Source organism: Streptomyces sp. NPDC048664 (genome assembly GCF_040650555.1).
In the GTDB taxonomy this organism is placed as follows: Bacteria; Actinomycetota; Actinomycetes; order Streptomycetales; family Streptomycetaceae; genus Streptomyces.
The window spans coordinates 54,523-111,773 of the sequence record NZ_JBEZHK010000002.1 but is presented as its reverse complement, the minus strand read 5'-3'; the positions used below and the strand labels follow the sequence as shown (position 1 = coordinate 111,773).

The window sequence follows — 57,251 nt, the reverse complement described above, 5'->3', positions numbered from 1 at the left end:
GGTCCGCCATCACCGGAGAACACGGGCGCGTCCTGCTGGGTGCCGGGGACCCCGGCACGACCGACGAGGCGGTGCGGTTCGCGTTCCGGGAGGCCGAAGCCCGAGGGTGCGTCCTGGACGTCGTACGTGCCTGGCTCCGCCCCGCCCGCACGACCGCCGGCCGGCCGACCGGCGAGTCGTCCCGCGAGGACGAGAAACAGGCCGCCGACCTGCTCGACACCCTGCTGCGTGAAGCGACGGCGGCGCACCCGGACGTACGGGTGCGCCGTAGCACGGTCGAGGGGCCGGCCCGCAGCGTGCTGCTCAGACGCTCCGCCGCCGCAGACCTCGCCGTCATCGGAGCACGCCGTCGACAAGGCCACCTCGGCCTGCAACTCGGCCGTGTGGGACACAGGCTGCTGCACCACGCGGACTGCCCTGTCGCCCTGGTGCCGCAGAGGATGTGACCACGGGTCCCGACCTCCCTCGCAGCAGCGGAAGACGCGATCGGCACACGAGCGCCGACACCGTCGTGCACGACCCGGGGGACTGCCCACGGGAGGACTCGACGTGACTGGATGGACCTGGACGTACACAGGCTACGACGCCACGGACGAACGGCTGCGTGAGGCTCTGTGCACACTGGGGAACGGCTATTTCGCCACTCGCGGTGCCCTTCCCGAATGCGACGCCGGCGACGTGCACTACCCAGGCACGTACGCGGCAGGTTGCTACAACCGGCTCACCTCCAAGGTGGCGGGACGCCTCGTCGAGAACGAGGACATGGTCAACCTCCCGAACTGGCTGCCGCTGCGCTTCCGCCTCGCCGGGGAGCAGTGGCTCACTCCGGACACGGGCACCGTGCTCGGCCATCACCAGGTCCTGGACCTTGCCTCGGGCATTCTCGAACGCCGCACCCGGTACGGCCTCGGCGACGACCTCGTTCTGTCGGTGCGCCAGCAGCGCCTGGTGCACATGGCCGACCCCCATCTCGCCGCACTGCACACCGAGTTCTCCGTGGCGGGTGACGCCGTGGACCTTCAGGTGGAGGCAGCGCTGGACGGCGGCGTCAGCAACGCCGGCGTGGCGCGCTACCGGGACCTTGACGGCCGCCACCTCACCCACGTGCACGGCGGCACCGACGCGCCGGACACGGTGTGGCTGCGCTGCCGTACGCGTACCTCGGACATCCGGATCGGCCTGGCGGCCCGGCTGACCGCTGACGTGCCGATCCGCACTGGGCACCCGTTCCCGCGCGCCGTCCAGAGCCTGCGTCTCCATCTGGAGCCCGGCCGCACCGCCACCGTCGACAAGACGATCGCCCTGCACACCTCCCGGGACCCCGCGATCAGCGATCCTCTGCGGGCCGCGATCGACCGCGTCCGCGACGCCCCCGGCTTCGACGCCCTGCTGACGAGTCACCGCACGGCCTGGCAGCTGCTGTGGCGGCGAGCCGATCTCGACATCCCCGGCGAAGCGGGCCGGACATTGAGGCTGCACCTCTTCCACGTCCTGCAGACCCTCTCGCCGCACACCGCGGACCTCGACGTGGGCGTACCCGCCCGGGGGCTGCACGGCGAGGCCTACCGCGGGCACGTCTTCTGGGACGAACTGTTCGTCCTGCCCTACCTCGACCTGCACTTCCCCGAGGTGTCCCGCGCTCTGCTGCGCTACCGCCACCGGCGGCTGGACCGGGCGCGGGCGTCGGCACGGGCGATCGGACGGCGGGGAGCGCTGTATCCATGGCAGAGCGGCAGCGACGGACGGGAGGAGACCCAGGAACTCCACCTCAACCCGCGCTCAGGACGCTGGGTGCCCGACCACACCCGGCTGCAGTGGCACGTCGGCTCCGCGGTGGCCTACAACGTGTGGCAGTACTGCGAGGCGAGCGGCGACACCGAGTTCCTCCACACCGTGGGCGCCGAGATGATGCTGCAGATCGCCCGTTTCTGGGCGGACTCCGCGACGTACGACGAGAGCGTCGGGCGGCACCGCATCCGCGGCGTCGTGGGGCCCGACGAATACCACGACGCCTACCCCGGCGCGTCCGATCCGGGCATCGACGACAACGCGTACACCAACGTCACCGCGGCTTGGGTGCTCACCCGCACCCTGCAGCTACTCCGTTCCCTGCCCGAACCCCGCCGACGGGAACTCTCCGAGCGCACGGGCCTGGACCACGGTGAGCTCGCCCGGTGGGAGGACGTGTCCCGCACACTCCACGTGCCGTTCCACAACGACGTCATCAGCCAGTTCGGCGGCTACGGCGACCTCGAGGAACTCGACTGGGACGGCTACCGGAAGCGGTACGGCGACATCCGCCGTCTGGACCGGATCCTGGAGTCCGAGGGCGACAGCGTCAACCGCTATCAGGCATCCAAGCAGGCCGACGTGCTGATGCTGGGCTTCCTCTTCTCACCCTCCGAGCTCCAGGACCTGTTCAGCCGTCTGGGCCATCGGATCGGGGAGGACACGTGGCAGCGCACCGTCGACTACTACCTGGCCCGCACAAGTCATGGGTCCACCCTCAGTGGACTCGTCCACGGCTGGGTCCTGGCGCGGGCGCGACGCGCCGAGGCGTGGGCATACTGCCAGGAGGCCCTGCGCGGCGACGTCGCCGACGTACAGGGCGGCACCACCGGGGAGGGCATCCACCTCGGTGCCATGGCGGGCACCCTCGACCTCGTCCAGCGCTGCCTCACCGGGCTGGAGACCCGCCGTGGAGCACTGTGGCTCGACCCCGTGCCGCTCCCCGAGTTGTCGTCGTACGAGTTCGCCCTCCGTTACCGGGGGCACTGGGGAGTACGGCTGCACCTGAAGCAGGGAGGGTTGGAGATCACCGTGCCCTCTTCCGACCACTCCCCCATCGACGTCCGGCTCCCGGATCGCGCGCTCTGCGTCGAGCCTGGGGAGACGGTCCGGCTGGTCTTCCCCTGGCAGGGTCGGCCGGGCTGCGTCTGACACGCTCTCCGACCCGCTCGAAGAGGTCTCGCCCCAGGCAGGCCATGACCTCGCACTCGTCGTGCCCCTCGCACCATTCGTGCCGATCGGCCCTTGTCCATGGGTTGTGCACGTGATGCGCTGGTAGGCGATGAGCCTGGTACGTGCGGGTGTGGAATTCCGCGCCCAAGCAGAGCGAGTCGAGGAGGAGAGCATGTGCAGCAGCCCGCACCGGGTGGGCGACGTGATGACGCGCGCCGTCGTAGCGGTGGGCCGCAGGACTCTTTTCAAGGACATCGTGCAGCGCATGGCGCAGTGGCACGTCAGCGCCCTTCCGGTGCTGGAGGGCGACGGCCGGGTGATCGGCGTGGTCTCGGAGGCCGATCTGCTGCCCAAGGAGGAGTTTCGGGACAGCGACCCGGACCGCTTCACCCAGCTGCGCCGATTGCCCGACCTCGCCAAGGCCGGCGCGGTCTGCGCCGAGGAGGTGATGAGCGCGCCGGCCGTCACCGTCCACGCGGATGCCGCGCTCGCCGAGGCGGCACGCATCATGGCGCTGCGCCATGTCAAACGGCTTCCGGTGGTGACCGCGGAGGGGGTCCTCGAAGGCGTGGTCAGCCGTGGCGATCTGCTGAAGGTGTTCCTGCGTCCGGACAACGACATCGCCGACGAGATCCGTCGTGAGATCGTCGATGTCCTGTTCGTGGCACCCGAGGTGCCGGTGCACATCATGGTCACGGACGGCGTCGCGACCATCACCGGACGCGTCGGGGACTCCGCCCGAATTCCGTTGGCCGCCCGCCTGATCCGTGGCGTGGAGGGCGTCGTGGCCGTGGACTGCCGTCTCGCCGCGACCGACTCGAGCTGACATGCATGCGAGATCGGTGGCCCCGCTTCGAGTAACGCGATCACACCGGCCGCCGGCGCCGGTGCGGCTTCGGGGACACACACCTCCACGTTCAGAGGAAATCCAGAGCTGTCGCCGACTGGTGGAGACGGCGTCCCGGGACTACACCATTCATGTCATGCGCAATTCAAAATCCGGTCCACGCCGGATCTCCACCCCCGAGGAGTGACCCCCATGGACTTCTCCCCCGCGTCGGCTTTACGCGCGATACGCCCCGTCGTCATCGCGGTGTTCCGCGTCGTGACCGGCTTCCTCTTCGCCTGCCACGGAGCGGCGTCCCTGTTCGGAGTCCTGGGCGGCGCCCACGGCGGCGGCACGGTCTCCCCGCTGCAATGGCCCGGCTGGTGGGCGGCGGTCATCGAGCTCATAGGCGGAACCCTGGTGGCTCTGGGACTGTTCACCAGCACGGCGGCCGTCATCTGCTCCGGATCCATGGCCTATGCCTACTTCAGCGTCCATCAGCCGAACGCGCTGTTCCCGATCGACAACGGGGGTGAGCCGGCCGCCATGTTCTGCTGGGCGTTCCTGCTGATCGCCTGCCTCGGTCCCGGCGCCTACGCACTGAGGACACCGCTGCGGACCGACTCGGCGGCTGCCACCTCGGACGACGAGGCGGCAGCCGCCACCTCGTAGGCCCCGGGCCACGGTCACGCCACACCGGAGCCCCTCGCGCGATGCGAGGGACTCCGGTGCATGGGCCACCCGCGGGTCACGGACTGCGGCGCTTGCCGGATCACCGCTCCCGGATCGACCGCGTCGGCGTCATCGGGTGGGCGCACGTCGACAGGACGCCCACTACGACCCGCACGGCCACGGACGCTCCGACTCGGGATCCAGCATGCGGAGTGCCAGCAGCAGACCCTGGCGCACCGCCGTGGTACTCCCCCAGGCAAGATCCTGCAATCGATGCATGCCGCAGCGGCCGAGCTCATGGGCGGCCCGCGTGTCACCCGCACCGACATGTTCGAAGCCGATATCGGCCGCCTCAAGGCGGGCGATTCTCAACGCTCCACGGGTCGTTCGGTGCGGCCGGGCCTCGCCGATACAGTCCCACCGAAGCGCATCACCCGCCGAGGAAACTCAACCGCACCCGCCGCTCGGCATTATCGACGTTCGTGTCCACCAGGCACACCGACTGCCAGGTTCCCAGTTCGAGTCGGCCGCCCACGACCGGGAGCGTCGCGTGCGGCGGGACGAGGGCCGGGAGCACATGGTCGCGGCCGTGGCCGGGGCTGCCGTGGCGGTGCTGCCAGCGGTCGTCCGCGGGCAGCAGGGTGTGCAGTGCGGCGAGGAGGTCGTCGTCGCTGCCGGCGCCCGTCTCGATGACGGCGACACCGGCCGTGGCGTGCGGCACGAAGACGTTCAGGAGGCCGTCGCGTCCTCGCGCGACCTCCCGGAGGAAGGTCTCGCACTCGTGGGTGAGGTCGACGACCGCTTCCGAGGTGCCGGAGGCGACGTTCAGGACACGTGTGCTGAATGCATCGGACATCCCTCCATCCTGGCGCCTTTCACGGAGCGCTCGGCACAGGGCACCGCTCACGAGCAGGCCGGGGAAGATCTGCGGCCCCGACCGGGTTGGTGGAATCGTGAACCACATCGGGGTGCGAGAAATCGACGTCGTCGTCATCGGGGCCGGCCAGGCCGGGCTGTCCAGCGCCTACCACCTGCGGCGCACCGGCTTCGAGCCGGACCGCGACTTCGTGGTGCTCGACCGCTCCCCCGGGCCCGGCGGCGCCTGGCGGTTCCGCTGGCCCTCGCTGACGTACGGCAAGGTGCACGGCATGCACGCGCTTCCCGGGATGGAGCTGACCGACGCCGATCCGGCGCGGCCGTCGTCCGAGGTCATCGGTGACTACTTCGAGACCTACGAGCGCATGTTCGATCTTCGAGTGCGGCGCCCGGTCGACGTGCGGGCGGTGCGCGAGGGCACGGGAGGGCGGCTGCTGGTGGAGACGTCGGCCGGCACCTGGTCGACGCGGGCGCTGGTCAACGCCACGGGCACCTGGGACCGGCCCTTCTGGCCGCGCTATCCGGGCCAGGAGTCCTTCCGGGGACGTCAGCTGCACACCGCCCAGTACCCGGGTCCCGAGGAGTTCGCCGGCCGCCGGGTGATCGTCGTGGGGGGTGGTGCGTCCGGGACGCAGCACCTGATGGAGATCGCGCCCCACGCCGCGGCGACCACCTGGGTGACGCGGCGCCCACCGGTGTTCCGGGAGGGCCCGTTCACCGAGGCGGTCGGGCGGGCCGCGGTGGCGCAGGTGGAGGAGCGGGTGCGGCAGGGGCTGCCGCCCCGAAGCGTGGTCTCGGTCACCGGCCTGCCGCTGACCGACGCGGTCCGGCGGGCGATCGCGGACGGCGTCCTGCACCGGCTGCCCATGTTCGACCGGATCGTGCCGGACGGTGCCGACTGGGCCGACGGCCGGCACGTGGACGCCGATGTGATCCTGTGGGCGACCGGTTTTCGCGCGAGCGTCGACCACCTGGCCCCGCTGCGGCTGCGCGGGCCGGGAGGAGGCATTCGGGTCGAGGGGACTCGGGTGGTCTCCGATCCGCGCGTCCATCTGGTCGGGTACGGCCCGTCGGCCAGCACGATCGGGGCCAATCGCGCGGGACGTGCCGCGGTGCGGGACATCAGGCGGTTGCTGGCCGCCGAACGCGTCGAGCCCGCCGGGGTCACGGCGGTCGAGGAGCCGGTCGGATGATCGGCGCGGCGCCGATGCTCACCGCCGCGGTGACGCGCTCGCACGCAGCCGGTTGAACTCCTGGACGTTGCGCAGGTGCTCGTCGTAGGTCGCCGTGAACCGCGTGTCGCCGGGCTTGACCGTGACGAAGTACAGCCAGTTGCCCGGCGTCGGATTGAGTACGGCGTGCAGCGCGTCCGCACCGGGGTTGCCGATGGGGGTCGGCGGCAGGCCCGTGCGCCGATAGGTGTTGTAGGGACTGGTGATCCGCGTGTCGGCCATGGTGGTGTCCAGGGTGAAGCGGTCCATCGCGTAGTTCAGGGTGGAGTCCATCTGCAACGGCATGCCGCGTCTCATGCGGTTGACGATGACCCTGGCGACCTTTCCCATGTCCTCCGTGGTCGCGGCCTCCGACTGCACGATGCTCGCCATCGTGACGGTCTGGTAGGCGCTCATCGGGTTGTACTGGGAACCCGCGGTGACGTTGCCGCGGCTGAACCTCTTCCTCGCGGTGTCCACCATGTACCTGAGCAGGGACTCGGGAGTCTCCTTCTCATGGATCGGGTAGGTGGCCGGGAAGAGATAGCCCTCGGGATTCCCGCGCGCGGCCTTCGGCAGGTCGAGATGGGCCTTGGCCAGGGACTTCCGCGTGGAACCCGGCGGCAGGCGGAGCGCCTTGTCGATGGCCCGGTAGATCGTGCCGGCACGCCAGCCCTCGGGGATGACGAGGGAGACACGGGTCTCCCTCTCGTGCTCGAGGATCAGCAGCGGCACGGCCACGGCGGTGGCCGCCACCACGGCCCCGATCGCGAGGAGGGCGGCCCGGCCCCGGCGCGTCAGCCGGAACTGCGTCTGCGGCGGAGAGTTCGTCTGCATGCGGGCACGGTAACCCGCATATGGCCATCAATCTGACATATCGTCATCTTGTTGGCTCCAGTCGGACGTCTCGCCGCACCAGTGCGGCGTACCGGCCGTCCAGCGCGAGCAGTTCCTCGTGCGTACCCCGTTCGACCGTACGGCCGGAGTCGAGGACGACGATCTGGTCGGCCCCCCGGATGGTGGACAGCCGATGGGCGATGGTGAGCGTGGTGCGATCGGCCGACAGCGCGTCGATGGCCTCCTGGACGGCGCGTTCCGTGCGGGTGTCGAGCGCGCTGGTCGCCTCGTCGAGGATGAGCACCGGCGGGTCGCGCAGGATGGTGCGCGCGATGGCGAGCCGCTGCTTCTCCCCGCCGGAGAAGCGGTGGCCCCGCTCACCGACGACGGTGTCGTACCCGTCGGGCAGTGCGGCGATGTGATCGTGGATCTGGGCGGCCCGCGCCGCCGCGTACAGCTCCTCGTCGGTGGCGTCCGGTTTGGCGAAGCGCAGGTTGTCGGCGACCGAGGCGTGGAAGAGGTAGGTCTCCTGGGAGACCACGCCGATCGCACGCGCGAGCGTGTCGAAGTCCAGGTCCCGTACGTCGACGCCGTCGAGCGTCACTCTCCCGCCCGTCACGTCGTACAACCGCGGCACCAGGAAGCTGAGCGTGGACTTTCCGGAACCGGTGGGGCCGACCACCGCCAGACTCCCGCCGGCCGGAACGGTCAGGTCGATGTCCGCGAGTGTCGGGCCGCTCTTGTCGTCGTAGCGGAACTCGACCCCCTCGAAACGGATCTCGCCCTTGACCTGGTCGAGGTGGACGGGGTCGGCGGGTTCGGTGATGTCGATGGGCAGGTCCAGGTACTCGAAGATGCGCTGGAAGAGCGCGAGCGAGGTCTGGATCTGGACCCCCGTGGCCAGCAGGCTGACGGCGGGGCGGAACAGCCCCTGCTGGAGGGAGACGAAGGCGACCAGGGTGCCGATGGAGATCGCCGCGCCGCCGAGGCTCAGCGCCACACCGGCCGTCCAGTAGATCACGGCGGGCATGGCGGCCATGACCATGGTGATGACGGCCATGCGCCAGCGTCCGGCCATGTTCGACCGCACCTCGAGGTCGACGAGGCTCTCGGACTCGCGCCCGAAGGACGCGGTGAGGGAGTCGGCGCGGCCCATGGTGCGGCCGAGCAGGATGCCGCTGACGGAGAGCGACTCGGTGACCGTGGCGGCCATGGCGGCCATCTGCTTCTGCCGCTGCGTGGTGATCTTCTTGCGTTCGTTGCCCACCCGACGGCTGATCCAGACGAACAACGGCAGCAGGAGCAGGGAGACGACGGTGAGCCGCCAGTCGAGAGCGATCATCGCCACGATGGTGGCGACCACACTGGTGACGTTGGACACCAGGGAGGTGGCCGTGGAGGTGACCGTCGCCTGCATGCCGCCGATGTCGTTGGCGATGCGGGACTGGACCTCTCCGGTGCGGGTGCGGGTGAAGAAGGCGAGGGACATGCGCTGCAGCCGCCCGTAGACGGCGGTGCGCAGATCGTGCATGACACGCTGGCCGACCGTCGTGGAGATGAGGGTCTGCAGCACGCCGAAGGCGCTGGTGACCACGGCGCTCAGGATCATACCGAGCGCGAGCAGGCTCAGCAGTCCGGTGCGCCCCTGCGGGATGGCGACGTCCAGGGTCTCCCGGAGCAGGAAGGGCGTCGCGACGGACACGAGGGAGGCGGCGCCCACCAGGAGGCCGACCGTCGCCAGGCGGCCGCGGTAGGGCTTGAACAGTCGCAGGATGCGGCGCACCTGCCGCGGCCGCTCGGTCGCGTCGGTCGTCGCCGGGTCGGGGGTCCAGATTGCTCGGTCGGGACGCATGGGCTCCTACGGTGGTGAGGGGAGGACGAGGGAAGAGCGTCGGATACGGATCCTAGCTCATTGTTACCTATACTCACAATGAGCGGGGTCCTGATATTGTTCCCGCATGACCACCCCGGATCCCGACGGCCTTCTCGCCGAGCAGCTGCTGCGGTTCACCCGCCGCGTGCACCGCATCCAGAAGCGCCACCTGGAGCGGTCCGATCTGGGCGTCACCCCGGCTCAGTCCCGGCTGCTGCGCACCCTCGCACACTTCGGCTCCCCGCCCCGGATGGCGGATCTCGCCGAGCGCCTGGAAGTGGTACCGCGAGCGGTGACCACCCTGGTCGACGGGCTGGAGGCGCACGACATGGTGCGCCGCGTCCCGGACCCCGCCAACCGGCGGGTGATCCGGATCGAGCTCACAGAACGAGGCCGTGCGGCGCTGCGCGCCCTGCGCGGAGCGCGCCGCGCCGCCGCGGAGGAGATCCTCGCTCCGCTGTCGGGCGAACAGCGTGACGCGCTCGGCACTCTGCTCACCACACTGATCGACGGCGGCGACCCCTTCACGGCGAGGGGACACGACGGGCGCTGCTGACGACGGAGCGTCCACCGCCGCGGCGCCCTGGGCGGGCGGAAAACCGTTTGCGTACGGCCACGTTCCGGCGCGACGCTGTCACGGATTGCTGAGGCGTTCGCGGACGTGTGTGGGCGCTGCCCGGGCCCGTCCTCGCACCCTGCCTCCGTCCGTCGACGGACATCGAGCCACGGGGACTCCATGCAGATTCAAGACCTTCCGTACCGCGATCCCGGCGTGCCGGACGCGCGCTCGGGTCCGCGGCTCCTGTGGTGGCTCGGCCGCAACCAGCTCGACGGGCAGTTCAAGGCCCTGGCCTGGGGACTGCTGCACTTCCTGTCCGTCTGCGTGCTGCCGTTCTGCGTCGGCCTCGCCGTCCAGGCCGTCGTCGCACGCTCCGGTCGACTGCTCCTCCAGACGGGCGGGCTCCTGCTGCTGTGCGGGGTGGGGATCGCACTCGGCGACACCATGCTGCACCGGGCCGCCGTCACCAACTGGATCACCGCCGCGGCGCGGGTCCAGCAACTCCTCGCCCGCAGAACCGCGCTGCTGGGCTCCGCCCTGACCCGGCAGGTCGCGGCCGGCGAGGTCGTCGCGGTGTCCACCGGCGACGTCGAGAAGATCGGCTGGTTCGTGGAGGCTGTCTCGCGCTTCGGCGCGGCCGCGCTCACCGTGGTGGCGGTCTGCGTCGCGCTCGTCGTGTACCAGCCCGCGCTCGGTGTGATCGTCGCGGTCGGCGTGCCGGTGCTGGCCCTCGCCGTACTGCCGCTGCTGCCCCGCGCCACCAGGCGCGCGGACACCCAGCGGGAGAAGGCGGGCCGAGCCACCGAGCTGGCCTCGGACACGGTCGCGGGGCTGAGGGTCCTGCGGGGCATCGGCGGCGAGGAGCTGTTCCTGGAGCGCTACCGCCGGGCCTCGCAGGAGGTCCGGGGCGCCGCGGTGCGCAGCGCCCGGATGTGGTCGCTGATCTCGGCGCTCCAGGTGCTGATGCCGGGGCTGTTGATGATCGCGGTCGTCTGGCGGGGGGTGCAGCTCGCGCAGGACGGCCGGATCGCCGTCGGTGAACTCGTCACCGTCTACAGCTCGGTGATGCTGCTCGCCTATCCTCTGCAGCACTTCCAGGAGATCGCCATGGCGTACTCCTTCTCCCGGCCGTCCGCCCGGCGCGCGGCCCGGGTGCTGTCGATGGAGCGCGCCACCGACTCCGAGGGGTCCCGCGCGGCCGACGCGCCCGAGGGCGACCTGTACGACCCGGCGACCGGGCTGCTGGCTCCCGCGGGGCGGCTGACCGCGGTGGTCTGCGGCGATCCGGACATGGCGGGCACGCTCGCCGAACGGCTGGGCGGCCATCCGGCGCAGGCGGGCGCCTCCGTGCTTCTCGGCGGTGTCCCGCTGGACGAGCTTCCGCTGGACTCGGCGCGGACCGCCGTCCTCGTCCAGGACAAGGACCCGGTGCTGCTGTCCGGCGCGCTGCTGGACCTGCTCGACGTTCCGCGCTCCGGCCGGGTCGGCGTCCAGGAGGCGCTGGCCGCCGCACAGTGCGAGGACGTCCTCGCCGCGCTCTCCCAGGCGTCGCCGACCACCGGGGATCCGATGCGGGCACCGATCAGCGAGCGCGGCCGGTCCCTGTCCGGTGGACAGCGTCAGCGGCTCGCACTGGCGAGATCGCTGATCACGGACCCGCCGGCGCTGGTGCTGGACGAGCCGACGTCCGCCGTCGACTCGCACACGGAGGCCCGCATCGCCAAGGGCGTCCGGGAGCTGCGTGCGGGCCGCACGACGGTGGTGTTCACCTCGTCGCCCCTGCTCCTGGACCATGCGGACCGGGTCGTGCTGGTGCACGAGGGATCCGTGGCGGCGGTGGGCCTCCACCACGAGCTGGTGCACACCGAGCCCCGCTACCGCGCCGTCGTGACCCGCGGCAGCGACGACGAGACCGCCGTGCGAGGCGGCGCGCTCACCGACGACGTGCCCTCCGGCCGGGCGCCGGCCGCACGGGAAGAGATCGAGGAGACGGCATGATCGGCGTGGCCCCACCGGCGTACGACCCGGCGGCCCCGACGACGGCGAACACCCTGCCCGTCGGGACGCCCACGACCGTCCGGGCCTACGCGGCCGAACTGCTCCACCGCCACCGCCGGGCCTTCCTGGTGCTCGTCGCGGTGAACACGGTCGCCGTCGTCGCCTCGATGGCCGGCCCGTATCTGCTGGGTTCGGTCGTGCAGCACGTCTCGGACGGCGGCCGCGCGCCGCACCTGGGGCGTACGGCCGGCCTGTTCGTCCTCGCCCTGGCCGTCCAGGCGGTGTTCGTGGGGCTCGTGCGGTTGAGGGGCGCCGTGCTCGGTGAGCGGATGCTCGCCGATCTGCGCGAGGACTTCCTCGTACGGTCGGTCGCGCTCCCGCCCGGCGTCCTGGAGCGGGCCGGGACCGGCGACCTGCTCTCCCGCATCACCACCGACATCGACCGCCTCGCCAACGCGATGCGGGAGGCCGTGCCCCAGCTGGCGATCGGCGTGGTGTGGGTGGTGCTCCTGCTCGGCGGCCTGACCGTCACGGCGCCGCCGCTCGCCGCCACGGTGCTCCTCGCCCTGCCGCTGCTGGTCCTCGGCTGCCGCTGGTACTTCCGACGGGCACCCTCGGCCTACCGCTCCGAGGCCGCGGGGTACGCGGCCGTCGCCGCGGTCCTCGCCGAGACCGTCGGCGCGGGGCGCACCATCGAGGCGCACCGCCTCGGCGACCGGCGCATCGCCCTGTCCAACCGCCGGATCAGGGAGTGGACGGCCTGGGAGCGCTACACCCTGTGGCTGCGGTCGGTGCTCTTCCCGGTCTTCAACATCACACACATCACGGTTCTGGCGTCGGTCCTGATCATCGGAGGGTTCTTCGTCCTGCACGGCTGGATCGACGTGGGACGGCTGACGACGGGCGCGCTGATCTCGCAGATGCTGGTCGAGCCGCTGGGCCTGATCCTGCGCTGGTACGACGAGCTGCAGGTAGCCCAGGTGTCGCTGGCACGGCTGGTCGGCGTGCGGGACATCGAGCCGGAGGCGGGCGACGCCTCGCTCACGCCCGACGGGCGTGACGTCGAGGCCGACAGGGTGCGCTTCGGCTACCGCGCCGGGGTCGACGTGCTCCACGAGGTGTCCCTGGCGGTGCCGCCCGGCACCCGGGTCGCCCTGGTCGGGCCCTCGGGCGCCGGCAAGTCCACGCTGGGCAGACTGCTCGCCGGTATCTACACGCCCCGTGAGGGCCGGATCGCCCTCGGTGGCGCGGAGCTGTCCCGGATGCCCGCCGAGCACGTCCGCGCCCACGTGGCCCTGGTCAATCAGGAGCACCACGTCTTCGTGGGCTCCCTGCGGGACAACCTGCTGCTGGCCCTCTCCCACGACCGGCTCCGCGCGGCGGGACGGAGCGGCACGACGAACGCCGTCGATACCGAGCTGTGGGCGGCGCTGGCCGCCGTCGACGCGGACGACTGGGCCCGTGCCCTGGACGACGGCCTGGACACCGAGGTGGGTTCCGGCGGCCTGGCGCTCACCCCCGCCCAGGCACAGCAGATCGCCTTGGCCCGGCTGGTCCTGGCCGACCCGCACACACTGGTCCTGGACGAGGCGACCTCCCTCCTGGATCCTCGCGCGGCCCGCCATCTGGAGCGCTCCCTGGCCCGCGTCCTGGACGGGCGCACGGTCGTGGCGATCGCACACCGGCTGCACACCGCGCACGACGCGGATGTCATCGCTGTGGTCGAGAACGGGCGGATCAGCGAGCTGGGAAGCCATGACCAGCTGGTGGCCGCGGGCGGGCCCTACGCGGCGCTGTGGCGTTCCTGGCACGGCTGACGTCGGTCCGACGGCGGACACGCGCTCATCCGCCGTCCGGTCGCGGGGGCCCCGTCCCGAGCCGCGAGGCCCGGTCGGCCACCGGCGGTGGCCTTCCCCGCGGCGGCTGCCGTTGCGCGGTGCCATCGCCAAGTGGAAGTCTGGAAGTGGCACCGGGGTGGCGGCGCCCGGTTCGTCCCACCAGATGGAGGTTCCCGTGAACAGCACCGACGGCTGGGGAGACGACGTCTACCAGCCTGACGGATCCGAGGTGCAGGACGACGCGGGGCTGCTCGACGCGGAGGACACCCTCGTTTCCGACGGGGTCGGTGACCCGCTCGACCGCGGCTGGTCGCCACCGGAGCGGCCCTGGGCGGTGGAGCACGTGGGCGTGACCGCCGACGAAGGCCGGCGCGGTGAAACCCTGGACGAGCGTCTCGCCGAGGAGAACCCGGACATCGCGGTGCCGGACGGTGACGACATCGGCGACTGGCTCGACGGTGAGGGCGAGCCGCTGGACACCGAGGTGGGCGACGCCCGCTCCGGCCGCCTCGTCGCCCCGAACGAGGGGGTGCACGAGGACGAGGAGAACGGGCTGGTCGCCACCGATGTGGGCATCGACGGCGCGGCGGCCTCCGCCGAGGAGGCCGCCGTCCACATCGTCGACGAGGACAGCCTGTCCGGCTGACGCCGTCGGACCGCCGGGCGCGTCCTCAGATGACGTTGAGCGCCGCCGCGCAGCCCACTCCGCCCAGCAGCATGAACACCGGCATCAGCACCTTCAGCTCCACCCAGCTGCCGGCCCGGAACCTCATCGCCTTCGGCGGCCCGAGCGGATACCAGCGCTTGCGGCCGAGCGGTATCGGCCACAGGATCGGGCAACCGGAGACCGTCAGCGCGTCCCCGATGTCGTGGACGAGAGCGCCCAGAACGATGGGCAGTCCGAGCCACAGGTACTGCTGGCCCGGCGCGGCGAACAGCCAGTCCGCCCCGTTGCCCGGCTGGTCGAGCACGCCCGCGAGGATCCAGGCGCTCGTCGCGGCCAGCAGCCACACCAGCACATCGCTGCTCGAACCGCGCGCGGCCCGCCACAGCAGGCCCTCGATCGCCAGCACCATGTGGACGAAGAGGATCGCCAGTACCGCCCACCGGCCGCCCGTGATGGCCAGGGCGGAGCTGCCCGCCCCGATCAGGACGGCCCACAGCCAGGTGTGGGTGAGCGTGCGATGGCCACCGTTGCGGCGGGGGTCGCCGGGCTTTCTGGTCGACTTGTAGGCGGCGTAGGACAGCTTGTCCACGATCTCGCAGACCCAGCGGGAGAGGGGGCCGAAGGCCCGCGAGATGGTGGCCGCCTTGTGGTCGAGATCTGGAGCCAGCGCGGCGCCCGCGCAGATCAGTGCGCCGACGAGGAGCACCGGCCAGGGCATCGGGTGGCCCGCCGCCGCGGCGGCCGCCCCCACTCCTAGCCAGGCCGCGGCCCCCGACAGTGAGTGTGCTGGTCCCATCATGGCCGCTTCCCGCCCCATTCCTCTTGTCGCGCTGTTCAGTTGTCCGGTAGTGCCGATGTCCTGCCGGCGACACAGCGTAGCGTTCGCGATCTTCGGGGCGGCATCCGATTCCCGCATCCGGTGCCGGGGCAGGCAAGATGGGGGCGTGACCCTCATCGATCAGCTCCCGCGGACCGCAGACCCCGACGCCCTCTACGAAGCCTTCGAGTCGTGGGCCGGGGAGCGCGGGCTCACCCTCTATCCCCACCAGGAGGAGGCGCTGATCGAGGCTGTCTCGGGGGCGAACGTGATCGTGTCGACGCCCACGGGCTCCGGCAAGAGCATGATCGCCGCGGGCGCGCACTTCGCGGCGCTGGCCCGGGACGAGGTCACCTTCTACACGGCGCCGATCAAGGCTCTGGTGTCGGAGAAGTTCTTCGAGCTCTGCAAGCTCTTCGGGACGGAGAACGTGGGCATGCTCACCGGCGACGCCTCCGTCAACGCGGACGCGCCGGTGATCTGCTGCACGGCGGAGGTCCTGGCGTCCATCGCGCTGCGCGACGGCAGCAGGGCCGATGTCGGCCAGGTCGTGATGGACGAGTTCCACTTCTACGCGGAGGGCGACCGCGGCTGGGCCTGGCAGATCCCGATCCTGGAGCTGCCGCAGGCGCAGTTCATCCTGATGTCGGCGACGCTCGGCGATGTCTCGATGTTCGAGAAGGACCTGACGCGCAGGACCGGGCGCCCCACGTCGGTGGTGCGCTCCGCGACCCGTCCGGTGCCCCTGTCCTACGAGTACCGGCTCACCCCGCTCACCGAGACGCTCACCGATCTGCTGGACACCCGGCAGGCCCCCGTGTACATCGTGCACTTCACCCAGGCGCAGGCGGTGGAGCGCGCACAGGCGCTGATGAGCATCAACATGTGCTCCCGGGAGGAGAAGGACGAGATCGCCGCGCTGATCGGCAACTTCCGGTTCACCACCAAGTTCGGCCGCAACCTCTCCCGTTACGTGCGGCACGGCATCGGTGTGCACCACGCCGGGATGCTGCCCAAGTACCGGCGCCTGGTGGAGAAGCTCGCCCAGGCAGGTCTGCTGAAGGTGATCTGCGGGACGGACACGCTGGGTGTCGGCGTCAATGTCCCCATCCGCACCGTGCTGTTCACCGCGTTGACCAAGTACGACGGCAGCCGGGTGCGCACGCTGCGTGCCCGTGAGTTCCACCAGATCGCGGGTCGCGCCGGACGGGCCGGCTTCGACACGGCGGGCCTTGTCGTGGCGCAGGCGCCGGAACACGTCATCGAGAACGAGAAGGCCTTGGCGAAGGCGGGTGACGACCCGAAGAAGCGCCGGAAGGTGGTGCGCAAGAAGGCGCCGGAAGGCTTCGTGGGCTGGACCGAGAACACCTTCGAGAAGCTGATCGCCTCCGAGCCCGAACCGCTCACCTCCCGCTTCCGGGTGACCCACACGATGCTGCTGTCGGTGATCGCCCGCCCGGGCAACGCCTTCGATGCGATGCGCCATCTGCTGGAGGACAACCACGAGCCGCGCAAGCAGCAGCTGCGGCACGTCCGACGGGCGATCGCGATCTACCGCTCGCTGCTGGACGGCGGCATCGTCGAGAAGCTCGACGAGCCGGACGCCACCGGGCGTGTCGTGCGCCTCACGGTCGATCTCCAGCAGGACTTCGCGCTCAACCAGCCGCTGTCCACGTTCGCGCTGGCCGCCTTCGAGCTGCTCGACCCGGAGTCCCCGTCCTACGCCCTGGACATGGTCTCGGTGGTCGAGTCCACATTGGACGACCCGAGGCAGATCCTGGCCGCCCAGCAGAACAAGGCACGCGGTGAGGCCGTCGCGGCGATGAAGGCGGACGGTGTCGAGTACGAGGAGCGCATGGAACGGCTCCAGGACGTGTCCTACCCCAAACCGCTGGAGGAGCTGCTCTTCCACGCGTACGACACGTACCGCAAGAGCCACCCGTGGGTCGGTGACCATCCGCTGTCGCCGAAGTCGGTGATCCGGGACATGTACGAACGGGCGATGTCCTTCACCGAGTTCGTCTCCTACTACGAGCTCGCCCGCACCGAGGGGATCGTGCTGCGCTACCTGGCGAGCGCCTTCAAGGCCCTCGACCACACGGTTCCGGACGACCTGAAGTCCGACGACCTGGAGGATCTGATCGCCTGGCTGGGCGAGATGGTGCGCCAGGTCGACTCCAGCCTGCTGGACGAGTGGGAACAGCTGGCCAATCCGGAGGAGCTGACGGCCGAGCAGGCCCAGGAGAAGGCGGACGAGGTCAAGCCCGTCACCGCGAACGCGCGCGCCTTCCGCGTCCTGGTGCGCAACGCCATGTTCCGCCGCGTGGAGCTGGCCGCGCTCGACCACGTGGAGGAGCTCGGCGAGATGGACGGCGAGGCGGGCTGGGACGCCGACGCCTGGGGTGCGGCCATGGACCGGTACTGGGACGAGTACGACGAACTCGGCACCGGCCCCGACGCCCGCGGCCCGAAGCTGCTGATGATCGAGGAGGAACCGGAGAACGCCTTGTGGCGCGTCCGGCAGGCGTTCGCCGACCCCGACGGCGACCACGACTGGGGCATCAGTGCCGAGATCGACCTCACGGCCTCGGACGCGGAGGGCCGTGCGGTGGTCCGGGTCACCGCTGTCGGCCAGCTGTGAGCACAGGAGGGCCCGCTTCATGACGAATCCCGCCGAGAGGCTTGTCGACCTGCTCGACCTGGAGCAGATCGAGGTCAACATCTTTCGCGGCCGCAGCCCGCAGGAGTCCCTCCAGCGGGTCTTCGGAGGCCAGGTGGCCGGCCAGGCACTGGTGGCGGCCGGCCGTACGACGGACGGCGAGCGGCCCGTGCACTCGCTGCACGCGTACTTCCTGTACCCGGGCCTGCCGGGCATGCCCATCGTGTACCAGGTCGAACGCGTCCGTGACGGAAGGTCGTTCACCACCCGCCGGGTCACGGCGGTACAGCAGGGTCGGACGATCTTCAATCTGACCGCCTCCTTTCACAAGCCCGAAGAGGGAAGTTTCGAGCACCAGTTGCCGCCTGCCCGAGAGGTCCCGCACCCCGAGTCGCTGCCGACGGTGGCGCAGGAGGTGGGAGGGCATCTCGGCGCGCTGCCCGAGGCGTTGGAGCGGATGGCGCGACGTCAGCCGTTCGACATCCGCTATGTGGACCGGCTGCGCTGGAACGCCGAGGACATCGAGGACAGCGAGGCGCGCAGCGCTGTGTGGATGCGGGCCGTCGGCCCGCTGGGCGACGATCCCCTCGTGCACACCTGTGCGTTGACGTACGCGAGCGACATGACGCTTCTGGACGCCGTGCGCATCCCCGTCGAGCCGCTGTACGGGCCGCGTGGCTTCGACATGGCGTCGCTGGACCACGCCATGTGGTTCCACCGGCCGTTCCGTGCGGACGAGTGGCTGCTCTACGAGCAGGAGTCGCCGATCGCTGTGGGGGGCCGGGGTCTGGCCCGTGGTCGTATCTTCGACCTTCAGGGGCGCCTGCTCGTCACGGTCGTACAGGAGGGTCTCTTCCGCCGACTGGAACGGTGACCACGGTCGCGGACGGCGGGCGAGAGCCGTCGGGGACGGCGTCGACTCCCGTCAGGCGCGTCTGCCACGAAGTCGCCGGAGCACGTCTCGTGGCGAGAGGAGTGCCCGCCCCCTGGATTCCCGTGGGGTGGGCCCCGGTCGGGGATCCGTCCGGCCTGCCGTTGCCCGGTCGTGCCGCGCCGGGGGCGGGGTCCCCGTCGCCGACCGGTGCCGGCGCGCCTCGTCGAGTGTCCGCTCCAGGTCGGCGACGAACCATCGGATCTCGTCCGGGTCCTGAGCGGTCGTGACGCTTTCGACGACGCGTGCGGCCGGTGAGTCCGGTGGCACGCTCACGAGGGGCGGGGGGCGAAGACGAGACAGTTCGGCGCGCTCGCGGGGGTCGGGGACGACGGCTTCCACCTGCCCCGTATCCAGCAGGGAGGCCACCACCGCGGCCCGCGCCCAGGGGTCGCGCGTCTGGCGCAGCTGAAATCCGAGGTGACGCCCTCGCCAGTTGCGGGGCCTCAGGTCCAGGCCCTCCGCCAGCTGCTCCCGCAGGCCTTTGGGTGTCCTGCCGGTGAGCAGCCCTTCGTTCGCCTCCTGCGCGGCGAACTCCTGCAGTTCCTCGGCCAGGTACAGCCACACCACGGCCCGATAGCGGTTCAGGTACCACTTCACGGGAACCACCAGTCCCAGACGTCCGAGGCGGGTGAACCTGGCCGGCGCCACGTCGATCAGGGCCGCTCCCTCCTGAGTGCCCACTGTCCTGAGCCGCCCTCGGAGCCTGTCGGGAAATCCCTCCTGGCCGCGCACGCGATCGATCTCCGCGCGAGCGATCCGGCGTCCTCCCGCCGTGCCGCCGGGAGCACCGCGCACCTGTCCGAGATGCATCGCCAGCTCCAACTCCCCTTTCTTGAGTTGGAGTTCGCGCGCCGCACCGCCCAGGGACAGAGACGACCGAGGGACTGCGGATCCCGTCAGTGCCCCGTCGGAGTCATCGCGGGCGGTGGAGATGGTCGTGTGCGTGCACGTGATCGTGTGTCCGGACATGGCGGTTCTCCCCCGTGGAGTCGGCTGCGAGCACCGGTCGCGCTCGCCTCGGAAAAACCGTAGCCGGATCCGTTGAATCCCGTTCCGGCCTGTGGACAACTCTCCTGCGAAGCCCTTCGCCGCAGGTCGGGAGGGGTGTCGACGCGGGCCGTGCGTTCCGTGCCCGCAGAGAGGCCTGTGCGATGGGGCGCCCCTCTCACTGGTCCACGATGGGCGTGTGCTCCCGCTCGCGTGATTCCACGGCCAGGTGCTCGCCGACGCGGTTCACGAGCAGTGTCATCTCGTAGGCGATCTGGCCGATGTCGGCCTCGGCGGCGCTGAGCACGCACAGGCAGCTCCCCGATCCGGCCGCGGTGACGAACAGGATCGCGTCATCGAATTCGATCATGGTCTGGCGCACCTGGCCCGCGCCGAAGTGGCGCCCCGACCCCTTGGCCAGACTGTGCAACCCCGAGGAGACCGCGGCCAGATGCTCGGCATCCTCCCGCCGCAGCCCCGTGCTCGTACTGGTCACCAGCCCGTCGGTCGACAGCACCAGCGCGTGCCGTATGTGCTCCATGCGCCCGGCCAGGTCGTCCAGTAGCCAGCCGAGCTCCGTGTTCTGTGTCATGGCCTTCTCTCCCCGTGCCAACGCTCCCCCCTGGCTGGAGGTTCCGATCAGCCAGCCTTCACCACAGTCGCCTCGCGGGCAAGCAGGATGGAGCCATGGCACAGAAGATGACCGAGGACCAATGGCGAGCCTTCGTCTCGCACGGCACCCGCACAGGAAAGCTCTCCACTGTTCGCGCCGACGGCAGCCCCCATGTGGCGCCGATCTGGTTCCTGCTGGACGGCGACGACGTGGTCTTCAACACCGGGAAGGAGACGGTGAAAGGAAAGAACCTGGCCAGGGACGGACGGGTCGCCCTGTGCGTGGACGACGACCGACCCCCGTTCGACTTCGTCGTGCTGCAGGGCAGGGCGGAGCTGTCGGAGGACCTCACCGAGGTGAAGCGTTGGGCGACACGAATCGGGGCGCGGTACATGGGTGCGGAGCGGGGCGAGGAGTTCGGGACCCGCAACGGTGTTCCGGGTGAACTGCTCGTCCGGGTCAGGATCCAGAAGGTCCTGGCCTATTCCGCCGTCGCCGACTGAGGATTCGGCCCGCCGGCCGTGGGGTCACCCCACGGGTCACCCCACGGAGGCCAGCAGCCGGGCGGCGTGCATCCGCCCGGCGTGGTCGACGAGACGCACCAGCACGTCCTTGCCCGATTCGCGGTCGCGCGCGTCGCAGAGCACCACGGGCGTGCCGTGGTCGAGGTCCAGGGCGCGCGAGATGTCCTGGACGTCGAAGGTACGGGCGCCGGTGAAGCAGTTGACGGCGACCACGAACGGGATCTTCCGGTACTCGAAGTAGTCGACCGCGGGGAAGCAGTCCTCAAGTCTCCGGGTGTCCGCGAGGACGACCGCGCCCAGTGCCCCCTGGGACAGCTCGTCCCACAGGAACCAGAAGCGGTCCTGGCCGGGAGTGCCGAAGAGGTGCAGCGAGAGCCCGGACCGGATGGTGACGCGCCCGAAGTCCATGGCCACGGTCGTGGCGGTCCTGTGGTCCGCGCCGCCCGTGTCGTCCACCCACTGTCCGGCCGCGCTCAACCGTTCCTCGGTGCGCAGGGGCCTGGTCTCGCTGACGGCACCCACCAAGGTGGTCTTCCCCACGCCGAATCCGCCGGCGACCAGTATCTTCAGCGTCAGCGCGGACGCGTCGTCCTCGGCGGCGTCCACGTGCTCGGGGACCATCGATCACTTCTCCCGGGGTGCTCACAACGGTCGACCTCGGTACATCCGCACATCCAAACATGCGCACGTCTGTACGTCCGTACGCGACATCCGTACGAGGTCGACAGCATGACGATCGGCAGCCACTTCCGGGGGGTCGGATCGCCAATTGACCGATGAGGTCGCCTTTTGGGCATCCGATGACCGTATGGGCGCGCGATCCGTTGCAGGACTGAGGAATTATGCGACGTATGAGCCACGACCACTCACACGTTCAGGAGTTCTTCGGCGCCCGCGCGGCCGACTGGGACGCGCGGTTTCCCGACGACGGCCCGGCGTACGCCTCCGGCGTCGACCGCCTCGGACTGCGCGAGGGTGATCGCGTACTCGACGCGGGCTGCGGCACGGGCCGGGCTCTCACACCACTGCGTGCCGCCGTGGGGCCCACCGGAGTGGTGTTGGGCGCCGATCTGACGCCGGCCATGCTGGAGGCCGCCGTGGCGGCCGGGCGGAACCACGACGGCCGTCTGCTGCTCGCCGACGTGGCCGTGCTCCCTCTGCGTGCTCAGTGCCTCGACGCCGTGTTCGCGGCCGGTCTGGTCGCGCATCTGCCGCAGCCGGCCGAGAACCTCCGGGAGTTGGCCCGCGTGGTGCGGCCCGGGGGTCGGCTCGCACTGTTCCATCCGATCGGCCGTGCCGCCCTCGCGGCCCGCCAGGGCCGGCAGATCACCCCGGACGACCTGCGGGCACAGGACCGGCTCGGGCCGCTGCTGGCCGGCTCCGGCTGGCGGATGACGTCCTACGTGGACGAAGACGCCCTCTTCCTGGCCCTGGCCATCCGCGAGGGCTGAGCCCCACCCGCTCGACGGAGAACACACCCGTCATGAGAGCCCGAGGGCGGTGGGCGAGTCGTTCCGGTGCTGGATCCTCGCGGGCGCCGATGGCTGAGGATCGCCGTACGGAGGGGCCGGACCTCTCTGTGGGCCCTCCGGCCGTTTCGTCCCGTCCTCCCGGAGAAGTGCAGGTCCTCATGCCCTTCGCACTCGTGACAAGCGGGTCGTGGGCGCATTAGGGTGCGCCGACGGGCGAACGCGAGTGGAGGACTGCATGGCCGGGACGGACCAGGACGCCGTCGACGCCGAGGACGACGCGCTGTACGTGCTGACGGCGGTTCTGTTGACGCCGGCGCAGTTCCCGAGCGTTCTGGGCGACGACTACCCGGAGGCGTGCGCTGCCCTCGATCTGCCGCCGCTGGCCGACGGGTACGGGCTCGTGCTCGGTCAGGACAGCGACGGCGCACGGTGGACCGTGGTCGTCGACGACGTGTCGTTGGTGGCCGTGGCGATCGCCTCCTGGGACTGCGGCATGGAGTACGAGCTGTCGCCGGACGAGCGGACGGTCGTCGCGGCGCTGCCCGGCTGGCCGCTGGCGTTGGCCGTCGCCGCGCCCAACGTGCCCGCTCCGCACGACCCGTCGCCGCAGACCGCCGACCGTGAGCCGCTCCGTCCGCCGGACACCACCGTCTGGGGCCCCGCGCAACGGCGCCTGGGGGCCGACGAGATCGCCCTCCAGTGGTCCATGTGGCGCGAGCAGCTCAAGGAAACGGACTTCGCGCCCGCGGGTACCGCCACTCCGGCGCAGGAGGAGGCACCGCCCGGCGCGGACGGGGGTGCGTCCAGGACGCGCAGCGGCATCCGCCGCGTCCTCGCCGAGGCACGCTCCTATGTGGACACCCCTCCCCCGCTCGGCCGCGTCCGCTCCTCGTTCGCACCGGGCGACGCGCGCACCCTGCGCGCCGACGGGCCCGGCTGGTCCATGGTCGCCAGGACCGACGACATCGCGTTCGTCCTCTTCGACGAGGAGCCCGGCGAAGTCGTCCCCGTGGGACGGGGGGTGGAGCTGCCCGGTCTGCTGGAGGCACTCGACAAGATGGCGGTACGCCCGGCCTGAGACAGGTGAGGCCGGAGGCCGGGGCCGGGAGCGCCACCGCCACCGCTCGGCCCAGACGGCCAGGACGGCCCCGGCGCACTCTGCGGGGCCCATGCCGGCCCACGGCGCTCACCTCGGCGCCGTCGCGGCGGGGGCATCGGTGGGGACATCGGTGGGCCCGCCCCTCAGCGGCCGATCTCCTTGCGGGCGACGCGCCGCATTCTGCGCCGCTGGGACGGGTCCAGGGCGAGATACGCGGCCGCCGGGACACCGACGACGATCAGCAGGGCCGCCCACCACGGCAGCCAGATGAGCAGGACGAGCCCGACCAGCACGCCCCCCGCGGCGACCTTCGCGCTCTTCGACATGTGACGCCTCCTTCGCGGCCGCAGCCGCCCGCGGGCCCCGGCGGCACCGCTCTCTGCCCTGAGAACGGTCGCCGACCGTGCGCGGTTCCAGGTGCCACCCCTGACACAACCCTGAGACCGACCCTCAGTCGACCTCAGGGCCGGCTGAGGGGCTGCTGCCCATGACGCCGGATCCCGTGCCGTGCGTCTCCCGGGAACGTCGGGTGTCGGCCCGATCGGCGGCCGACACCCGGCGTTCACCGGCTCGCCGCACGGCATTCCACATCACAGCCAACTCTGTCCGCTGTCAACGGAGTTGAGCCCCAGGAGGTCAGATGCCCCGCCACAACGCCGGTCGGCGCCGCATGCACCGCTGCATCGCCGCGAGCCTTCCCTTCGCGGTGCTCGCCACGGTCTCGGTCACAGGAACGGCGAGCGCCCACGACGATCAGCCGAGGGTGACGCGGACCGCGGTGCTCGGCGACATCCCGCTGGGCCCGTTCAGCGACGCGCTGCTGCCGGGCACGGTGGCCGACGACCACGGCATCGATCTCGGCGGGATCGGCAGCGACATCTACCCGGCCGGACGCGCGAACGAGTTCTGGACCGTCACGGACCGCGGTCCCAACGGCCAGATCAAGGTCGACGGCGCCAAGCGCCGCACCTTCCCGACGCCCGGCTTCGACCCGGCGATCGTGAAGATCCGCGTCCGGGGCGACCGGGTACAGGTCCTCGCCGCGATCCCGATCACGACCTCCTCGGGCGAGGCTGTCACCGGGCTGCCCAACCAGCCGGGACGCGACGAGGCGCCGTACTCCTACGACGCGCGGACGCCCCTGCCCTACGACCCGGACGGACTCGACACCGAAGGCATCGTACGGGCCGAGGACGGCGGCTTCTGGCTGGTCGACGAGTACGGTCCGTCCCTGGTGCACGTGTCACCGCACGGCAGGGTCCTCACGAGGTACGTGCCCAAGGGGCTGCACCTGAGCGGCACCGACTATCCCGTGATCGAGTCCCTGCCGTCCATCCTGCTGCACCGGAAGATCAACCGGGGCTTCGAGGGACTGGCGCAGCTTCCGGGCGGTGATCTGGTGATGGCGCTGCAGAGCCCGCTGTCGCTGCCCGACGGCACGGCGGGGGACACGTCGCGCACCACGCGCCTGCTGCGCTTCTCGCCCCAGAAGCGGGCCGTGACCGCGGAGTACGCGTACCGGTTCGACCCGGTGGACGTGGTGGACCCGGGTGAGGACGACACGTCCGAGCTCAAGATCTCCTCCGTGGTGGCGGTCGGCGGCGACCGGTTGCTGGTGGAGGAGCGCACCGACAACGCGGCACGACTTCAGCTGGTCCGGCTCACACGCGGCGCCGACATCCTGCACGGCTCCTATGACGACGCCAGCACCTCGCCGTCCCTCGAGCAGCTGGACGATCCCGCCGCATCCGGTGTCCCGGTGCTGCGCAAGCGGCTCCTCGTGGACCTCGGAACAGTCAAGGGTGTGCCCAAGAAGATCGAGGGCATCGCGCGCGTGGACCGCGACACCCTCGCGCTCGTCAATGACAACGACTTCGGGATGACCGACGGGTCGGGCGCGTTCGACGCGCGGGGACGGCTCGTGGACAGCGGCGTCGAGACGACCGTGGTCTGTCTGCGGCTCACTCGCGGGATCTGATCGCACCCTCTCGCGTGCCACGCGCGCGTGCGCCGTTCCCGCGTGCCACGCGCGCGAGAACGGCGCCCGGGACGGTTCGCACGGTTCCAGAGCGGCCGGGGCAAGGTGGCGCTCGACGCCGGCGGGGCCGGGACGGGCCCGGGATCAGCCCCGGACGCCGAGCAGATGGTCCATGGCCAGCTGGTCGAGGCGCTCGAAGGCCATCCCCCGTGCCGCCGCCTCCTCCACGTCGAACTCCTCGAAGGCACCCCGGTCCGCGAGCAGCGCTACGAGCCCGTCGTCGGCGGTCGGCCGCGCCAGCTCGTCGAGCCGGGAGGCGCGCAGGGCCTGCGCCACCTCCGGGTCGGTGCGGAAGGCCGCGGAACGCTCCTTCAGGATCAGGTAGTTGCGCATACAGCCCGCGGCGGAGGCCCATACACCGTCGAGGTCCTCGGTCCGCGGCGGCTTGAAGTCGAAGTGGCGCGGTCCGCCGTATCCAGCGCTCTCCAGGAGGTCCACGAGCCAGAACGCGGCACGAAGGTCGCCCGCCCCGAAGCGCAGGTCCTGGTCGTACTTGATGCCGGACTGGCCGTTGAGGTCGATGTGGAAGAGTTTGTCGGCCCACAGCGCCTGGGCGATCCCGTGCGGGAAGTTCAGGCCGGCCATCTGCTCGTGGCCCACCTCCGGGTTGACGCCGTACAGCTCCGGGCGCTCCAGGCGCTCGATGAAGGCCAGGGCGTGCCCGACCGTGGGGAGCAGGATGTCGCCGCGCGGTTCGTTCGGCTTGGGTTCGATCGCGAAGCGCAGGTCGTAGCCCTGGGAGGTGACGTACTCGCCCAGGAGGTCGAAAGCCTCCTTCATACGGTCCAGAGCGACGCGCACGTCCTTGGCCGCACCCGATTCGGCACCCTCCCTGCCGCCCCAGGCGACGTACGTCCGGGCGCCCAGTTCCGCCGCCAGGTCGATGTTGCGCAGGGTCTTGCGCAGCGCGTAGCGCCGGACGTCGCGGTCGTTGGCGGTGAAGGCGCCGTCCTTGAAGACGGGGTGGGTGAAGAGGTTGGTGGTGGCCATCGGGACGGTCATCCCGGTCGCTTCGAGGGCCTGCCGGAAGCGCTTGACATGGGCCTCACGCTCCGCGTCCGACGACCCGAACGGAATCAGGTCGTCGTCGTGGAAGGTGACGCCGTGGGCGCCGAGGTCGGCGAGCCGCCGCACCGTCTCCACCGGGTCCAGGGCGTGGCGCGTGGCATCGCCGAAGGGGTCCCGTCCCTGCCATCCGACGGTCCACAGGCCGAAGGTGAACCTGTCGTCCGGGGTGGGCTGGTAGCTCATGCCTCGACTCCTCGCATGCTGAGAACTATTTCGTCATGGCACTTAACAAATTAGTATGCGGGGGCGCCGCTGGGAAGGGACGCGGCGTCGGCGGGGAAGACTCCTCGAGAGGACACCGCGCGAGGACCGCGCTGGGCGGCGCGAGAGCGAGCAGCGGAAGAGGGAGAACCCGATGTCAGCAGCCGAGGGCCCGCTCGTCGTCGGGGTGGACTCGTCCACCCAGTCCACCAAGGTGCTGGTGGTCGACGCGACGAGCGGGCAGGTGGTGGCGAGCGGCCAGGCATCGCACACCGTCTCGTCGGGCGCCGGCCGCGAGAGCGATCCGCGCGAGTGGTGGGACGCCCTGTGCGAGGCCTTGCGCCAGTGCGGTGAGGCGGCCCACGAGGCTGCGGTGATCTCGGTCGCCGGCCAGCAGCACGGCCTGGTCACCCTGGACGCGAACGGCGACCCGGTGCGACCCGCCCTGCTGTGGAACGACGTGCGGTCCGCGCAGCAGGCCCGCCGGCTCGCGCAGGAACTGGGAGGCCCCAAGGACTGGGCCGCACGCACGGGAAGCGTCCCGGGTCCCTCCTTCACGGTCACGAAGTGGGCCTGGCTCGCCGAGAACGAGCCGGATGCCGTGCGCGCGACCGCGGCTGTGCGACTCCCCCACGACTACCTGACCGAACGTCTGACGGGCACGGGTGTCACGGACCGCGGTGACGCCTCGGGAACCGGCTGGTGGACGTCCAGGACGGAGTCGTACGACGAGGAGATCCTCGGACACGTCGGCCTGGACCCCGCCCTGCTGCCGCGCGTGGTGCGCCCTGGCGAGATCGTCGGAACCGTGCGGGACGCCCACGGCCTGCCGTTCTCGAAGGGCACCCTGGTCGCCTCCGGCACCGGGGACAACGCGGCCGCCGCGCTGGGCCTCGGACTGCGCCCGGGCACTCCCGTCCTGAGTCTCGGCACGTCCGGCACGGTGTACGCGGTCTCCGGGCGGCGGCCGGTCGACCCGACCGGAACGGTGGCGGGCTTCGCGGACGCGCACGGCGACTGGCTACCGCTGGCCTGCACCCTGAACTGCACGCTCGCCGTCGACCGGATCGCCGCCCTGCTGGGCCTGGACCGCAAGGCCGTCGAGCCCGGTGCGGGGGTGACGCTGCTCCCCTACCTCGACGGCGAGCGCACCCCACCGCTCCCCCACGCCTCCGGACTGCTGCACGGCCTGCGGCACGACACGACGCCGGGGCAACTGCTGCAGGCCGCCTACGACGGAGCCGTGCACGCGCTGCTGGGCGCCCTCGACCTGGTGCTCGACGCGGACGCCGACCGCAGCGCTCCGCTGCTGCTCATCGGGGGCGGCGCCCGGGGAAGGGCATGGCAGGAGACCGTCCGGCGGCTCTCCGGGCGTCCCGTGCAGGTACCCGAAGCCAGGGAACTCGTCGCGCTGGGTGCCGCCGCGCAGGCCGCCGGGCTGCTGACGGGCGAGGACCCGGCCTCGGTCGCCCGGCGCTGGGGCACCGACCACGGGCCGGTGCTGGAGGCCGTCGAGCGGGACGAGGCGACGCTCGCCAGGATCACCGGGGTACTCTCCGACGCGAAGCCGCTGCTGGAGCGGGCTCCCGATCGACCGGAGCCCGACCGCGAAGAGCCCGGCCGGCGTTGACGAGATGATCCGGGGGAGGCATGGCCGCACGACCGAACGAAGCCCGTCCGCCCGGCCCCGGCAGCGGACCGCCCGACACCCAGCAGGGCATGCGCCGGCGCAATCTGGCGCGGGTCATGCACACCGTACGGGCCGAGGGGCCGCTGTCGCGTGCCGCGGTCGCGGCACGGATCGGGCTGACGCGCGCGGCGGTCTCCACGCTCGTCGACGAACTGATCCGGGCAGGGCTCCTGGAGGAGCTGGGGCCGGACCGTCCCGCCGGGGTCGGACGCCCGGGGTCCGCCCTGGCCCTCAGTGATCAGGGACCGGCCGGGATCGGCGCCGAGATCGGCGTGGACCATCTCGCGGTGTGCGCGGTCGACCTGCGCGGAGCCGTCCGGGCGCGGGCCGTGCGGCACACCGCGAACCGAGGCCGCCCGCCCGGGCCGGTGCTCGCCGAGCTGACCGCCCTGTTCGGGCAGGTCGTCGCCGAGGCCGAAGGCCGCGGACTGCGTCCGGCGGGTCTGGCCGTCGCGGTGCCCGGCCTGGTGGCACGTGACGCCCGGACCGTGGTGCGGGCGCCCAACCTCGGCTGGCACGACACCGACCTGGCACCGTTCCTGCCGGACGGCATGCCGCTGACCGTGGACAACGAGGCCAACTTCGGGGCACTCGCGGAACTGTGGCTCGGCGACGGTACCCCGCTCGACTTCGTGCATGTCTCGGCGGAGATCGGCATCGGCGGCGCGGTGGTCCTGGAGGGGCGGCTCCTGCGCGGGACGCGCGGCTTCGCCGGGGAACTGGGCCATGTGCCCGTGCATCCGGAGGGGCCGCGGTGTGCGTGCGGTGGGCGGGGGTGTCTGGAGCAGTACGCCGGCGAGGAGGCGGTCCTGCGGGCGGCCGGGGAGCCGGCGCCGGACGAGAACCGGGTGGAGGTGCTGGCAGAACGCGCCGCGCACGGCGACCGGGACGTACGGCTCGCCCTGCGCGACGCCGGGACGGCACTGGGCATCGCGTTGACCGGCGCGGTCAATCTGCTGGACCCCGAGGCGGTCGTGCTCGGCGGAGCGCTCGCGGCGCTCGCACCGTGGCTCGTGCCGTCCCTGGAGCGCGAACTGGCCCGAAGGACGGCCGGTCCGGTGTGTTCCGTGGCCGTCTCACGGCTCGGGTCCGAAGGACCTCTGCTGGGAGCGGCGCACTCGGTGGTACGAGCGGTGCTCGACGATCCGCCGGTCGCGTCGGGACGGGCGTGATCGCTGCCGAGCGGGCGTGGAAGGCGTCGCCGGGCGGGCGTGAAAGCGTCGCCGGGCGGGGCGCGGACGACGAACCGGCCCTGGTATTGGGGGGTTTTCCCCAGTGGCGGCGGCAGAGCGGCTGCGTAGGATCGCGATGACTGATCAACTGTTCACATCGCTTCACGGGGGACTTCGATGCGACGCTCACCGACGCGCATTCTCATGGCCGCGGCTCTGGCCGCTCTCACGATCGGCGCCCTGTCGTCGTGCTCGGCCCTCGACCGGAAGTCCTTCGAGGACGACGCCAAGGTGTCCGAGAGGATCACCTCGATCCGTCTCGACAACGCCGACGGAGATGTGACGGTGGAGACCTCGGCCGGGGTCCCCGCGGCCTCCGTGCACCGCAGGGTCGACTACCGCGGTGACAAGCCGGGCGGCACGTCCTTCCGCGTCAGGAACGGCGTCCTGGTGCTGTCCGGCTGCGGCAGGAACTGCGGCGTCGACTACACGGTCAAGGTGCCCGCGGGCCTTCCGGTCACCGGAGGCACGTCCAACGGCGGCCTCGCACTGACCGACGTCGGCGCGGTCGATGTGCACACGAGCAACGGTGAGATAGCCGTGGCCCACGCCACGGGACCGGTCAAACTCCGCACGTCCAACGGTGACGTCGACGTCAAGGACGTCAAGGACGGCGGCGTCGATGCGCGGACGTCCAACGGCGAGGTGACGATCCGGACGAGCACCCCTCAGGACGTCAAGGCCCTCACGACCAACGGCGACCTCACGGTCGCCGTGCCGCCCGCCCCCTACCGGATCTCGGCGGACGACTCCCACGGCGACAAGAAAGTGGCGTTCAGGAACGACCCGTCGGGCAGGTACCGCCTGGATCTGTCGACGACGAGCGGTGACCTGACCGTGAAGTCGACGACCTAGCCGGGCACCGGACAAAGCCGCACGGCCGGGCGAACCGGGCGCCGCGCCGAGGCGTCGATCCCATCGAGTACCTGTCGAGTGCACCGAGTGCATGAGGCACAGCACCGGCACACCACCCGAGAACCTCAGGCGCGGAAGGCACCCCGTCCATGGTACGAGCTGCAGCGGACAGAACACCGGACCTCACCAGCAGAAGACGGTTCGTGAAGGGAGCCACAGCCCTCGCCGCGCTTCCCTATGCCCTGCTTCCGTCGGCACCGGCCGCCGCCCGCCCGCGGCACGTCGACCACCCCGCGGCCGACTGGCTGGGGGCGGACCCCGCCAACTTCACACCCTCAGACCGGCCGGTGAGCCACCCGGTCGACCTGGTCGTCATCCATGTGACGCAGGCGTCGTACATGGGCACGTTGGGCGTCTTCGAGGACCCGCGCAAGAACGTGTCCGCGCACTACGTGGTGCGATCGGCGGACGGGAACATCGCCCAGTGCGTCAGGGAGCACGACATCGCCTGGCACGCGGGCAACTGGGACTACAACACGCGCAGCATCGGCATCGAGCACGAAGGATGGGTGGACCGACCGGGATATTTCACCGAAGCGCTCTACGGGGCGTCGGCCGCGCTCACGGCCGCGATCTGCGCCAGACACGGCATACCCAAGGACCGGGCCCACATCATCGGGCACTACGAGGTTCCCGGGACCGACCACACCGATCCGGGACCGAACTGGGACTGGGCCCACTACATGCGGCTGGTCGCCGTCGCCTGACCCCCAGGGCGCGGGAGCCGCACCGGAGCGGGCAAAGCAGGGTGAACAGGACGGGCCCGCCGTCGTGCACGAAGTCGGCGATGCGGCGCGGGGCACGGCCGGGCCGGCGGCCTCTCATCGCCCTTCACCGGCTCACCGGTCTCGTTCGTCGCGATGACGGTCGAAACGGTTGTCGGCGGCCACCCCCGGGGTGACGATGTCCCCAGCGCACCGCCGTCCCGGGAGGCCGAGTTGACCGATCCGTGGGTGGCCCTGGAGCCGGGGGCCGATCCCGTCGAGCGGGTACGGGAGCTGCGTCGTGCCCACGAGACGTTCACGGCGGTCGGCACCGTGGCACGGCGGGTCCGGCCGGTGGTGGCCGACTCGTGGCGGCGCTCGGCACGGGCCGGCGTCGGCCCCGACGGCACGGCACGTGTGGAGCTGACGGACGACGACCTGGGCTCGTACCGGGCGGAGCATCCGCTGGCCCGGGTGATGCCGCTCATCCGTGAGCTGGTCGGCCCCTTCGCCGCCGACGGGGAGCATCTGCTGGCCGTGTGCGACGCGCAGGGCAGACTGCTGTGGGTCGAAGGTGACGCGGCGACCAGGCGGCGCGCGGACCGGATGAACTTCGTGCCGGGAGCTCACTGGGCGGAGTCCGCGATGGGGACGAACGCGCCCGGGACGGCGGTCGCCGTGGACCGGCCGGTCCAGGTGTTCGCGGCGGAGCACTTCGCGCGCGGGGTCCAGCCCTGGACGTGTGCCGCGGCGCCCGTGCACGATCCGCGTACCGGGCGGGTGCTCGGCGCACTGGACATCACCGGCGGCGATCGGCTGGCGCATCCGCACAGCCTCGGATTCGTCCAGGCCGTGGCGCGTGCCGCGGAGTCGCAGCTGGCGCTTCTGCCGCCGGTTCAGGCGTCGGCGGGCGCATGGGAGTTGGCCGCTCTGGGCCGGGACGAGGCAGGACTGCGGCTCGACGGCCGCAGCGTCCGGCTCAGCCGGCGGCACAGCGAGATCCTGGTGCTGCTGACCCGGCACCCGGAGGGGCTGACCGGCGACGAGCTGCTGTGCGCGCTGTACGAGGACGAGTCCGTGACGCCTGTGACGCTGCGTGCCGAGCTGGCGCGGCTGCGCCGCGTCCTCGGGCCCGGACTGCTGGCCTCCCGCCCCTACCGGCTCGCCGCCGCGGTCGCCTCGGACGTCTCCGTCGTGGAGAGGCGGCTGGCGTCGGGGGCGGTGGCGAAGGCCGCGTCGGCGTACCGGGGCCCGTTGCTGCCGCGGTCGCAGGCGCCGGCCGTGGCCAGGCTGCGGCGGCAACTCGGCGACGGGCTGCGGGCGGCGCTCATCGCGCGCGGGGACCCCGACCTGCTGGCCGACTGGGCCCACTCGCCCTGGGGTGAGGACGACGTCGGCGTCTGGCGGGCCCTGACGGCGGCGCGGCCGACGGCCGCCGTGCGGGCGCGTGTGAGGGAGCTGGAGGGGGAACTCGAGGCGCCCCCGGGGTGGGAGTGTCCCTGACCGACCTCGCCGGACCGCCGTGAGACTCCGGCGGGACACGGCGGGCGCGCAACGTGCCCGCAACGTCCTTCGTCCTAGCCTCACCGCGAGAGCTGCCCAACGGCGGGCAGCGCGGCTTCCGGGAGGCAGACCCGCATGACCCGTTACGCAGCGCCAGGCACCGAGGGTGCCATCGTCTCCTACCAGGCACGCTACGACCACTTCATCGGGGGCGAGTACGTGCCGCCCGCTCTCGGGCGGTACTTCGAGAACCCGAGCCCGGTGAACGGGCAGCCGTTCACCGAGGTCGCGCGCGGCACCGCGGACGACGTGGAGCGGGCGCTGGACGCGGCTCATGCCGCCGCACCCGCCTGGGGTCGTACGTCGGTCACCGAGCGAGCCGAGATCCTCCTGCGGATCGCCGACCGGATGGAGGCCAACCTGGAGAAGCTCGCCGTGGCCGAGAGCTGGGAGAACGGCAAGCCCGTCCGGGAGACGCTGGCCGCGGACATCCCGCTCGCCATCGACCACTTCCGCTACTTCGCGGGGGCGGTCCGCGCGCAGGAGGGGTCGCTGGGCGAGATCGACGACGACACGGTGGCCTATCACTTCCACGAGCCGCTCGGCGTCGTCGCGCAGATCATCCCGTGGAACTTCCCCATCCTGATGGCCACATGGAAGCTCGCACCGGCTCTCGCCGCGGGCAACGCGGTCGTTCTGAAGCCCGCCGAGCAGACGCCCGCGTCCATCCACTACTGGCTGAGCCTGGTCGCCGACCTGCTGCCGCCGGGTGTGGTGAACATCGTCAACGGGTTCGGCGTGGAGGCGGGCAAGCCCCTGGCGTCCAGTGCGCGCGTGGCCAAGGTGGCGTTCACCGGCGAGACCACCACCGGCCGGCTGATCATGCAGTACGCCTCCGAGAACATCACGCCGGTCACTCTCGAACTCGGCGGCAAGTCCCCGAACATCTTCTTCGACGACGTCTGGTCGGCGGACGACGACTTCCGCGACAAGGCGCTCGAAGGCTTCACGATGTTCGCGCTCAACCAGGGCGAGGTGTGCACCTGCCCGTCGCGTGCCCTGGTCCAGCGGGGCCAGTACGCGGAGTTCATGGAGGCGGCCATCGCCCGGACCCGGCAGATCAGGACCGGCCACCCGTTGGACACCGACACGATGATCGGCGCCCAGGCGTCGAACGACCAGTTGGAGAAGATCCTCTCGTATCTGGACATCGGCCGGCAGGAGGGGGCGAAGGTTCTCACGGGCGGTGAACGCATCGAGCACGACGGCGAACTGAAGGGCGGATACTACGTCCAGCCCACGATCTTCGAGGGCGACAACCGGATGCGCGTCTTCCAGGAGGAGATCTTCGGCCCGGTGGTGTCGGTGACGTCGTTCGACGGCTTCGACGACGCCATCGGGATCGCCAACGACACGCTGTACGGCCTCGGCGCGGGCGTGTGGACCCGGGACGTCAACACCGCCTACCGCGCGGGCCGCGCCATCCAGGCGGGCCGGGTCTGGACGAACTGCTACCACGCCTACCCGGCGCACGCCGCGTTCGGCGGCTACAAGGGTTCCGGCATCGGCCGCGAGAACCACAAGATGATGCTGGAGCACTACCAGCAGACCAAGAACATTCTTTGTTCATACAGCCCTCAGAAGCTTGGCTTCTTCTAGAACCTGAAGTCGGGTTGCCTGGGGGCATCATGGGGCTCCAGGCAACCCACCATGCAAGGTACCCACCGTGATCGATTGATTCCTTACAGCTACCTGGCGGCATCCAAGGGAGTTCCCGCCGGACCATTCGCGGACCAAAGAACGCCGAACCGTCATCCGAAGACCACGAAGAGGACAGCCCGGAAGGGCCGGGCAAGGAGGCCTCGCGAGGAAGACTGCCCCAAGCTCCTGACGCGAGCATGGCCGTTGTCAGTACCGCGTGCAACCCTCACCCGGTAGCGGGTACTTCAGGGGAGGCTGGGTGGCGACGGGACGTCCGCGGCAGGATTCACGCCATCCGGTGCTGATAATGCGGGATGCCGGGCTCGAACCACTGGAGCCCTATCCAGGAAGTGATAAGCCCTGGCGCTGCCGCCATGAAGCGTGCGGGAGAGAAGTGTCACCGCGGCTGGGCAACATTGCCGCGGGGCGGCAGGGCGGCTGCCGGTATTGCGCAGGCACGGCTCCGATTCCTCCGGAGGAGGCGGCGGCGTTGATGCGCTCGGCCGGCCTGGAACCGCTGGAGCCGTATCCCGGGGCGACACCCCCTTGGCGCTGCCGGCACGTGCCGTGCGGTCGGGAGGTCATGCCGCGCTACTCGTACATCAAACGCGGAGGGGGACCGTGCCGATGGTGCGCGCCGAACGCGCCGGTCGATCCCGACCAGGCCGCCGCGCTCATGAGGTCGGCGGGTCTGGAACCGTTGGAGCCCTATCCCGGTCCGACATCCCCTGGCGGTGCCGCTGCACAACCTGCGGCACGATCGGGACACCCACTCATGGGTCGGTCAAAGGCGGACAAGGGGGCTGCGGCCCGTGCGGGCGCAAGAACACCGGGCAGGGCATCAGCCGGGCATGGTCGCGTCGCCGCGAACTGCCCCGCACGGACGGCCACCGGGCCGCAATTGAGGCGACGGACTCCGACCTCGAGCCGCTGGAGTCCTACCCGGGAACCGAGCCGGCTGTGGCACTGCCGCCACCTCGCGTGCGGCCGAGACGTCGAGATCAGGTTGAGCAACCTCAGGCGCGGCCTTCGGGCATGCCCGTACTGCCCTCCCTCCCCGGGTGTCCGACGCCGCTGGCCCGGGCGGGCATGGCCATCGCCATCGACTCCTTCTTCCTTCTCGTCATCTCATCGCCCGCCACTCGTCATGCGAGCCATGCGGACTCCTTGTGACGTAGTCGTGGGGAGACGTCCGAGCCGCCCGCGGCAACGGACGTGCCCGTGGTGCCGGGTGCGGCCGAGTGCCCCAGGTGCCGGTGCACGAAGTGGATGGCCATCGCGCCCTCACCGGCCGCCGAGGCCACCCGCTTCACCGAGCCGCTACGGACGTCCCCCACCGCGAAGACCCCGGGCAGGCTGGTCTCCAGGGTCATGCACGAGCGCCCGCGGCCGTGCCACACCTCGGGGCAGGCGCAGGCTTCCTGTGCCTCCGGGCCGGTGAGGACGAAGCCGCGGGAGTCGAGGGCGATGGTGCCGGCGAGCCACTCGGTGTGGGGGTCGGCGCCGGTGAAGACGAACAGACCCCGTACCGCGAGTCGGCGGTGTCCGCCCGTGCGGTTGTCGACTACGTCGAGCTCCTCCAGCACTTCCTGGCCGATGACCTCGGTGACCTCGGTGTGCAGCATGACCTCCACCCGCGGATGGCGTTCGACCTGGTCGACCAGGTAGCGGGACATGTTGGCCTCAAGGCTTGGTCCTCGGATCAGCAGGCGCACCTTCGGCGCGTGCCCGGCGAGGAACAGCACGGCCTGGCCCGCCGAGTTGCCGCCGCCGACGACGGCCACCGGATCGGTGCGGCACTGCTGGGCCTCGTAGAAGGTCGCCGAGTAGTGGACGCTCGTTCCCTCCAGGCGTTCGATGCCGGGCACCTGGAGCCGGCGGTAGCGGGCGCCCGTGGCCAGAACGACGGCGCGGGCGGCGATCTCGCTGCCGTCGGCGAACGCCACCACGTAGTGGTCCTCGTCCTTGGGATGGAGACCGGTCGCCTCCACCGGAATGCTGATCCTGGCGCCGAACTTGTCGGCCTGGAGCACGGCTCGTTCGGTGAGTTCGGCGCCGGAGATACCGGCGGGGAAGCCGAGCAGATTCTCGATGCGGGACGATGTGCCGGCCTGGCCGCCGGTGGCCATCGCCTCCACCACGGTGGTGCCCAGGCCCTCGGAGGCGGCATAGACCGCGGCGGCGAGGCCGCCGGGGCCGGAGCCGACGATGAGGACGTCGCCGTGACGGATTCCGGCGGGCAGTGACGGCAGGCCGATGAGCCGGGCCAGTTCCGCGTTGCTGGGGTTGCGCAACAGAGTGGTGTCCCGCCAGATGACGAGCGGTGTCTCCTCCGGGCCGACGCCGAAGCGGCGCAGCAGATCCTCGGCCTCCTCGTCGCTCTCCAGGTCGATCCAGCGGTGCGGCAGCCGGTTGCGGATGGCGAACTCGCGCAGCCGCCGGGTGTCGGGCGAGTAGCGCGAGCCGATGATGCGGAAGCCGACGCCCTGTCCGACGAGCAGCGCACGACGGCCCAGACAGGCGCGGAGCACGACGTCCCCGATGGTGGAGTCCTGGGACACCAGGTGGCGCAACTGGTCCAGGGAGACGACGAGGACCTCGCCCGGCTCTCTGGCGACAGCGGTGTAGAAGGCCACCTGTCCGTGCAGCAGCCCGAGTTCGCCGATGAAGCGACCAGGGCCGTGCACGCGCAGCACGTGCTCGTCAGGAGTGCCGTAGTCCTCGACGACGGCGACGCTACCGCTGAGGACGACGAAGAACGTCTCGCAGCGCTCCCCCTCCTGGAGCAGCACGTCGTTCGGCGCCATGCTCCGGCGTTGCCCGTGCTCCGCCAGACGTGCAATCTGGTCCTCCGTAAGGCGCGGATACGCGCCGTAGATGTCCGGGGTCTCCCGGAAGACGGCCTCGTCCGCTTCCTCCGGCACCGGTTCTCCGCCCGGCAGCGGCTGGTCGCCGGACATCAGACGAACGCCTCGTGGAAGTAGCACCAGCGCCAGTCCTCGCCGGGCTGGAACGACTGCACGATCGGATGGGCGTCGGCAGCCGCGTGCATACGCGCGTGCTTGTTCGGCGAGGAGTCACAGCAGCCGACGTGCCCGCAGGTCAGGCAGAGCCTCAGGTGTACCCACGGAGAGCCGAGCACCAAGCACTCCTGACACCCTTCTGGGGTCAGCGGCTGGACCGGCCGGACAAGCGCGAGGTGGGGGTCTGCGTGCAGGGTCATCCTGATCACCCTTTCCGGGCGCTGATCGACTGTTCCACCCACTGGCGCAGAGCGGGGGCGGGCGCCGCCCCCGTCTGCCGGGCGACCGTCTCGCCGTGGTCGAGGACGAGCAATGTCGGTACCGCCTGGACCTCGAAACGCCGCGACAGCCGGGGGTTCCTGTCGATGTCGACCTTGACGAGTTTGATGCGGCCGGCGAGATCGGTGGCGACCTTCTCCAGTGCGGGGCTGACCATGCGGCAGGGGCCGCACCAGGTGGCCCACAGGTCCACCACGACGGGGACGTCGGCCCGCTCGGCGACCTCGGTGAAGTCGTCGTCGCCCGCGTCCACCATCCACGGTAGGGGTTGCTTGCAGTGGCCGCACTTGGGGCGGCCTTCCGCGGCCACGGGCACTCGGTTGGTGCGCCCGCAGTTGGGACAACTGACGGTCGTCACCTGCATCGTGCTCATGCCGCCCGCGCTCCCTTCACGTCCTCGGGCTGGTCGTAGGTGACCACCAGCTCTCCGTGTTCGGCATCGACGCGGACCGTCGCGCCGTCCTGGACATCGCCACGCAGCAGGGCGCGTCCGACCAGTGTCTCGACCTCGTGGGAGATGTAGCGGCGCAGTGGCCGGGCCCCGTACACCGGGTCGTAGCCCTGGTGGGCGATCACTTCTCGGGCGGCGTCGGTGAGTTCGACGGTGATGCGGCGCTCGGCGAGGCGGCGGCGCAGTTCGTCGAACTGCAGTTCCACGATCCGCTCGATCTGCCGCTCGCCGAGCGGTTTGAACAGCACGATGTCGTCGACGCGGTTGAGGAACTCCGGGCGGAAGTGCCCGCGCAGCTCGCCCATCACCAGGGCGCGGGCGTTCGGCTTGATCTCACCCTCCGCGGTGGCGCCGTCGAGGAGGTGCTCGGAGCCGATGTTGGACGTCATGATGATCACGGTGTTGCGGAAGTCGACGGTGCGGCCCTGCGCATCGGTGATGCGGCCGTCGTCGAGGATCTGCAGCAGGGTGTTGAAGACATCGGTGTGCGCCTTCTCGATCTCGTCGAACAGCACGACCGAGTACGGCTTGCGGCGTACGGCCTCGGTGAGCTGGCCGCCTTCCTCGTAGCCGACGTATCCGGGCGGTGCGCCCATGAGCCGGCTGACGGTGTGCCGCTCCTGGTACTCACTCATGTCGAGGCGGACCATGTTCTCCTCGGAGTCGAACAGGGTCCGGGCGAGGGTCTTGGCCAGCTCGGTCTTCCCGACGCCGGTGGGGCCGAGGAAGATGAACGAGCCGATGGGGCGGCGAGGGTCGCGGATGCCGGAGCGGGCGCGGATGATGGCGCCGGTGACGAGTTTGACGGCTTCGTCCTGGCCGATGACGCGCTCGCGCAGGATCTCGTCGAGGCGCAGCAGTTTCTCGCGTTCGCCCTCCTGGAGGCGGGCGACGGGGATACCGGTCCAGGCGGCGACGATCTCGGCGATCTCCTCCTCGGTGACGACCTCACGCAGCATCCGGTTCTGCCCTTGTTTGGCGGCCAGCTGCTCCTCCTCGGCCTCAAGCCGGCGCTCCAGGTCCTGGAGGCGGCCGTAGCGGAGTTCGGCGGCTCGGTTGAGGTCGTAGGCGCGTTCGGCCTCCTCGGCTTCGTGGCGGACCTGCTCCAGTTCCTGGCGCAGCTCCTGCACGCGGCGGATGGCCTGCCGTTCGGCCTCCCACTGGGCGTGTTTGGCGTCGGCCTCGCCGCGCAGGTCGGCCAGTTCCTTGCGCAGTTCCTCCAGGCGAGTTTTGCTGGCGGCGTCGGTCTCCTTGGACAGGGCCGCCTCCTCGATCTCCAGGCGGGTGACGCGGCGGGTGATCTCGTCGAGTTCGGCGGGCATCGAGTCGATCTCGGTACGCAGCCGGGCGCATGCCTCGTCGACGAGGTCGATGGCCTTGTCGGGCAGGAACCGGTCGGTGATGTAGCGGTGGCTGAGGGTGGCCGCGGAGACCAGTGCGGTGTCCTGGATCTTCACGCCGTGGAAGACCTCCAGGCGTTCGCGCAGTCCGCGCAGGATGGAGATGGTGTCCTCCACGCTCGGCTCGTCGACCAGCACCTGCTGGAAGCGGCGTTCGAGGGCGGCGTCCTTCTCGATGTGCTTGCGGTACTCGTCGAGGGTGGTGGCGCCGATCATGTGGAGTTCGCCGCGCGCGAGCATCGGCTTGAGCATGTTGCCCGCGTCCATGGCCCCTTCGGCGGCGCCCGCACCTACGACGGTGTGGAGTTCGTCGACGAAGAGCAGGATGCGTCCCTGGGCGGCCTTCACCTCGGACAGCACGGCCTTGAGGCGTTCCTCGAACTCGCCGCGGTACTTGGCGCCGGCGACCAGGGAGCCCATGTCGAGAGCGAACACCGTCTTGTCGCGCAGGCCCTCGGGGACGTCGCCGCGAACAATGCGCTGGGCCAGGCCCTCGACGATGGCGGTCTTGCCGACGCCGGGATCGCCGATGAGGACGGGGTTGTTCTTGGTCTTGCGGCTGAGGATCTGGGTGACGCGGCGGATCTCCGCATCACGGCCGATGACCGGGTCCAGCCGCCCGGACCGAGCCTCGAGGACGAGATCGCGGCCGTACTTCTCCAGAGCCTCATAGGCCACTTCGGGGTTGGCGGAGGTGACGCGCTGGTTGCCGCGGACCTGGGTGAGCGCGCTCAGGAACGAATCCCGGGTCACGCCGTGCTCCTTGAGCAGGCGGCCGGCGGCGGTCGCCGAGCCCTCCTCGGCCAGGGCGAGCAGGAGGTGCTCCACGGACACGTACTCGTCCTTGAGGCGTTTGGCCTCCCGCTCGGCGGCGTCGAGCAGGCGGGCGAGGCGCTGGGTGACAAAGACCTGGCCGGGTGCCGCGCCGGGGCCGGTGACCTTCGGGCGGCGGGAGAGTTCCTCGCGTACGGCCGCGCGCAGTTCCTTCGGCTCGTTGCCGGCCTGTTGCAGCAACCGTGGGATCAGACCATCCTCCTGATCGAGAAGTGCGAGCAGCAGGTGTTCCCCGTCGACCTCGGTCTGCCCCATGCCGACGGCCGCGCTCTGGGCTTCCTGGAGGGCTTCCTGGGACTTCTGGGTGAGACGGTTCATGTCCATGGGGGTGTTTCACTCCTCGTGCCGGCGCGGCGCAGGGCGGCTTCGAGCATGCTGATGCGGTCGAGCAGATCGAGCACCAGGCCGATGGATGCGTAGTTGAGGCAGAGTCCGGTGCGCAGCCGCTGGATACGGGCGAGAACCGCTGGGGCCGTGGGGTCGAACACCGGTCGCCCCGCGGAGTCGCGTTCGGCGTCGACCAGGCCGAGGGCGACGAACCGGCGGATCAGATCGGGGTGGAGGCCCGAGCGACGGGCCACGGCGGCCAGGGAGAGCCTGGGGACGGGCACGAGCGCGTACCGGACTGCCGTCGAGGCGGTGATGTCGGCGCCCGTTCGTACCGGACGGGCGCCCACGCCGGCCCGGCCGATGCCTCCCGCTCCCGCGGGTCGGTCGTTCATCGCATCCTCCTGGGGTCGAACGAGGAAGTGGCGGCGAGCTCCTCGAACAGTTCGCGCTCCCGGTCGCCGAGGGCGGGAGGCACCATGACGCGAAGTTCGGCGTACAGGTCGCCGTTCGCGCCCCTCGGGTTCGGCATGCCCTCGCCACGCAGCCGCAGCCGCCGGCCGCTGGACGAGCCCGCGGGCACCGTGACCTTCGCCGTGCCGCCGCCGGGCGTGGGCACCGGCACGGTCGCACCCAGGGCCGCCTCCCAGGGGGTGACCGGGACCTGAACGTGCACGTCGCGGCCGTCCAGCCGGAACTGGGGGTGGGGCTGGATACGCACCCGCAGGTACAGGTCGCCCGCGGCGGCGTCACCACTGCCCCGGCCACCCTCACCCGCCAGCCGGATGCGCTGCCCGTCGGTGACGCCCGGCGGCACGTCGACCTCGTAACGCCGCGGCTGCCCGGTGGGGCCGGCGAGTGTGACGGTGCGACGGCCGCCTCGGTACGCCTCCTCGACGGTGAGCGGCAGTTCCGCCTCCTGGTCCGCTCCGGGGACGCCGCCTGGGGCGGCGCCGGCTCCGAACATGGAGCCGAGCAGGTCCTCGATGTCGATGCCCTCCGCGCCGAAGCCGTCGCCGAAGCCGGTGGTGTACCGGACGCGCGGACCGCCACCGCCTGCGGCCCTCCGACCGCGGAAGCCGCCGCCCGCTCCCGCCGCGACCCGTTCGTCGAAGTCCTCGGGAATCTTGCGGAAGTCCTCGCCGAAGCGGTCGTAGCGGGCCCGGGTCTTGAGATCGGACAGGACGCTGTGTGCCTCGTTGAGGTCCTTGAAACGCTCCTCCGCGCCGGGGTCCTTGTTGACGTCGGGGTGGTACCTGCGGGCGAGTTTGCGATACGCCTGCTGGATCTCGTCCTGGCCCGCGCTCCGCGACACGCCCAGCACGTCGTAGTAGTCCCGTGCCATGACCGGTCACTCCCGCTTCGCGACGGTCACCGCGGCCGGCCTGAGCTGCCTCTCGCCGTCCCCGTAGCCGGGGCGCAGCACCTCGACGACCGTGCCCGGTGGGGCGTCGGAGTCCTGGACGACGCGGACCACCTCGTGCCGGGCCGGGTCGAAGGCGACGCCGGTCTCCGCGTGCCGCGGGTAGCCGAGCAGTTCCAGGACGTTCACCGCCTGGTCGCGTACGGCCCGGATGCCCTCCACGATCGCGTCCGGATCGGCGCCGGCGTGGGTCAGGGCGAGTTCGAGGTTGTCGAGGACGGGCAGGAAGGCGGCCGCCGTGCGGGACCGCTCGACCGCCCGTTCGCGCTCCAGTTCCCTGGCGTGACGCTTGCGAAGGTTGTCGAGGTCGGCGAGTGCGCGCCGCCAGCGGTCCTCCAGTTCCTGGATCGCGGTCGTGTACTCGTCCTCGGCAGGCGCCGGGCCGGCGGTGTCGGGTCCCGGTTCGCAGTTCGCCGCTACCGGCCGGGCCGAGCCCGGTTGGGGCAAATCCCCGCGAGGAGGGCCTCCGGTGCCGTCCGAGACCGGTTCGACCGGTTCTGACGCGGCCCGGCCGGGTTCCTGGGGGTAGGCGGGCATGGCGCGCCTCAGCCCTTGTCGAACTCGGCGTCGATGACATCATCGTCACCGCCACCGCCACTCGTGGGACCACCGGTGGCGGCGGCCTGGCCGGGCCCGCCATCCGCGGTGGCGGCGCCCTGATGGGCCGCCAGCCCGGCGAGCACCTGCTGGAGTTCGGAGGTAAGGGGCCGCACGCGCTCCACGCCCGCCTCTTCCTTGACCGCCGCCCGGGCGTCGGACACGAGCATCTCGGCGCGTGCCTTCTCGTGCGCCGGCGCCGCGTCGCCCAGTTCGGCGAGGCGCTTCTCGACCTGGTACGCGATGGCGTCGAGTTCGTTGCGGGCGTCGACAGCCTCGCGGAGTGCATGGTCCTGGCCCTGGTTGCGCTCGGCCTCCTGGACCATGCGTTCGACCTCACTGCGGTCCAGGTTGGAGCTCTCGCTGATGGTGATGCCCTGTTCCTTGCCGGTGTCCCGGTCGCGGGCCTTGACGTTGAGGATGCCGTTGGCGTCGATGTCGAAGGTGACCTCGACCTGGGGTTCGCCCCGCGGCGCCGGCCGGATGTCGGTGAGCTGGAACCGGCCCAGCGCGCGGTTGTCGGCGGCCCGCTCGCGCTCGCCCTGGAGGACCACCACATCGACGGCCGGCTGGTTGTCCTCGGCGGTGGAGAAGGTCTCGGCGCGGCGCACAGGGATGGTGGTGTTCCGCTCGACGATCTTCGTCATCACTCCGCCGCGCGTCTCCACGCCCAGCGACAAGGGTGTGACGTCGAGCAGCAGGACGTCCTTGACCTCGCCCTTGAGCACCCCGGCTTGGATCGCGGCGCCCAGGGCCACGACCTCGTCGGGGTTGACGCTCATGTTGGGTTCCTTGCCGCCGGTCAGTCGGCGGACCAGGGACTGGACCGCCGGGATACGCGTGGAACCGCCTACGAGGATGACCTCGTCGATGTCGCTCTCGCCGACCTTGGCGTCGGCCATCGCCTGCTGGACCGGTTCCAGGCAGCGTTCCACCAGGTCGCCGGTGATCTGCTCGAACGTGGACCGCATGATCGAGTCGGTGAGGTGCTTGGGGCCCGAGGCGTCGGCGGTGATGAACGGCAGGCTGACCTGCGTCTGCGTCACCGAACTCAGCTCGGTCTTGGCCTTCTCCGCCGCCTCGAACAGTCGTTGCAGCGCCTGCGGGTCCTTGCGCAGGTCGATGCCGTTCTCCTTCTGGAAGTCGTCCGCGAGGTAATCAACCAGACGCCGGTCGAAGTCGTCGCCGCCCAGGTGGCTGTCGCCGGCGGTGGAGCGCACCTCCACCACGCCGTCGCCGACGTCGAGGATGCTCACGTCGAAGGTGCCGCCGCCCAGGTCGAAGACGAGGACGGTCTCGTGCTGCTTCTTGTCCATGCCGTACGCGAGGGCGGCCGCCGTCGGCTCGTTGATGATCCGCAGCACCTCCAGTCCCGCGATCCGTCCGGCGTCCTTGGTGGCGGTGCGCTGAGCGTCGTTGAAGTAGGCGGGCACCGTGATGACCGCCTCCGTGACCCGCTCCCCGAGCTGCTTGGAGGCGTCGTCGGCGAGTTTGCGCAGCACCTGTGCGCTGATCTCCTCAGGCGAGTAGAGCTTGTCGCGCACCTTGAAGCGGGCCGCCCCGCCGTCGCCCTCGACGACGTCGTACGCCACCGCCCTGGCCTCCTCGGAGATCTCGTCGAAGTGCCGGCCGATGAACCGCTTGGCCGAGTAGATGGTGCCCTTGGGGTTGAGGATCGCCTGGCGCCGGGCCAGCTGGCCCACCAGACGTTCCCCGGTGTCGGTGAAGGCCACCACGGACGGTGTCGTGCGGTTGCCCTCGCTGTTGGGCACGACGGACGGCTCGCCGCCCTCCCACACGGCGATCACCGAGTTGGTGGTGCCCAGGTCGATGCCCACTGCCTTGGCCATGAGGAACTCCTCCCGGTGCGGCGACCTGCGTCAACTCTCCGGATCACGTTCGTTCAGGTGGAGGTGGGGCCTCCGCCGGTTTCCCACCGGTGCGCACGGAGGGTCTCGAGCACTCTTCAGGGTGACGAACCGGGTGGCTCCACGCCTGCGCCTGGCGAGTCAGGAATGCACGGGTCCGGTCGCCCTACGAGTACGAGAGAAAGAATCCGAACATCTTGGGTAGGCCGGCCGTGAGCGGGTACGCGAATACCACTCGCCTCCCTGAAGGCTCGGGGAGAACGGAGTGATCCCATGGCCGCCAGTCGGACGCACGGCCCGTACCACCGCCGCCCCGACCGGGTGGGCGGCCTTTCGCGGGGCAGCGCCCGACGGCACCCCACGGCCGCGCGCAGACAGCCCCGCCCACCCGCTCGCACCCCGGCCGGCCATGACCCTCGCGACCTGATGGTGTTCTCCCACGCTCTGTTCGGCCCCCCGGACGAAGACGAGATCCTCCGCCTGGCCATGGACCACATAGCCGCCGCGGGGCCATACCGCGCCGAGGCCGGATACCTCAAGACGGACGACGACCTGGTCCCCAGCCCGAGGAACGGGCAGACGCATGCTGTGGCCGTGGGCCGGAGGGTGCGGGAGCTGGCCGGGCAGGACGGCCCTGTGACCGTACCCGGCAGGCCCTGGGGCCGGGCCCTGGGGCTTCGCGGACCTGAAGGACTCCACGGCTACCTCGTCGTGACCGCCCGTTCCCGGCCCAACGAGGCCGAGCGATTCCTGCTCGCCACGCTCGTCCGGCACACCGCTGCCGCCCTGTCAGTCGCCTTCGCACACCGCCGCCGACGCGAGGACGCGCTGGAGCTGCACCGACTGAGGGACGAACGCACAACTCTCCAGCGGCAGCTGATCGGCGTCGTGGCCGAGCTGGGGTACCAGCGAGCCGTTCATGCGCTCATGGCCGACGTCGCTGCCGCCAGCGGCGGCGAGGAAGCCATCACCCGCGCCCTGCACAGGCTCACTGGACTCCCCGCGCTGGTCGAGGACCGCTTCGGTCGGCTGAGGTCCTGGACCGGCCCCAGCCGCCCCGACCCCTATCCCGAACCGGACCCCGTGCGCCAGGACGAAATGCTGCACGCCGTCGCCCGTCAGGCCGGGCCCGTGCGGATAAAGGACCGGCTGATCACCCTGGTCCGCCCGCACGGCGAGATCCTGGGCGTACTGTCCCTGGTCGATGCCCGGGACGAGGCCGACGAGCACACAGTGCTCGCGCTGGAAGACGCCGCCGCGTCGCTCGCCCCGGAGCTGACGCACCTGCGTGATCTGGCCGAAGTGGAGCTGAGGCTGCACCGCGAACTGGTCGACGATCTCCTGGCAGGGACGGACGAGGCGAGCGCCTACGCCCGGTCCGAGGCAGTCGGACACGACCTGCACCGCAGCCACTACATCGTCGTGGTGCAGTGGCCGAACCGGACTGCGGACGATTCCTTCGCGCAGACCGTGGGACGGGCGGCCTCTGCCGTGGGCATGCGCTCGCTGCTGACCCGACGTTCCGACCACGTGGTCCTGGTCGCCGACGACAGGCCGCCCGCCCGCGCGTTGTACGAGGCGCTCGCCCGGGAGACCGGGACACGGTGCGGGACGATCGGGGTGAGCGCCCCTTGCGGCTCCCCGGGCGACATCCCCCACCACTACGAGGAGGCGCAGCGCGCCCTGGAAGTGCGCCGCCACTCCCGCGAGCGCTACGGCCCGACGTTCTTCGACGAGCTCGGCCTCTACCGCATCCTGGGACCTGGCAACGATTACCAGGAACTGGAGACGTTCGTCCAGGAGTGGCTCGGGCAGCTCATCGACTACGACTCCCGGCACCACACGGCCATGGTGGAGACCCTGTCCCGGTACTTCGACTGCGGCGGAAACTACGACGAGACCGCGGAATCCCTCGCGATCCACCGCAGTACGCTGCGCTATCGGCTCCAGCGCATCCGCGACATCAGCGGCAACGACCTAGCGAACGTCGAGGACCGGCTGAACCTCCAGGTGGCGACCCGAGTGTGGAAGATCGTGCTGGGCGGACCCGGCTGACGCCTCGCTAGAACCTTCGTACGATCGATGTCGGCAGTAGTTGGGCGAGCCACCCTGCTACAGAGCTGCAGCGGGTGGGGGGCTTTCCTCGGTTTGATCCAGAGAGGTCGCGTCGTGCCAGAAGATGGGGCCTTGGCGTCACCACCATCGCGAAGATCGACGGGGCCTTCGGCACCAGCCTCGAGGGGCCGAGAAGGTGTCCGACGCCGCCTGTGGACGACGGCAGCCTGAGCGTCAGCGGAGCCGCGGCAGATCTCGCGGCCGGAGCGAGGCGAACGCAGGCGGCCACCATCGCCCTGTGACGCCCGGGCGTCACAGGGCGATGACGTGGAGGTCGACAAGGTCGAGCAGCGCCCGCAGAGCCGAGCTGGGCCGCCGAGTCGACGACGTGCCGAGGTGCATGCTCCAGCGGAGCACGGTGTCGTCGACGTCCAGGACGTGCAGGCCGGGGGTGCGGGCAACGGCGAACGCGGGCAGGAAGCCGATGCCCAGACCGTGCCGGACCAGTGCCGCCCCCATGTCGATGTCGGGCACTTCCAGTGCCACCCGGCGTACGACGCCGGCCACCGCGAACGCCCGGTCGACCACCTCGCGGTTGCCGTAGCCCGGCGGGAAGTCCACGAAGGGCTCCCCCGCGAGGTCCGCAAGTGCCACCTCCGTCCGCTGCGCGAGCGGATGGGCGGCGCTCACCACCAGGACGAGCGGCACGGTGGCCAGCTCGCGAGCGTCGATCCCGGCGGGTTTGTGCTCGGGCAGCGACAGGAAGGCCACGTCCAGGTCCCCGCTGAGCAGTGCGTGCGCCAGTCCCGCCGATCCGGTCGTCGCCAGCCGCAGCCGGACGTCGATCGCCGGATGCCGCGCGTGCAGCTGTCCCAGGAGCGCAGGCAGGTCCACCACCTCGACCGAGGCCATGGCGCCCACGTTCACCGTGCCGCGCAGCGTGTCCTGTGCGGCGCGCACGGCGTCCTGGGCCGCCTGGGCGGCGTGCAGGGTGGCCCGAGCCTCCGGCAGCAGCGCCGCGCCCGCCCCGGTGAGCCGGACCTGCTGCGACGTGCGCTCGAACAGCGCGCACCCGAGCTCGCGCTCCAGGGAGCGGATCGCGGCGGACACCCCGGACTGCACCACGTGCAGCCGACGGGCGGCACGCGTGAAACTCAGCTCCTCGGCGACCGCGATGAAGTGCTCCAGCTGACGTAGCTCCACACGAGAAGTATCACTCGCAGTGCTCGAGCCCAGCAAAAACATTCGTTGGCACTGATCCCGGCTGGTGAGGAGGATGGAAAAGCGCCATCCACTTCCGCCCGAGGAGGGGTACCCCTGCCTGCCGTTCCGACGCCGCTGAGCCGTCCCACAGCCGACGCTGCCGACGACCCGACCCACCGGATCCCGGCACCCGCTCCCGCCGGCCTGCCGCCCCGCGCCCCTGCCCGGCGCCCTGCCTCGCACACGACCGGCTTCTGGTTCGTGGCGGTGGCCTTCACCGTGCTGATGGCCTTCGGTACCGCGCCGACCCCGCTGTGGCCGCTGTACGAGGCCCGGGACCACTTCGGCGCGACCACGGTCACGGTGGCGTACGCCTCGATGGTCGTGGGCGCAGCGGCCGCCTTCCTCGGACTGGGACACCTGTCGGACCGGCTCGGCCGGCGACGCGTCATCGTCCCGGCGCTGCTGGTCGGCATCGTCGCGTCGGTCGTACTGATCGCGTGGCGGGACCTGCCAGGGCTGATCGCGGGCAGGATCCTGAACGGTGTCGGACTGGGGCTGATGGCCTCGACCGCGACGACGTACCTGCACGACCTCCACCACGAGGCCCGTCCGGAACGGACGGGTTCGGTGCTGCCCGGCATCGTGGCCACCGCCGCCAACCTGGGCGGCCTGGCCTCAGGGCCCTTGGTCGCCGGAGCCGCCGCCGAGTGGCTTCCCACGCCCCTGATCACCACCCAGGCGATCTTCACGCTCGCCATGGCAGTGTGCCTGGCGCTGGTGCTGTCCACCCCGGAGACCGTGGACCTGGAGCTGCCCGCGGCCGAACCGCCCAGCAGGTTCGTCCTGCGCCCCGGCGGCGGGCGGACGTTCGGCGCGGCCGGCGCGCTGGGCGCCTTCGCCTTCGCGATCCTCGGCCTGATCTCCTCCCTCGGGGCGAGCGTGCTCCATGGCACCCTGCACACCGACTCGCACCTCGTGGTCGGCCTGGCGGCCTTCCTCATGTTCGGTTCCGCGGCGGCCGCCCAGCTGGTGCTGGGCCGCCTCCCACTGCCCCGGGTCCTGACCGTGGGGGCAGTGGTATTCCCGGTCGGCTTGGTCCTGTGCGCCGTCGCCCTCTACCACCCGGTGCTCTGGCTCTACCTGGTCGCCGTGTCCCTGTCGGGAGCCGGCTCCGGGCTGCTGTTCAAGGGAGGCGTCGAACGTGCCGTTTCAGTGGCCGAGCCCGCCTCACGCGCGGGGGTCCTGGCCGTGTTCTTCGTCGTCGCGTACCTCGGAATGGGCCTGCCCTCCGTCCTGTTCAGCATCGCCCTGCGGCATTTCGCCGTGCAGACCGCCATGATCGGCTTCGCGGCGGTCCTCTCCTGCGGCGCCGTCGTGTCGGTCGCCGTCGCGTTGCGCGATCGCGCACCCGGTCCCGGCGGGCTCTCGGCGTAGTCCGCTCGCCCCTCCTGACCTCCCTGCGGCGCATGCGGCACAGGTGTCAGGGCAGGTGGCGCGCCCCCGCTCGTCGTCGGAATGGGGGTTCGCTGCGCACCCCGTCGACCAGCCTCACCGCACTGTGGGCGGCGGTCGAGGGGGGCGCCGAGCCGGGCGCCGACACCCAGGTGATCGACCTCAAGCGGTTGGATCTTCCGTTCTACACGTCCGAGCAGTTGGGTCGGTGTGTGTCTGTGCCCGGTCTCGCGTGTGCGGGGGATGACGTCTCTGATGGACGGCTTCACCGTCCGCGCGGTGCAGGGATCGCCGGCCTTGCGCCGCGCCTCGAGCACCCGTCGTCGTTTCGTGGTGTTCGGATGGGCACCTGGCAGCACCATATCCCGCACGAACGTTGTGCGGGCCGCCCGCGGTGCTCTGCGCGTCCCGGGCCCGGGGCGCACCGGGTCCGCACGCTCACGCTGGCTCACGTCCGCAGGGCCCGCCAGTTCGGCCGCCTCTTCTGACCGGCCGACGCGCCGTGACCGGTCCCGGTGCGCGATGCGCAACCAGGGCCTCGCTCACGGTCGTCACGCCTTCGTCCCAGCCGTCCTCGAGCCTCGGACCCCGAGAGGCGGCCGCCATACCCTGCCTGCTCATGCACGGGGTGGCTCACCCAGCTTCGCGTAGATCGTTTCGCCGGAAACACGTCAATGGCTTGGCGGCAAGAGGGGCAGCTCAGTCGCCGGCCGCTGCCCACTCTTCAGCCCGACCCCTGCACCGAGCCCGGTCCTGTTCCAGTCTCGGCCGGTTGCCCCAATACAGTCCCGCTCCCCCGAGCTGGTCGTGTCGTCCGGTCAGCAATTCTCGTCCGAGGCGTTGCAACGCCGTGCAGCCTCCTGCGGACGGACGGCCGTACGGTTGGCCGAGGGATGCCTGCGCACTTCATGCTGCTCTGCCAGGGGAAGAGGGGGCGCCCTTTTTCGGCCTGGGATGCGGAGGCGCTCAGCAGGGGGCTCTGCGAATCTCGACCGGGTAACAGCCGATGGGGGCGCGGGCGGGAGCGAACGACGCCGTCCGTTCCGGGTGAGGAGGCGAGAGGCATGACCGTGATGGGTGTGTCGAAGTTCGAGAGGTTCTTCCGCGCCGCCGCAAGCCTCGACGTGGACAGGAACGACCTGAAGCGGTACGGCGACTTCGTCGACGCCAAGCTCTACGACCTCCTGGTCGTCGGCCAGGCGTCGGCCAAGGCCAACGGCAGGGATACCGTCGAACCGTGGGATCTACCGATCACCAAGGGCCTCCAGGAGAGCATCCACCGGTTCCGGCGGCTCGACGAGGAGGTCGAGCTGAAACCGATCCTGGAACAGCTCGCCGCGCACCCTCACCTCGACAGGACACCCACCCGGGAGGCCGAAGAGCGCTACCCCGAGATCATCGGCGGTCTCAGCGTCGCCCTCGCCGAGACGTTCAAAATCATGTATCCGGATGTCAAGAACCCGCAGACCGGTCACTGGGATGGCGTGACCGCGGTGTTCGACCGGCTGCTGTAGCAGTCGCGCCCCGGTGCATGTCGCCGGACTGAACCGAGATGCCGGGGCGAAGACCGAGATCGTCTCGCTCCACCCCGGCGAGATCCGGGCCCGCCAGTTCGACCTCAACGCGGCCGGAACCTTCCCCGTGGACCGCCTGGTCGCCGACGCCTACCACGCCCTGCTCCTGCCCGGCGGCACCATGAACCCTGACCAGCTGCGCATGGACCGAGACGCGGTGCAGTTCGTCAAGGACTTCATGGCCAGCGGGAAACCGGTCGCCTCGATCTGCCACAGCCCGTGCGCGGCCGCCGCCTGACGTCCTGGCCCAGCATCCGCACCGACCTGCGCAACGCCGGCGCGGAGGTCGTCGCCGACCAGGAGGTGGTCGTCGACGGGCAGCTGATCACCAGCCGCAGCGCGGCCGACCTGCCCGCCTTCTGCGCCGCCGTCGTGGAACAGTTCGCCCGGGCGCACCACCCCATGCCCGGCTGACCCGGCGGCGTGGTCACAGGCGGTGCACAGTGGGGGTGGGCCCGCTCTCCACCCCACGGGCCGGTCAGCCGGGGCGGTCACCTCCGTACGGCTGCCGGTCCGTTGCGTCGCACAGCCGCGTCGAAGGCCGACACGGCCAAGTGGTGATCGTCATCACCAGGATGAGCGCCATCAGGATGACTGGCTCGATGCCGTGGGATTCCGCTCCCCGGCGGCGGTCACAATCAGTACCGCCGGACGCCGCAGCATGCCGGCGCCGAACGGCGGACGCTGCGGCACACTGCTGGACTGCCGGACCTACGGGTCGCCTTGCACGGGGTTCAGGCCCCACCCTGGGCATGTTCCTGCGCTCCTTCACCCACGGGCACGTCCTCCAACTGAACGCGGTGCACCGCAGGTTCCGGGTGCAACTAGGCCGTGTATCGAAATGGATCTTGGGCTGTGAATGATCACGGTTCATGGGGCGGGGAGATCTCACGGACGAGCAGTGGGCGTTGCTGGAGCCGTTGTTGCCGAAGGGTGCCAGGAGGGGCGGCCGCCCGTCTGGCCTTAGGGCGATCTGGAGTGCGATCGGCATCGTCGTCACGTCGGCCGGCCTGCGCGCCGAGGACGGCCGGAACGTCTTACGGGATCTCTCCCAGCACACCGACATCAAGATGCGCCACGTCGCCGAACTCCTCGTGGAAGGGGCCCAGACGGGTCACCTCGCGACCGCTATCCGTCACAAGCCGGAACGCAGCATGGCGACGCGCGCGACCCTGCGCACCGAACCCGGCTGACCGGTGCTCAGCCCCTCGCGCTGTCGTCAAGAGCGCGCGAGCCGGGCCGCGAGATAGGGCGCGGTGGTGCTGCGGCGGGCCCTCGCCACCTTGGCCGGCGGGCCCGCCGCGACGACCTGCCCGCCCGCGTCGCCGCCGCCCGGCCCGAGGTCGATGACCCAGTCGGCGGTGGCGATCGTGTCCAGGTCGTGCTCGACGAGGACGACCGTGTTGCCGGCGTCGACGAGCCGGTGCAGCTGTCGCAGCAGCAGCGCGATGTCCGAGGGGTGCAGCCCCGCCGTCGGCTCGTCGAGCAGGTAGAGCGCGTGACCGCGGCGGGCTCGCTGCAGTTCGGTGGCCAGTTTGATGCGTTGCGCCTCACCACCGCTGAGTTCCGTCGCGGGCTGCCCCAGCCGCAGGTACCCCAGTCCCACCTCGCGCAACGTCTCCAGACTGCGGGAGGCGGCCGGGACGCCGGACAGGAACTCGGCGGCGGCCTCGACGGACAGCCCCAGCACGTCCGCGATGTTCTTGCCGCGGTAGGTGACCTCCAGCGTTTCGGCGTTGTACCGGGCGCCCTGACAGGTAGGGCACGGCGCGTAGGTGCCGGGCAGGAACAGCAGTTCCACCGCGACGAATCCCTCGCCCTGGCAGGTCCCGCACCGCCCTTCGGGCACGTTGAAGGAGAACCGCCCGGCCGAGTAGCCGCGCGCCCTGGCCTCGTCCGTCGCCGCGTACAGCTTGCGCACCGCGTCGAACATCCCCGTGTACGTGGCCAGGTTGGACCGGGGAGTTCGACCGATGGGCCGTTGGTCGACCCGGACCAGCCGGTCGAACGACTCGACCCCCGACGCGTCCTGGACGTCGACCTCCAACTGCGCCTCGTCGGGCTCCTCGGGTGCGAGTCCGAGGTGGCCGCGGACCACCTCGGCGAGCACCTGCGTCACCAGTGTCGACTTTCCGGAACCGGACACGCCCGTCACCGCCGTCAGTACGCAGAGCGGCACGTCGACGGACACGTCGTGCAGATTGTGGCGGGAGACGCCGCTCAGGTGCAGCCAGCCGTGCGGTGTGCGCGGGCGGTGATCGAGCGGCTGGGCGCGCCCGAACAGGTACTGGCTCGTGGCCGACTGGCCGACCCGCTCAAGACCGGCGACCGGGCCGCTGTACAGCACGCGTCCGCCGCCCTCGCCGGCGCCGGGGCCGATGTCGACCACCCAGTCCGCTCGCCGTACGACGTCCATGTCGTGCTCCACGACGAACAGCGAGTTGCCCGCCGCCTTGAGGCGGTCCAGCACGTCCAGCAGCGGTTCCGCGTCAGCCGGGTGCAGGCCCGCGGAGGGTTCGTCGAGGACGTAGACGACGCCGAACAGCCCCGAGCGCAGCTGGGTGGCGATCCGCAGGCGCTGCGCCTCGCCGGGCGACAGGGTCGTCGAGCGGCGCCCGAGGCTGAGATATCCCAGGCCCAGGTCGAGCAGTACGTCGACCCGCGCGACCAGATCGCCGCAGATCCGGACCGCGACCTCGGTCGTCTCCCCGGATCGGGCGGTCGACGTGGTGGCGTCGGCCTCGGACCGCTGCGCGACGGGCCGCAGCAGCGTCACGACCTCGGTGAGCGGCATCGCGTTGATCTCGGCGATGGAACGTCCGGCGAAGGTCACGGCGAGCGCCTCGGGCCGCAGTCCGCTGCCGTGACACTCAGGGCAGGGCACACTCCTGACGAACCCGAGCGCCCGTTCGCGCATCTTCTCGCTCTTGGAGTCGGCGAGGACGTGCATGACGTGCTTGCGGGCGCTCCAGAACTTGCCCTGGTAGCCGTAGTCGACGCGGTCCTCCTCCGGCTCGATGTACACGGAGGGCTGCTCGTCCGTGTACAGCAGCCAGTCCCGGTCCTTCTTCCTGAGCCTGCGCCACGGTCGGTCGATGTCGATCCCCAGGCCGCTCACGACACTGCGCAGGTTGGCGCCCTGCCAGGCGCCCGGCCAGGCGGCGATCGCCCCCTCGCGGATGCTCAGCGAGGGGTCCGGGACGAGCAGGTCCTCGGCGACGTCGTGCACGACGCCCAGTCCGTGGCACTCCGGGCAGGCGCCTGCCGCGGTGTTGGATGAGAACGACTCGGCCTCCAGCCGTGCGGCCCGGGGCGGATAGGTGCCGGCGCGCGAGTACAGCATGCGCAGCAGATTGGACAGCGTGGTGATGGTGCCGACCGTCGAGCGCGAGCTGGGCGACCCGCGTCGCTGCTGCAGGGCCACGGCCGGTGGCAGTCCGGTGATTTCCTGCACGTGCGGTGCGCCGACCTGTTGCAACAGCCTTCGGGCGTACGGTGCCACGGACTCGAAGTAGCGCCGCTGGGCCTCCGCGTAGAGCGTGCCGAACGCCAGCGAGGACTTGCCCGAACCGGAGACACCGGTGAAGGCGACCATCGCGTCTCGCGGAACGTCGACATCGATGTTCCGCAGGTTGTTCTCACTGGCGCCCCGGACATGCACGAAGGGGTCGGTCCCATCCTTGTTCACCGTTCCTGATTACCTGATCACGCCGGGAACCGCGCGACAGGCGCCGTCGCCGGGCCTCGCTCACGCGAGCGTCCGGAGTATCCCGGATCCATTTTCGATACACGGCCTAGGCGGGCCTAGGCGGCGCACACTCCGCTGTCGGCGGATGCCGACGAGGTGGCGTTGCTGCTGGAGACCACCCTTCCCGGGGTCTTCGCCGCCGACGAGGTCAGGAGCGGCGCGGTCAAACGGGTGGCCTCGGCGGCCGGTGAGGGTGCCATGGCTATCCGTCTCGTGCACGAGCCCCGGGCAAAGACGGGCAGCCTGGTCCGCACCGCGGGTCCCGAGGGCCCCGGCCGGTGGCGGGCCGTGGAGAGGCACTCGGCATCGTGCCGGTCTCGGACGAGGGGACGCAACGACTGCGGTGTGAGCAGGAACGCCGCGGTGACATGGACGAGCAGGAACAGCGCGGCGTAGAGGCAGTGGGTGAACAAGGTGATCACGGTGACGAGGTTGAACACGGGTCGGGCGTGCGGCCGATCGATCTCGTCATGGTGCCGACCGGGGTGGCGCGGAGCTGGTGTTCGCGGTGGCGCACGCCAACCGTGGCCCGGTGGTGGAGCAGGCCCTGCATGGGGAGGGCGAGGAGATCTGACCGTACCGCCCGCACCTGCCGACAGGGGCCAGCGTGTCACGCAGCGTCGGCGTTACCTCGCGGGCATCCTGTGGGCACTTGCGATCGCGGGGCAGCCGACGAGAAGGAGTCATGCGGGTGTCGTCTCAGGGCGTTACGGTCGTGGCTCTCCTGGCGGATCCGGACGCGCCCACGGAGATCGCGCAGCGCATGGCCCGGATACTTCCTGCTCGGCTCGCCGACAAGGCAGACCAGGGACGACGGTTCGACGTCGAGGTGGTCAGTGAGCCCTTCACCGCAGGGACCGAGGACCCGCCCACCCTGATGCGCCGGATCATGGACCGCGGAAGAGCGGAGAGTTGGGACATCGTCGTGGCCCTCACCGACCTTCCGCTGCACTCACACGGGCGCAAGCTCGTGGTGGATCTGAGTCACGAACACGGCTTGGCGCTGCTGTCTCTTCCTCCGCTGGGGGGCTTGCGTCTGCAGACGAGGGCCCGGCGGGCCGTGGAAGAAGCCGTGCTCAGCTTGGCGGGCCCGCGGGCCACCGGGGCTGAAGGACCTCCGCAGAGTCAGCCGCTTCTGGCGCCCTTCGTCAGTCGTCTCGCGCCTATTCACCCGGGCCAGGTCGGTGAGGAGGAGACCGCTGATCTCCGGTACGTCATCAGCGGGCCGCGCGGTTACCTGAGGGTGCTCCTCGGTATGGTGCGCGCCAACCGCCCGTGGCGCTTGGTGCCGGGCTTGTCGAAAGCCCTGGCGGCCGCACTCGCCACGGGAGCAGTCGCCACCGTGAACTCCACCATCTGGAACCTGGCCGAGTCCCTGAGCACGCCACGCCTCGTGATCGCCACGGTCGGGTCCGTCGCGCTCATGATCGGCTGGTTGATCGTGGACGCGCAGCTGTGGCATCGATCAGCAGAGGTCTCGCGGGAGGCGAGGCAGAGGGCGAGGCTCTACAACGCCTCGACGGTCATGACCGTGGGTATCGGGGTGCTCGTCTGCTATGCGGGTTTGATCGTCGTCAACTTGGTGTGGGCCCTGTTCATCCTCAACGACCAACTATTCGCCTCCACGACACGAACCCCGCTGCACGCCGCTGAATACTGGACGTTGTCCTGGTTCGTCGCTTCGGTCGCCACGGTGGGCGGCGCGCTGGGCTCGGGCTTGGAGAGCGACGAGGCGATCCGGGCAGCCGCCTACTCCAAGCGCGAACAGGAACGCCGCCACATGCTCCAGGACGACGACGGTGACCAGCTGGTGACCTGAGTCGGAGATTCGTTGGTGATTGGTGCTTGGTGGTCGTCCGCGTACGAAGATTCCGCTGATCGATCGGTGCGTGGTCGTTTCGTGTCGGGGGCCGACGGGGACCCGGACGGCACGCCGCCGGAGCGCCGAAGCTCCGCCTGGCTAGCCGGCGGCGGCACCACCGTTCCACCTGAACCGGGTGAGCGGCCCGCAGAGGCATGCCGGAGCCACGGACCCCGTCGCACCAACGCCCGGGGGTCAGGCTCCGTACGCCGTCTCCATCACCGCCGTGCCGCGGTCATGCCGCGGCGACGAAGGAATCCATCATGAAAGCAGCGGTATATGAAGGCCCGCGAACGGTCACCGTGAAGGACGTACCGAACGCGAAGATCGAACACCCTTGCGACATCATCGTCAAGATCACCACTACCAACATCTGCGGTTCGGACCTGCACATGTACGAGGGCCGCACCTCGTTCGAGTCCGGCCGCACCCTGGGACACGAGAACATGGGCCAGGTCGTGGAGGTCGGCTCGGCCGTCCGCAAGGTCCAGGTCGGCGAGTACGTGGTCCTGCCCTTCAACATCGCCTGCGGCTTCTGCAAGCAGTGCGAGCGGGGTCTGACCAATTACTGCCTGACCATGCAGCCGGAACCGGCTCTCGCCGGAGCCGCCTACGGATTCGCCGACATGGGCCCATACCAGGGCGGCCAGGCGGAGCTGCTGCGCGTGCCCTACGGCG

General features: G+C 70.8%; 46 protein-coding genes and 2 pseudogenes (2 of these 48 only partly in view). 29 read left to right on the top strand and 19 right to left on the bottom strand.

What is annotated here, in order from left to right; all coding sequences use genetic code 11:
* The 4 genes from AB0C59_RS02360 to AB0C59_RS02345 all read left to right on the top strand — a co-directional run.
* Positions 1–446: the 3' portion of a universal stress protein gene (locus AB0C59_RS02360; protein ID WP_363000257.1), read on the top strand. 436 nt of this gene lie to the left of the window's left edge; only the last 446 of its 882 coding nucleotides appear in the window; the start codon falls outside the window, past its left edge; it ends in the stop codon at positions 444–446.
* Between the two features lie 103 nt (positions 447–549).
* Entirely contained in the window at positions 550–2,940 is a 2,391-nt protein-coding gene (locus AB0C59_RS02355) for a glycosyl hydrolase family 65 protein (RefSeq protein WP_363000256.1), read from the top strand.
* Between the two features lie 193 nt (positions 2,941–3,133).
* The gene (locus AB0C59_RS02350) at positions 3,134–3,787 is read left to right on the top strand and encodes a CBS domain-containing protein (protein ID WP_363000255.1); all 654 of its coding nucleotides are present in this window, start codon (positions 3,134–3,136) and stop codon (positions 3,785–3,787) included.
* A 213-nt stretch (positions 3,788–4,000) separates the two neighbouring features.
* The gene (locus AB0C59_RS02345) at positions 4,001–4,459 is read left to right on the top strand and encodes a DoxX family protein (RefSeq protein ID WP_363000254.1); all 459 of its coding nucleotides are present in this window, start codon (positions 4,001–4,003) and stop codon (positions 4,457–4,459) included.
* Between the two features lie 430 nt (positions 4,460–4,889).
* Here the strand turns inward: AB0C59_RS02345 and AB0C59_RS02340 are convergent, their stop codons facing one another.
* Positions 4,890–5,315, bottom strand: coding sequence for a secondary thiamine-phosphate synthase enzyme YjbQ (locus AB0C59_RS02340; protein ID WP_363000253.1), 426 nt, complete (start codon positions 5,313–5,315; stop codon positions 4,890–4,892).
* A 97-nt stretch (positions 5,316–5,412) separates the two neighbouring features.
* On the opposite strand from AB0C59_RS02340, the gene AB0C59_RS02335 reads away from it, so the two are divergent.
* The gene (locus AB0C59_RS02335; RefSeq protein WP_363000252.1) at positions 5,413–6,528 is read left to right on the top strand and encodes an FAD-dependent oxidoreductase; all 1,116 of its coding nucleotides are present in this window, start codon (positions 5,413–5,415) and stop codon (positions 6,526–6,528) included.
* 18 nt (positions 6,529–6,546) lie between these two features.
* Here AB0C59_RS02335 and mltG read toward each other — a convergent pair whose 3' ends face one another.
* Both mltG and AB0C59_RS02325 read right to left on the bottom strand, forming a co-directional pair.
* Complete coding sequence (gene mltG / locus AB0C59_RS02330; protein WP_363000251.1) at positions 6,547–7,383, bottom strand: endolytic transglycosylase MltG; 837 nt, start codon at positions 7,381–7,383, stop codon at positions 6,547–6,549.
* 43 nt (positions 7,384–7,426) lie between these two features.
* Positions 7,427–9,235, bottom strand: a complete 1,809-nt coding sequence (locus tag AB0C59_RS02325; RefSeq protein ID WP_363000250.1) for an ABC transporter ATP-binding protein — start codon at positions 9,233–9,235, stop codon at positions 7,427–7,429.
* Positions 9,236–9,341: 106 nt separating this feature from the next.
* Here AB0C59_RS02325 and AB0C59_RS02320 point away from each other — a divergent pair, with 106 nt between their 5' ends.
* From AB0C59_RS02320 to AB0C59_RS02305, 4 genes are all read left to right on the top strand, one after another.
* Entirely contained in the window at positions 9,342–9,812 is a 471-nt protein-coding gene (locus AB0C59_RS02320) for a MarR family transcriptional regulator (RefSeq protein WP_363000249.1), read from the top strand.
* A gap of 180 nt (positions 9,813–9,992) precedes the next feature.
* Complete coding sequence (locus AB0C59_RS02315) at positions 9,993–11,813, top strand: ABC transporter ATP-binding protein (RefSeq protein WP_363000248.1); 1,821 nt, start codon at positions 9,993–9,995, stop codon at positions 11,811–11,813.
* Positions 11,810–13,630 (top strand): ABC transporter ATP-binding protein, encoded by a 1,821-nt coding sequence (locus AB0C59_RS02310; protein WP_363000247.1) that lies wholly within the window; start codon positions 11,810–11,812, stop codon positions 13,628–13,630. Before AB0C59_RS02315 ends, AB0C59_RS02310 begins: the two co-directional genes overlap by 4 nt.
* A 196-nt stretch (positions 13,631–13,826) precedes the next feature.
* Positions 13,827–14,297 (top strand): DUF5709 domain-containing protein, encoded by a 471-nt coding sequence (locus AB0C59_RS02305; RefSeq protein WP_363000246.1) that lies wholly within the window; start codon positions 13,827–13,829, stop codon positions 14,295–14,297.
* Positions 14,298–14,322: 25 nt separating this feature from the next.
* On the opposite strand, the gene AB0C59_RS02300 is transcribed toward AB0C59_RS02305, so the two are convergent.
* Complete coding sequence (locus tag AB0C59_RS02300) at positions 14,323–15,117, bottom strand: metal-dependent hydrolase (RefSeq protein ID WP_363000245.1); 795 nt, start codon at positions 15,115–15,117, stop codon at positions 14,323–14,325.
* A 145-nt stretch (positions 15,118–15,262) separates the two neighbouring features.
* Between AB0C59_RS02300 and AB0C59_RS02295 the strand changes: the two genes are divergently transcribed.
* Together AB0C59_RS02295 and AB0C59_RS02290 are read left to right on the top strand one after the other, a co-directional pair.
* Entirely contained in the window at positions 15,263–17,776 is a 2,514-nt protein-coding gene (locus tag AB0C59_RS02295; RefSeq protein WP_363000244.1) for a DUF3516 domain-containing protein, read from the top strand.
* 19 nt (positions 17,777–17,795) lie between these two features.
* A complete protein-coding gene (locus tag AB0C59_RS02290; protein ID WP_363000243.1) occupies positions 17,796–18,668 on the top strand; it encodes an acyl-CoA thioesterase II in 873 nt (290 codons plus the stop codon).
* Between the two features lie 51 nt (positions 18,669–18,719).
* Here AB0C59_RS02290 and AB0C59_RS02285 read toward each other — a convergent pair whose 3' ends face one another.
* Both AB0C59_RS02285 and AB0C59_RS02280 read right to left on the bottom strand, forming a co-directional pair.
* Positions 18,720–19,697, bottom strand: a complete 978-nt coding sequence (locus AB0C59_RS02285) for a DUF6397 family protein (protein ID WP_363000242.1) — start codon at positions 19,695–19,697, stop codon at positions 18,720–18,722.
* Positions 19,698–19,893: 196 nt separating this feature from the next.
* A complete protein-coding gene (locus AB0C59_RS02280; RefSeq protein WP_363000241.1) occupies positions 19,894–20,307 on the bottom strand; it encodes a roadblock/LC7 domain-containing protein in 414 nt (137 codons plus the stop codon).
* Positions 20,308–20,402: 95 nt separating this feature from the next.
* Here AB0C59_RS02280 and AB0C59_RS02275 point away from each other — a divergent pair, with 95 nt between their 5' ends.
* The gene (locus AB0C59_RS02275) at positions 20,403–20,831 is read left to right on the top strand and encodes a PPOX class F420-dependent oxidoreductase (RefSeq protein ID WP_363000240.1); all 429 of its coding nucleotides are present in this window, start codon (positions 20,403–20,405) and stop codon (positions 20,829–20,831) included.
* A 36-nt stretch (positions 20,832–20,867) separates the two neighbouring features.
* Here AB0C59_RS02275 and AB0C59_RS02270 read toward each other — a convergent pair whose 3' ends face one another.
* Positions 20,868–21,473 (bottom strand): ATP/GTP-binding protein, encoded by a 606-nt coding sequence (locus tag AB0C59_RS02270; protein WP_363000239.1) that lies wholly within the window; start codon positions 21,471–21,473, stop codon positions 20,868–20,870.
* Positions 21,474–21,703: 230 nt separating this feature from the next.
* Between AB0C59_RS02270 and AB0C59_RS02265 the strand changes: the two genes are divergently transcribed.
* Both AB0C59_RS02265 and AB0C59_RS02260 read left to right on the top strand, forming a co-directional pair.
* On the top strand, positions 21,704–22,303 hold the full coding sequence (locus AB0C59_RS02265; protein ID WP_363000238.1) for a methyltransferase domain-containing protein: 600 nt from the start codon (positions 21,704–21,706) through the stop codon (positions 22,301–22,303).
* A 256-nt stretch (positions 22,304–22,559) separates the two neighbouring features.
* Positions 22,560–23,402, top strand: a complete 843-nt coding sequence (locus AB0C59_RS02260; RefSeq protein WP_363000237.1) for a hypothetical protein — start codon at positions 22,560–22,562, stop codon at positions 23,400–23,402.
* A 164-nt stretch (positions 23,403–23,566) separates the two neighbouring features.
* Here AB0C59_RS02260 and AB0C59_RS02255 read toward each other — a convergent pair whose 3' ends face one another.
* The gene (locus AB0C59_RS02255; RefSeq protein ID WP_363000236.1) at positions 23,567–23,749 is read right to left on the bottom strand and encodes a hypothetical protein; all 183 of its coding nucleotides are present in this window, start codon (positions 23,747–23,749) and stop codon (positions 23,567–23,569) included.
* Positions 23,750–24,063: 314 nt separating this feature from the next.
* Between AB0C59_RS02255 and AB0C59_RS02250 the strand changes: the two genes are divergently transcribed.
* Positions 24,064–25,401 carry an esterase-like activity of phytase family protein gene (locus tag AB0C59_RS02250; protein ID WP_363000235.1) on the top strand — a complete coding sequence of 446 codons (1,338 nt, stop codon included), beginning with the start codon at positions 24,064–24,066 and terminating at the stop codon, positions 25,399–25,401.
* Positions 25,402–25,545: 144 nt separating this feature from the next.
* On the opposite strand, the gene xylA is transcribed toward AB0C59_RS02250, so the two are convergent.
* A complete protein-coding gene (xylA, locus tag AB0C59_RS02245) occupies positions 25,546–26,712 on the bottom strand; it encodes a xylose isomerase (protein ID WP_363000234.1) in 1,167 nt (388 codons plus the stop codon).
* 172 nt (positions 26,713–26,884) lie between these two features.
* Here xylA and xylB point away from each other — a divergent pair, with 172 nt between their 5' ends.
* The 6 genes from xylB to AB0C59_RS02215 all read left to right on the top strand — a co-directional run bounded on the left by xylB (position 26,885) and on the right by AB0C59_RS02215 (position 34,433).
* Positions 26,885–28,360, top strand: a complete 1,476-nt coding sequence (gene xylB, locus AB0C59_RS02240) for a xylulokinase (protein WP_363000233.1) — start codon at positions 26,885–26,887, stop codon at positions 28,358–28,360.
* A gap of 20 nt (positions 28,361–28,380) precedes the next feature.
* On the top strand, positions 28,381–29,592 hold the full coding sequence (locus tag AB0C59_RS02235; protein ID WP_363000232.1) for an ROK family transcriptional regulator: 1,212 nt from the start codon (positions 28,381–28,383) through the stop codon (positions 29,590–29,592).
* Positions 29,593–29,796: 204 nt separating this feature from the next.
* Positions 29,797–30,507, top strand: a complete 711-nt coding sequence (locus AB0C59_RS02230; RefSeq protein WP_363000231.1) for a DUF4097 family beta strand repeat-containing protein — start codon at positions 29,797–29,799, stop codon at positions 30,505–30,507.
* 149 nt (positions 30,508–30,656) lie between these two features.
* Positions 30,657–31,274 (top strand): N-acetylmuramoyl-L-alanine amidase, encoded by a 618-nt coding sequence (locus AB0C59_RS02225; protein ID WP_363000230.1) that lies wholly within the window; start codon positions 30,657–30,659, stop codon positions 31,272–31,274.
* A 231-nt stretch (positions 31,275–31,505) separates the two neighbouring features.
* Positions 31,506–32,774 carry a GAF domain-containing protein gene (locus AB0C59_RS02220; protein WP_363000601.1) on the top strand — a complete coding sequence of 423 codons (1,269 nt, stop codon included), beginning with the start codon at positions 31,506–31,508 and terminating at the stop codon, positions 32,772–32,774.
* A gap of 135 nt (positions 32,775–32,909) precedes the next feature.
* Positions 32,910–34,433, top strand: coding sequence for an aldehyde dehydrogenase family protein (locus AB0C59_RS02215; RefSeq protein ID WP_363000229.1), 1,524 nt, complete (start codon positions 32,910–32,912; stop codon positions 34,431–34,433).
* Positions 34,434–35,620: 1,187 nt separating this feature from the next.
* Here AB0C59_RS02215 and AB0C59_RS02210 read toward each other — a convergent pair.
* Genes AB0C59_RS02210 through dnaK form a run of 8 tightly spaced genes read right to left on the bottom strand, consistent with a single transcriptional unit; the run spans position 35,621 to position 44,659 of the window.
* Positions 35,621–37,435, bottom strand: coding sequence for an FAD-dependent oxidoreductase (locus AB0C59_RS02210; protein ID WP_363000228.1), 1,815 nt, complete (start codon positions 37,433–37,435; stop codon positions 35,621–35,623).
* Positions 37,435–37,698 (bottom strand): UBP-type zinc finger domain-containing protein, encoded by a 264-nt coding sequence (locus AB0C59_RS02205; protein ID WP_363000227.1) that lies wholly within the window; start codon positions 37,696–37,698, stop codon positions 37,435–37,437. The genes AB0C59_RS02210 and AB0C59_RS02205 overlap by 1 nt, the downstream gene beginning before the upstream one ends.
* Before the next feature lie 5 nt (positions 37,699–37,703).
* A complete protein-coding gene (gene trxA, locus AB0C59_RS02200) occupies positions 37,704–38,150 on the bottom strand; it encodes a thioredoxin (protein ID WP_363000226.1) in 447 nt (148 codons plus the stop codon).
* The gene (gene clpB, locus AB0C59_RS02195) at positions 38,147–40,786 is read right to left on the bottom strand and encodes an ATP-dependent chaperone ClpB (protein WP_363000225.1); all 2,640 of its coding nucleotides are present in this window, start codon (positions 40,784–40,786) and stop codon (positions 38,147–38,149) included. Before clpB ends, trxA begins: the two co-directional genes overlap by 4 nt.
* Entirely contained in the window at positions 40,777–41,184 is a 408-nt protein-coding gene (locus tag AB0C59_RS02190; RefSeq protein ID WP_145885926.1) for a chaperone modulator CbpM, read from the bottom strand. The genes clpB and AB0C59_RS02190 overlap by 10 nt, the downstream gene beginning before the upstream one ends.
* Positions 41,181–42,134, bottom strand: a complete 954-nt coding sequence (locus AB0C59_RS02185) for a J domain-containing protein (RefSeq protein ID WP_363000224.1) — start codon at positions 42,132–42,134, stop codon at positions 41,181–41,183. Before AB0C59_RS02185 ends, AB0C59_RS02190 begins: the two co-directional genes overlap by 4 nt.
* 6 nt (positions 42,135–42,140) lie before the next feature.
* A complete protein-coding gene (locus AB0C59_RS02180) occupies positions 42,141–42,749 on the bottom strand; it encodes a nucleotide exchange factor GrpE (protein ID WP_363000223.1) in 609 nt (202 codons plus the stop codon).
* 8 nt (positions 42,750–42,757) lie between these two features.
* Entirely contained in the window at positions 42,758–44,659 is a 1,902-nt protein-coding gene (dnaK, locus tag AB0C59_RS02175; RefSeq protein WP_363000222.1) for a molecular chaperone DnaK, read from the bottom strand.
* 291 nt (positions 44,660–44,950) lie between these two features.
* On the opposite strand from dnaK, the gene AB0C59_RS02170 reads away from it, so the two are divergent.
* Positions 44,951–46,732, top strand: a complete 1,782-nt coding sequence (locus AB0C59_RS02170; protein WP_363000221.1) for a helix-turn-helix domain-containing protein — start codon at positions 44,951–44,953, stop codon at positions 46,730–46,732.
* A gap of 312 nt (positions 46,733–47,044) precedes the next feature.
* On the opposite strand, the gene AB0C59_RS02165 is transcribed toward AB0C59_RS02170, so the two are convergent.
* The gene (locus tag AB0C59_RS02165) at positions 47,045–47,935 is read right to left on the bottom strand and encodes a LysR family transcriptional regulator (RefSeq protein WP_363000220.1); all 891 of its coding nucleotides are present in this window, start codon (positions 47,933–47,935) and stop codon (positions 47,045–47,047) included.
* Between the two features lie 267 nt (positions 47,936–48,202).
* Here AB0C59_RS02165 and AB0C59_RS02160 point away from each other — a divergent pair, with 267 nt between their 5' ends.
* The 4 genes and pseudogenes from AB0C59_RS02160 to AB0C59_RS02145 all read left to right on the top strand — a co-directional run bounded on the left by AB0C59_RS02160 (position 48,203) and on the right by AB0C59_RS02145 (position 52,157).
* Entirely contained in the window at positions 48,203–49,372 is a 1,170-nt protein-coding gene (locus AB0C59_RS02160; RefSeq protein WP_363000219.1) for an MFS transporter, read from the top strand.
* Positions 49,373–50,454: 1,082 nt separating this feature from the next.
* Positions 50,455–50,904, top strand: coding sequence for a DUF1931 family protein (locus AB0C59_RS02155; protein WP_363000218.1), 450 nt, complete (start codon positions 50,455–50,457; stop codon positions 50,902–50,904).
* Positions 50,905–50,944: 40 nt separating this feature from the next.
* A pseudogene (locus tag AB0C59_RS02150) lies at positions 50,945–51,378 on the top strand (DJ-1/PfpI family protein); the annotation flags it as partial.
* A gap of 458 nt (positions 51,379–51,836) precedes the next feature.
* Positions 51,837–52,157 carry an ANTAR domain-containing protein gene (locus tag AB0C59_RS02145; RefSeq protein ID WP_363000217.1) on the top strand — a complete coding sequence of 107 codons (321 nt, stop codon included), beginning with the start codon at positions 51,837–51,839 and terminating at the stop codon, positions 52,155–52,157.
* Between the two features lie 26 nt (positions 52,158–52,183).
* On the opposite strand, the gene uvrA is transcribed toward AB0C59_RS02145, so the two are convergent.
* Positions 52,184–54,652, bottom strand: coding sequence for an excinuclease ABC subunit UvrA (gene uvrA / locus AB0C59_RS02140; protein WP_363000216.1), 2,469 nt, complete (start codon positions 54,650–54,652; stop codon positions 52,184–52,186).
* 162 nt (positions 54,653–54,814) lie between these two features.
* Here uvrA and AB0C59_RS02135 point away from each other — a divergent pair.
* The 3 genes and pseudogenes from AB0C59_RS02135 to AB0C59_RS02125 all read left to right on the top strand — a co-directional run.
* Positions 54,815–55,108 (top strand): annotated as a pseudogene (locus AB0C59_RS02135) (hypothetical protein); the annotation flags it as partial.
* A 289-nt stretch (positions 55,109–55,397) separates the two neighbouring features.
* The gene (locus AB0C59_RS02130) at positions 55,398–56,531 is read left to right on the top strand and encodes a hypothetical protein (RefSeq protein WP_363000215.1); all 1,134 of its coding nucleotides are present in this window, start codon (positions 55,398–55,400) and stop codon (positions 56,529–56,531) included.
* Between the two features lie 305 nt (positions 56,532–56,836).
* A protein-coding gene (locus AB0C59_RS02125) for a glutathione-independent formaldehyde dehydrogenase (protein WP_363000214.1) crosses the window boundary here: on the top strand, positions 56,837–57,251 show its 5' end (the start). Its footprint extends 761 nt past the window's final position; only the first 415 of its 1,176 coding nucleotides appear in the window; the start codon lies at positions 56,837–56,839; the stop codon falls past the right edge of the window.

Bases quoted from the DNA above. Each gene is read 5' to 3' on its own strand.
- AB0C59_RS02265 (WP_363000238.1), top strand. From the start codon at position 21,704: ATGAGCCACGACCACTCACACGTTCAGGAGTTCTTCGGCGCCCGCGCG.
- xylA (WP_363000234.1), bottom strand. From the start codon at position 26,712: ATGAGCTACCAGCCCACCCCGGACGACAGGTTCACCTTCGGCCTGTGG.
- AB0C59_RS02185 (WP_363000224.1), bottom strand. From the start codon at position 42,134: ATGGCACGGGACTACTACGACGTGCTGGGCGTGTCGCGGAGCGCGGGC.
- AB0C59_RS02215 (WP_363000229.1), top strand. From the start codon at position 32,910: ATGACCCGTTACGCAGCGCCAGGCACCGAGGGTGCCATCGTCTCCTAC.
- AB0C59_RS02340 (WP_363000253.1), bottom strand. From the start codon at position 5,315: ATGTCCGATGCATTCAGCACACGTGTCCTGAACGTCGCCTCCGGCACC.
- AB0C59_RS02155 (WP_363000218.1), top strand. From the start codon at position 50,455: ATGACCGTGATGGGTGTGTCGAAGTTCGAGAGGTTCTTCCGCGCCGCC.
- AB0C59_RS02250 (WP_363000235.1), top strand. From the start codon at position 24,064: ATGCCCCGCCACAACGCCGGTCGGCGCCGCATGCACCGCTGCATCGCC.
- AB0C59_RS02260 (WP_363000237.1), top strand. From the start codon at position 22,560: ATGGCCGGGACGGACCAGGACGCCGTCGACGCCGAGGACGACGCGCTG.
- AB0C59_RS02230 (WP_363000231.1), top strand. From the start codon at position 29,797: ATGGCCGCGGCTCTGGCCGCTCTCACGATCGGCGCCCTGTCGTCGTGC.
- AB0C59_RS02285 (WP_363000242.1), bottom strand. From the start codon at position 19,697: ATGTCCGGACACACGATCACGTGCACGCACACGACCATCTCCACCGCC.
- AB0C59_RS02210 (WP_363000228.1), bottom strand. From the start codon at position 37,435: ATGTCCGGCGACCAGCCGCTGCCGGGCGGAGAACCGGTGCCGGAGGAA.
- AB0C59_RS02130 (WP_363000215.1), top strand. From the start codon at position 55,398: ATGCGGGTGTCGTCTCAGGGCGTTACGGTCGTGGCTCTCCTGGCGGAT.
- dnaK (WP_363000222.1), bottom strand. From the start codon at position 44,659: ATGGCCAAGGCAGTGGGCATCGACCTGGGCACCACCAACTCGGTGATC.
- AB0C59_RS02145 (WP_363000217.1), top strand. From the start codon at position 51,837: ATGGGGCGGGGAGATCTCACGGACGAGCAGTGGGCGTTGCTGGAGCCG.
- trxA (WP_363000226.1), bottom strand. From the start codon at position 38,150: ATGAGCACGATGCAGGTGACGACCGTCAGTTGTCCCAACTGCGGGCGC.
- AB0C59_RS02320 (WP_363000249.1), top strand. From the start codon at position 9,342: ATGACCACCCCGGATCCCGACGGCCTTCTCGCCGAGCAGCTGCTGCGG.
- AB0C59_RS02170 (WP_363000221.1), top strand. From the start codon at position 44,951: ATGGCCGCCAGTCGGACGCACGGCCCGTACCACCGCCGCCCCGACCGG.
- xylB (WP_363000233.1), top strand. From the start codon at position 26,885: ATGTCAGCAGCCGAGGGCCCGCTCGTCGTCGGGGTGGACTCGTCCACC.
- AB0C59_RS02310 (WP_363000247.1), top strand. From the start codon at position 11,810: ATGATCGGCGTGGCCCCACCGGCGTACGACCCGGCGGCCCCGACGACG.
- AB0C59_RS02315 (WP_363000248.1), top strand. From the start codon at position 9,993: ATGCAGATTCAAGACCTTCCGTACCGCGATCCCGGCGTGCCGGACGCG.
- AB0C59_RS02205 (WP_363000227.1), bottom strand. From the start codon at position 37,698: ATGACCCTGCACGCAGACCCCCACCTCGCGCTTGTCCGGCCGGTCCAG.
- AB0C59_RS02190 (WP_145885926.1), bottom strand. From the start codon at position 41,184: ATGAACGACCGACCCGCGGGAGCGGGAGGCATCGGCCGGGCCGGCGTG.
- mltG (WP_363000251.1), bottom strand. From the start codon at position 7,383: ATGCAGACGAACTCTCCGCCGCAGACGCAGTTCCGGCTGACGCGCCGG.
- AB0C59_RS02280 (WP_363000241.1), bottom strand. From the start codon at position 20,307: ATGACACAGAACACGGAGCTCGGCTGGCTACTGGACGACCTGGCCGGG.
- clpB (WP_363000225.1), bottom strand. From the start codon at position 40,786: ATGGACATGAACCGTCTCACCCAGAAGTCCCAGGAAGCCCTCCAGGAA.
- AB0C59_RS02180 (WP_363000223.1), bottom strand. From the start codon at position 42,749: ATGCCCGCCTACCCCCAGGAACCCGGCCGGGCCGCGTCAGAACCGGTC.
- AB0C59_RS02350 (WP_363000255.1), top strand. From the start codon at position 3,134: ATGTGCAGCAGCCCGCACCGGGTGGGCGACGTGATGACGCGCGCCGTC.
- AB0C59_RS02275 (WP_363000240.1), top strand. From the start codon at position 20,403: ATGGCACAGAAGATGACCGAGGACCAATGGCGAGCCTTCGTCTCGCAC.
- AB0C59_RS02300 (WP_363000245.1), bottom strand. From the start codon at position 15,117: ATGATGGGACCAGCACACTCACTGTCGGGGGCCGCGGCCTGGCTAGGA.
- AB0C59_RS02325 (WP_363000250.1), bottom strand. From the start codon at position 9,235: ATGCGTCCCGACCGAGCAATCTGGACCCCCGACCCGGCGACGACCGAC.
- AB0C59_RS02270 (WP_363000239.1), bottom strand. From the start codon at position 21,473: ATGGTCCCCGAGCACGTGGACGCCGCCGAGGACGACGCGTCCGCGCTG.
- AB0C59_RS02235 (WP_363000232.1), top strand. From the start codon at position 28,381: ATGGCCGCACGACCGAACGAAGCCCGTCCGCCCGGCCCCGGCAGCGGA.
- AB0C59_RS02255 (WP_363000236.1), bottom strand. From the start codon at position 23,749: ATGTCGAAGAGCGCGAAGGTCGCCGCGGGGGGCGTGCTGGTCGGGCTC.
- AB0C59_RS02225 (WP_363000230.1), top strand. From the start codon at position 30,657: ATGGTACGAGCTGCAGCGGACAGAACACCGGACCTCACCAGCAGAAGA.
- AB0C59_RS02290 (WP_363000243.1), top strand. From the start codon at position 17,796: ATGACGAATCCCGCCGAGAGGCTTGTCGACCTGCTCGACCTGGAGCAG.
- AB0C59_RS02345 (WP_363000254.1), top strand. From the start codon at position 4,001: ATGGACTTCTCCCCCGCGTCGGCTTTACGCGCGATACGCCCCGTCGTC.